Annotated in this window: 60 protein-coding genes and 1 pseudogene; 22 read left to right on the plus strand and 39 right to left on the minus strand. The window is 74.1% G+C overall.

All coding sequences use genetic code 11. The features are described 5' to 3' along the window. A pseudogene (locus tag BN344_RS20275) lies at positions 1-201 on the plus strand (hypothetical protein); the annotation flags it as partial. 93 nt (positions 202-294) lie between these two features. Then, positions 295-1,221, plus strand: coding sequence for an HAD family hydrolase (locus BN344_RS11550; RefSeq protein ID WP_040338612.1), 927 nt, complete (start codon positions 295-297; stop codon positions 1,219-1,221). Between the two features lie 13 nt (positions 1,222-1,234). Here BN344_RS11550 and BN344_RS11555 read toward each other — a convergent pair whose 3' ends face one another. The 5 genes from BN344_RS11555 to proC form a co-directional block, all read right to left on the minus strand. After that, a complete protein-coding gene (locus BN344_RS11555) occupies positions 1,235-2,143 on the minus strand; it encodes a lysophospholipid acyltransferase family protein (protein WP_040338613.1) in 909 nt (302 codons plus the stop codon). Further along, entirely contained in the window at positions 2,136-3,242 is a 1,107-nt protein-coding gene (locus BN344_RS11560; RefSeq protein WP_040338614.1) for an NAD-dependent epimerase/dehydratase family protein, read from the minus strand. The genes BN344_RS11555 and BN344_RS11560 overlap by 8 nt, the downstream gene beginning before the upstream one ends. Positions 3,243-3,252: 10 nt before the next feature. Then, entirely contained in the window at positions 3,253-3,351 is a 99-nt protein-coding gene (locus BN344_RS19560) for a 30S ribosomal protein bS22 (RefSeq protein ID WP_012854759.1), read from the minus strand. A 214-nt stretch (positions 3,352-3,565) separates the two neighbouring features. Then, on the minus strand, positions 3,566-3,907 hold the full coding sequence (locus BN344_RS21270) for a helix-turn-helix domain-containing protein (RefSeq protein ID WP_170977723.1): 342 nt from the start codon (positions 3,905-3,907) through the stop codon (positions 3,566-3,568). 356 nt (positions 3,908-4,263) lie between these two features. After that, positions 4,264-5,079 (minus strand): pyrroline-5-carboxylate reductase, encoded by an 816-nt coding sequence (gene proC, locus BN344_RS11570; protein WP_081788561.1) that lies wholly within the window; start codon positions 5,077-5,079, stop codon positions 4,264-4,266. Positions 5,080-5,190: 111 nt separating this feature from the next. Here proC and BN344_RS11575 point away from each other — a divergent pair, with 111 nt between their 5' ends. After that, positions 5,191-5,778, plus strand: a complete 588-nt coding sequence (locus BN344_RS11575) for a type 1 glutamine amidotransferase domain-containing protein (protein WP_040338615.1) — start codon at positions 5,191-5,193, stop codon at positions 5,776-5,778. Between the two features lie 10 nt (positions 5,779-5,788). Here the strand turns inward: BN344_RS11575 and BN344_RS21035 are convergent, their stop codons facing one another. Both BN344_RS21035 and BN344_RS11585 read right to left on the minus strand, forming a co-directional pair. After that, positions 5,789-6,685 (minus strand): hypothetical protein, encoded by an 897-nt coding sequence (locus tag BN344_RS21035; RefSeq protein ID WP_040339143.1) that lies wholly within the window; start codon positions 6,683-6,685, stop codon positions 5,789-5,791. Further along, a complete protein-coding gene (locus BN344_RS11585) occupies positions 6,685-7,629 on the minus strand; it encodes a Ppx/GppA family phosphatase (RefSeq protein ID WP_040338616.1) in 945 nt (314 codons plus the stop codon). The genes BN344_RS21035 and BN344_RS11585 overlap by 1 nt, the downstream gene beginning before the upstream one ends. 88 nt (positions 7,630-7,717) lie before the next feature. Here BN344_RS11585 and BN344_RS11590 point away from each other — a divergent pair, with 88 nt between their 5' ends. Further along, on the plus strand, positions 7,718-8,530 hold the full coding sequence (locus BN344_RS11590; RefSeq protein WP_081788562.1) for a hypothetical protein: 813 nt from the start codon (positions 7,718-7,720) through the stop codon (positions 8,528-8,530). Here BN344_RS11590 and BN344_RS11595 read toward each other — a convergent pair. Further along, entirely contained in the window at positions 8,423-9,514 is a 1,092-nt protein-coding gene (locus BN344_RS11595; RefSeq protein ID WP_040338618.1) for a helix-turn-helix domain-containing protein, read from the minus strand. The genes BN344_RS11590 and BN344_RS11595 overlap by 108 nt on opposite strands. 81 nt (positions 9,515-9,595) lie before the next feature. Here BN344_RS11595 and BN344_RS11600 point away from each other — a divergent pair, with 81 nt between their 5' ends. Together BN344_RS11600 and BN344_RS11605 are read left to right on the plus strand one after the other, a co-directional pair. Then, entirely contained in the window at positions 9,596-9,817 is a 222-nt protein-coding gene (locus BN344_RS11600; protein WP_040339144.1) for a hypothetical protein, read from the plus strand. A 10-nt stretch (positions 9,818-9,827) separates the two neighbouring features. Beyond that, positions 9,828-10,022 (plus strand): DUF3072 domain-containing protein, encoded by a 195-nt coding sequence (locus BN344_RS11605; protein ID WP_040338619.1) that lies wholly within the window; start codon positions 9,828-9,830, stop codon positions 10,020-10,022. 93 nt (positions 10,023-10,115) lie between these two features. Here the strand turns inward: BN344_RS11605 and BN344_RS11610 are convergent, their stop codons facing one another. Together BN344_RS11610 and BN344_RS11615 are read right to left on the minus strand one after the other, a co-directional pair. Continuing rightward, positions 10,116-10,802, minus strand: coding sequence for a response regulator transcription factor (locus BN344_RS11610; RefSeq protein ID WP_040338620.1), 687 nt, complete (start codon positions 10,800-10,802; stop codon positions 10,116-10,118). Next, a complete protein-coding gene (locus BN344_RS11615; protein ID WP_040339145.1) occupies positions 10,799-12,004 on the minus strand; it encodes a sensor histidine kinase in 1,206 nt (401 codons plus the stop codon). The genes BN344_RS11610 and BN344_RS11615 overlap by 4 nt, the downstream gene beginning before the upstream one ends. A 185-nt stretch (positions 12,005-12,189) precedes the next feature. Here BN344_RS11615 and phoU point away from each other — a divergent pair, with 185 nt between their 5' ends. Continuing rightward, positions 12,190-12,852, plus strand: a complete 663-nt coding sequence (phoU, locus tag BN344_RS11620) for a phosphate signaling complex protein PhoU (protein WP_040339146.1) — start codon at positions 12,190-12,192, stop codon at positions 12,850-12,852. A gap of 155 nt (positions 12,853-13,007) precedes the next feature. Here phoU and BN344_RS11625 read toward each other — a convergent pair whose 3' ends face one another. The 5 genes from BN344_RS11625 to mshA all read right to left on the minus strand — a co-directional run bounded on the left by BN344_RS11625 (position 13,008) and on the right by mshA (position 18,665). Continuing rightward, the gene (locus BN344_RS11625; RefSeq protein WP_040338621.1) at positions 13,008-13,763 is read right to left on the minus strand and encodes a phosphoglyceromutase; all 756 of its coding nucleotides are present in this window, start codon (positions 13,761-13,763) and stop codon (positions 13,008-13,010) included. A 46-nt stretch (positions 13,764-13,809) separates the two neighbouring features. Continuing rightward, positions 13,810-15,096, minus strand: a complete 1,287-nt coding sequence (locus tag BN344_RS11630) for an aminotransferase class I/II-fold pyridoxal phosphate-dependent enzyme (RefSeq protein WP_051515813.1) — start codon at positions 15,094-15,096, stop codon at positions 13,810-13,812. Positions 15,097-15,199: 103 nt separating this feature from the next. Then, positions 15,200-16,777 (minus strand): MFS transporter, encoded by a 1,578-nt coding sequence (locus BN344_RS11635; protein WP_040338622.1) that lies wholly within the window; start codon positions 16,775-16,777, stop codon positions 15,200-15,202. Further along, a complete protein-coding gene (locus tag BN344_RS11640; protein ID WP_040338623.1) occupies positions 16,774-17,331 on the minus strand; it encodes a YbjN domain-containing protein in 558 nt (185 codons plus the stop codon). The genes BN344_RS11635 and BN344_RS11640 overlap by 4 nt, the downstream gene beginning before the upstream one ends. Further along, entirely contained in the window at positions 17,328-18,665 is a 1,338-nt protein-coding gene (mshA, locus tag BN344_RS11645) for a D-inositol-3-phosphate glycosyltransferase (RefSeq protein WP_040338624.1), read from the minus strand. Before mshA ends, BN344_RS11640 begins: the two co-directional genes overlap by 4 nt. Positions 18,666-18,770: 105 nt before the next feature. Between mshA and BN344_RS11650 the strand changes: the two genes are divergently transcribed. After that, the gene (locus BN344_RS11650) at positions 18,771-19,559 is read left to right on the plus strand and encodes an SDR family oxidoreductase (protein WP_051515814.1); all 789 of its coding nucleotides are present in this window, start codon (positions 18,771-18,773) and stop codon (positions 19,557-19,559) included. A gap of 5 nt (positions 19,560-19,564) precedes the next feature. Further along, positions 19,565-20,122 (plus strand): TIGR03086 family metal-binding protein, encoded by a 558-nt coding sequence (locus tag BN344_RS11655; protein ID WP_051515815.1) that lies wholly within the window; start codon positions 19,565-19,567, stop codon positions 20,120-20,122. Between the two features lie 78 nt (positions 20,123-20,200). Here the strand turns inward: BN344_RS11655 and BN344_RS11660 are convergent, their stop codons facing one another. Together BN344_RS11660 and BN344_RS11665 are read right to left on the minus strand one after the other, a co-directional pair. After that, complete coding sequence (locus tag BN344_RS11660) at positions 20,201-20,479, minus strand: hypothetical protein (RefSeq protein ID WP_040338625.1); 279 nt, start codon at positions 20,477-20,479, stop codon at positions 20,201-20,203. Beyond that, on the minus strand, positions 20,476-21,483 hold the full coding sequence (locus BN344_RS11665; protein WP_040338626.1) for a UDP-N-acetylmuramate dehydrogenase: 1,008 nt from the start codon (positions 21,481-21,483) through the stop codon (positions 20,476-20,478). Before BN344_RS11665 ends, BN344_RS11660 begins: the two co-directional genes overlap by 4 nt. A gap of 34 nt (positions 21,484-21,517) precedes the next feature. On the opposite strand from BN344_RS11665, the gene BN344_RS11670 reads away from it, so the two are divergent. Next, positions 21,518-22,384 carry a class I SAM-dependent methyltransferase gene (locus BN344_RS11670; protein ID WP_040338627.1) on the plus strand — a complete coding sequence of 289 codons (867 nt, stop codon included), beginning with the start codon at positions 21,518-21,520 and terminating at the stop codon, positions 22,382-22,384. Positions 22,385-22,431: 47 nt separating this feature from the next. Here BN344_RS11670 and BN344_RS11675 read toward each other — a convergent pair whose 3' ends face one another. From BN344_RS11675 to BN344_RS11700, 6 genes are all read right to left on the minus strand, one after another. Further along, the gene (locus tag BN344_RS11675) at positions 22,432-23,190 is read right to left on the minus strand and encodes a hypothetical protein (protein WP_040338628.1); all 759 of its coding nucleotides are present in this window, start codon (positions 23,188-23,190) and stop codon (positions 22,432-22,434) included. Positions 23,191-23,302: 112 nt separating this feature from the next. Next, on the minus strand, positions 23,303-23,893 hold the full coding sequence (locus tag BN344_RS11680; protein WP_051515816.1) for a TetR/AcrR family transcriptional regulator: 591 nt from the start codon (positions 23,891-23,893) through the stop codon (positions 23,303-23,305). Positions 23,894-23,915: 22 nt separating this feature from the next. Then, a complete protein-coding gene (locus BN344_RS11685) occupies positions 23,916-25,223 on the minus strand; it encodes an amidase (protein WP_051515817.1) in 1,308 nt (435 codons plus the stop codon). A gap of 65 nt (positions 25,224-25,288) precedes the next feature. Then, positions 25,289-26,875 (minus strand): gamma-glutamyltransferase family protein, encoded by a 1,587-nt coding sequence (locus BN344_RS11690; protein WP_051515922.1) that lies wholly within the window; start codon positions 26,873-26,875, stop codon positions 25,289-25,291. Beyond that, positions 26,872-28,266, minus strand: coding sequence for an amidase (locus BN344_RS11695; protein WP_040338629.1), 1,395 nt, complete (start codon positions 28,264-28,266; stop codon positions 26,872-26,874). The genes BN344_RS11690 and BN344_RS11695 overlap by 4 nt, the downstream gene beginning before the upstream one ends. Continuing rightward, positions 28,263-29,537: a pyridoxal phosphate-dependent decarboxylase family protein gene (locus BN344_RS11700; protein WP_051515818.1), complete on the minus strand. Its 1,275-nt coding sequence runs from the start codon at positions 29,535-29,537 to the stop codon at positions 28,263-28,265. Before BN344_RS11700 ends, BN344_RS11695 begins: the two co-directional genes overlap by 4 nt. Before the next feature lie 142 nt (positions 29,538-29,679). Here BN344_RS11700 and BN344_RS11705 point away from each other — a divergent pair, with 142 nt between their 5' ends. After that, positions 29,680-30,528 carry a spermidine synthase gene (locus tag BN344_RS11705; protein WP_051515819.1) on the plus strand — a complete coding sequence of 283 codons (849 nt, stop codon included), beginning with the start codon at positions 29,680-29,682 and terminating at the stop codon, positions 30,526-30,528. 31 nt (positions 30,529-30,559) lie between these two features. Here the strand turns inward: BN344_RS11705 and BN344_RS11710 are convergent, their stop codons facing one another. The 7 genes from BN344_RS11710 to BN344_RS11740 all read right to left on the minus strand — a co-directional run bounded on the left by BN344_RS11710 (position 30,560) and on the right by BN344_RS11740 (position 35,732). Further along, positions 30,560-30,844 (minus strand): DUF2516 family protein, encoded by a 285-nt coding sequence (locus tag BN344_RS11710; protein WP_040338630.1) that lies wholly within the window; start codon positions 30,842-30,844, stop codon positions 30,560-30,562. Positions 30,845-30,995: 151 nt separating this feature from the next. After that, positions 30,996-31,796, minus strand: a complete 801-nt coding sequence (locus tag BN344_RS11715) for a hypothetical protein (protein ID WP_040338631.1) — start codon at positions 31,794-31,796, stop codon at positions 30,996-30,998. Next, the gene (locus BN344_RS11720) at positions 31,793-32,335 is read right to left on the minus strand and encodes a helix-turn-helix domain-containing protein (RefSeq protein WP_040338632.1); all 543 of its coding nucleotides are present in this window, start codon (positions 32,333-32,335) and stop codon (positions 31,793-31,795) included. Before BN344_RS11720 ends, BN344_RS11715 begins: the two co-directional genes overlap by 4 nt. 87 nt (positions 32,336-32,422) lie before the next feature. Continuing rightward, positions 32,423-33,433, minus strand: coding sequence for an asparaginase (locus BN344_RS11725; protein ID WP_155858851.1), 1,011 nt, complete (start codon positions 33,431-33,433; stop codon positions 32,423-32,425). Between the two features lie 7 nt (positions 33,434-33,440). Next, positions 33,441-33,998, minus strand: coding sequence for an RsiG family protein (locus tag BN344_RS11730; protein WP_040338633.1), 558 nt, complete (start codon positions 33,996-33,998; stop codon positions 33,441-33,443). 130 nt (positions 33,999-34,128) lie between these two features. Beyond that, complete coding sequence (ygfZ, locus tag BN344_RS11735) at positions 34,129-35,250, minus strand: CAF17-like 4Fe-4S cluster assembly/insertion protein YgfZ (RefSeq protein WP_040338634.1); 1,122 nt, start codon at positions 35,248-35,250, stop codon at positions 34,129-34,131. Next, positions 35,247-35,732, minus strand: coding sequence for a Fur family transcriptional regulator (locus BN344_RS11740; RefSeq protein ID WP_051515820.1), 486 nt, complete (start codon positions 35,730-35,732; stop codon positions 35,247-35,249). The genes ygfZ and BN344_RS11740 overlap by 4 nt, the downstream gene beginning before the upstream one ends. Before the next feature lie 38 nt (positions 35,733-35,770). Here BN344_RS11740 and BN344_RS11745 point away from each other — a divergent pair, with 38 nt between their 5' ends. The 3 genes from BN344_RS11745 to BN344_RS11755 all read left to right on the plus strand — a co-directional run bounded on the left by BN344_RS11745 (position 35,771) and on the right by BN344_RS11755 (position 39,171). Further along, entirely contained in the window at positions 35,771-36,619 is an 849-nt protein-coding gene (locus tag BN344_RS11745; RefSeq protein WP_051515821.1) for an aminotransferase class IV, read from the plus strand. A gap of 72 nt (positions 36,620-36,691) precedes the next feature. Further along, entirely contained in the window at positions 36,692-38,098 is a 1,407-nt protein-coding gene (gene nhaA, locus BN344_RS11750) for a Na+/H+ antiporter NhaA (RefSeq protein WP_040338635.1), read from the plus strand. Between the two features lie 338 nt (positions 38,099-38,436). Further along, on the plus strand, positions 38,437-39,171 hold the full coding sequence (locus BN344_RS11755) for a hypothetical protein (protein ID WP_040338636.1): 735 nt from the start codon (positions 38,437-38,439) through the stop codon (positions 39,169-39,171). Positions 39,172-39,175: 4 nt separating this feature from the next. Here the strand turns inward: BN344_RS11755 and BN344_RS11760 are convergent, their stop codons facing one another. Together BN344_RS11760 and BN344_RS11765 are read right to left on the minus strand one after the other, a co-directional pair. Then, positions 39,176-40,897 (minus strand): DUF885 domain-containing protein, encoded by a 1,722-nt coding sequence (locus BN344_RS11760; protein ID WP_040338637.1) that lies wholly within the window; start codon positions 40,895-40,897, stop codon positions 39,176-39,178. After that, positions 40,894-41,442 (minus strand): heme-binding beta-barrel domain-containing protein, encoded by a 549-nt coding sequence (locus BN344_RS11765; protein WP_040338638.1) that lies wholly within the window; start codon positions 41,440-41,442, stop codon positions 40,894-40,896. Before BN344_RS11765 ends, BN344_RS11760 begins: the two co-directional genes overlap by 4 nt. 118 nt (positions 41,443-41,560) lie before the next feature. Here BN344_RS11765 and BN344_RS11770 point away from each other — a divergent pair, with 118 nt between their 5' ends. Beyond that, positions 41,561-42,286: a DUF4184 family protein gene (locus BN344_RS11770; protein ID WP_051515822.1), complete on the plus strand. Its 726-nt coding sequence runs from the start codon at positions 41,561-41,563 to the stop codon at positions 42,284-42,286. Between the two features lie 99 nt (positions 42,287-42,385). Beyond that, positions 42,386-43,627, plus strand: a complete 1,242-nt coding sequence (locus tag BN344_RS19085; protein ID WP_231486745.1) for a PP2C family protein-serine/threonine phosphatase — start codon at positions 42,386-42,388, stop codon at positions 43,625-43,627. Positions 43,628-43,723: 96 nt separating this feature from the next. Here BN344_RS19085 and BN344_RS11780 read toward each other — a convergent pair whose 3' ends face one another. From BN344_RS11780 to BN344_RS19905, 6 genes are all read right to left on the minus strand, one after another. Then, complete coding sequence (locus BN344_RS11780) at positions 43,724-44,017, minus strand: DUF1416 domain-containing protein (RefSeq protein ID WP_040338639.1); 294 nt, start codon at positions 44,015-44,017, stop codon at positions 43,724-43,726. An 8-nt stretch (positions 44,018-44,025) separates the two neighbouring features. Then, entirely contained in the window at positions 44,026-44,853 is an 828-nt protein-coding gene (locus BN344_RS11785) for a sulfurtransferase (protein WP_040338640.1), read from the minus strand. Between the two features lie 65 nt (positions 44,854-44,918). Beyond that, on the minus strand, positions 44,919-45,353 hold the full coding sequence (locus tag BN344_RS11790) for a DUF4395 domain-containing protein (protein ID WP_040338641.1): 435 nt from the start codon (positions 45,351-45,353) through the stop codon (positions 44,919-44,921). 151 nt (positions 45,354-45,504) lie between these two features. Beyond that, positions 45,505-45,951 carry a TlpA family protein disulfide reductase gene (locus BN344_RS11795; protein WP_231486746.1) on the minus strand — a complete coding sequence of 149 codons (447 nt, stop codon included), beginning with the start codon at positions 45,949-45,951 and terminating at the stop codon, positions 45,505-45,507. 90 nt (positions 45,952-46,041) lie between these two features. After that, positions 46,042-46,734 (minus strand): LmeA family phospholipid-binding protein, encoded by a 693-nt coding sequence (locus BN344_RS11800; protein WP_040338643.1) that lies wholly within the window; start codon positions 46,732-46,734, stop codon positions 46,042-46,044. 10 nt (positions 46,735-46,744) lie between these two features. Then, entirely contained in the window at positions 46,745-47,605 is an 861-nt protein-coding gene (locus tag BN344_RS19905; protein ID WP_051515824.1) for a hypothetical protein, read from the minus strand. Between the two features lie 211 nt (positions 47,606-47,816). Between BN344_RS19905 and BN344_RS11810 the strand changes: the two genes are divergently transcribed. The 6 genes from BN344_RS11810 to pstB all read left to right on the plus strand — a co-directional run bounded on the left by BN344_RS11810 (position 47,817) and on the right by pstB (position 53,719). After that, positions 47,817-48,557, plus strand: coding sequence for a winged helix-turn-helix domain-containing protein (locus BN344_RS11810; protein ID WP_040338644.1), 741 nt, complete (start codon positions 47,817-47,819; stop codon positions 48,555-48,557). 7 nt (positions 48,558-48,564) lie between these two features. Then, entirely contained in the window at positions 48,565-49,479 is a 915-nt protein-coding gene (gene mshD / locus BN344_RS11815) for a mycothiol synthase (RefSeq protein WP_040338645.1), read from the plus strand. Between the two features lie 160 nt (positions 49,480-49,639). Beyond that, entirely contained in the window at positions 49,640-50,767 is a 1,128-nt protein-coding gene (gene pstS / locus BN344_RS11820) for a phosphate ABC transporter substrate-binding protein PstS (protein ID WP_051515825.1), read from the plus strand. A 130-nt stretch (positions 50,768-50,897) separates the two neighbouring features. Next, entirely contained in the window at positions 50,898-51,842 is a 945-nt protein-coding gene (pstC, locus tag BN344_RS11825) for a phosphate ABC transporter permease subunit PstC (protein ID WP_040338646.1), read from the plus strand. Continuing rightward, entirely contained in the window at positions 51,842-52,915 is a 1,074-nt protein-coding gene (gene pstA, locus BN344_RS11830; RefSeq protein ID WP_040338647.1) for a phosphate ABC transporter permease PstA, read from the plus strand. Before pstC ends, pstA begins: the two co-directional genes overlap by 1 nt. A 24-nt stretch (positions 52,916-52,939) precedes the next feature. Beyond that, positions 52,940-53,719 carry a phosphate ABC transporter ATP-binding protein PstB gene (pstB, locus tag BN344_RS11835; protein ID WP_040338648.1) on the plus strand — a complete coding sequence of 260 codons (780 nt, stop codon included), beginning with the start codon at positions 52,940-52,942 and terminating at the stop codon, positions 53,717-53,719. A 3-nt stretch (positions 53,720-53,722) separates the two neighbouring features. Here pstB and BN344_RS11840 read toward each other — a convergent pair. Then, positions 53,723-55,252: LCP family protein (locus BN344_RS11840; RefSeq protein ID WP_040338649.1), on the minus strand; the 1,530-nt coding region annotated here is incomplete at its 5' end.

Below are 55,252 nucleotides of genomic sequence, written 5' to 3' on the forward strand. Positions count from 1 at the left end.
GCCGGCGCCCCCAGCCCCCCATCGGTGCCCTCCGCGCCCTCGCCGTCGGCGCCGGGCGGCCTGCTGCCGCCGCTGCCCGACCTGCTGAACCCGCCCACGCCGACGTCGCCGAGCCCCACGCCGCCTCCGGTGATCAACGCCCCGCTGCCCCTGGACGTCTGCGTGGACCTCCCGACGGTCCTCCGGCTGGGACGCTGCTGAGGCGGCCGTCTCGGCCGTTCCACCGAGCCCCCGATAGGCTCGTCCTCGTCGGTGCCCCGCTGCGCAGGGCGGGTCGGATCCAGGGAGGACACCGTGTCGCGACTGCCCTTTCGCAGCCGCAAGGACATCCGCCCCGTGGCGCCCGACGAGGTCGGGGGCGACGAGACCCGCGCCCACGTAGCGGGTGCCGCGTCGGCCGCCGCCGCGGACGTCGCCCCGCCGCCGGCGGTCGAGCCCGACCCCACGGCCGCGGCCTTCTTCGACGTCGACAACACGATGATGATGGGCGCCTCGCTCTTCTGGTTCGCCCGTGGTCTGGCCGCCCGCAAGTACTTCTCCACCCGGGACATGGCCGGCTTCGTGTGGCAGCAGGCCAAGTTCCGGATCGGCGGCAACGAGGGCAACCCGGACGACATGCTCACGATCCGGGAGAACGCGCTGGCGTTCGTCGCCGGCCGGCCGGTCTCGGAGATCGTGCAGGCCAGCGAGGAGATCTACGACGAGCTGATGGCCGATCGGATCTGGGCCGGCACGCGGGCGCTCGCCCAGCAGCACCTGGACAACGGTCAGCGCGTCTGGCTCGTCACCGCGACGCCGGTCGAGCTGGCCTCGATCATCGCCCACCGGCTCGGCCTCACCGGCGCGCTCGGCACGGTCGCCGAGGTCGTCGACGGCACGTACACCGGACGGCTGGTCGGCGAGCTCATGCACGGGCCCGCCAAGGCCGAGGCGGTCCTGGCCCTGGCCGAGCGCGAGGGCCTGGACCTGTCGCGCTGCACCGCCTACAGCGACTCGGCGAACGACCTGCCGATGCTGTCGCTGACCGGCACCGCGGTGGCGGTCAACCCGGACACCGAGCTGCGCGCCGTCGCCAAGGCCCGTGGCTGGACGATCCGCGACTTCCGGACCGGTCGCAAGGCCGCCAAGATCGGCATCCCGACGGTGGGCGCCGCAGCGCTCACCGGCGGCCTGGTCGGCGGCGCCATCGCACTCCGCAGGCGCGAGAAGCTCCCCTGGTGACGGGGGTCCTCCGTCAGCCGAAGACGCCCTTGCGGCGCATGAGCAGCTGGTAGAGCGACTGCTGGATGGTCTCGCGCACCTGGTCGGTGAGGTTGAAGACGAGCATCGGGTCCTCGGCCGCCGCCGGGCCGTAGGACGCCGTCTCGATCGGCTCCCCGAAGGCGATCAGCCACTTCGAGGGCAGCGGCACCAGGCCGAGCGGACCGAGCAACGGGAACGTGGGCGTGATCGGGAAGTACGGGAGGCCGAGCAGCCGCGCCGCCGTCTTCGCGTTGCCGATCATCGGGTAGATTTCCTCGGCCCCGACGATCGCGCACGGGATGATCGGCGCCCCGGTGCGCAGGGCGGCGCTCACGAAGCCGCCGCGGCCGAACCGCTGCAGCGTGTAGCGCTCGTGGAACGGCTTGCCGATCCCCTTGAAACCCTCCGGGAAGACGCCGACCAATTCGCCCTCGGTGAGCAGCCGTTCGGCGTCCTCGTTGCAGGCCAGCGTGGTGCCCATCTTGCGCGCGAGGGAGCCGGCGAACGGGATGTCGAAGACCAGGTCGGCGCCGAGCAGGCGCAGCCGGCGCTGCGCCGGGTGCTCGTCGTGCAGCGAGACCGTCGTCATCAGCGCATCGACCGGGATCGTGCCGGAGTGGTTGGCCACGAGCAGCGCCCCGCCGGTCGAGGGCACGTTCTCCAGCCCGAGGCTCTCGACCCGGAACCACTTCTCGAAGAAGGGCCGCAGGATCGGCAGCAGCACGTGGTCGGCGAGGTCGGGGTCGAAGCCGAACTCGTCGGTCTCGTACTCACCCTTGACGCGGCGGCGCACGAAGTCCAGCGCCGCGGCCACCTGGTCCTCCCAGCCGGGGGAGACCGTCGGCGGGACGAACGGTTCGTCGTCGTCGGGCCGCAGCGGGATGACACGGGCCTCAGGCATCGCGCACCGCCCGCAGGCCCGGCGCCGGTGGGGCGGGGTTCAGCCGGTCACCGACGGCGGCGGCGGTGTCGCCCACCCGAGTGAGCGCAGCACGCACCCGTGACGACGACGTCTCGACCAGCCGGGGCGAGATCACCGGTGGGACCGTGCGCGCGTAGTCGGCCAGCGCGTCCGAGGTCGTGTACCGCGGGACGTAGCCGAACTCCGTGCGCAGCTTCGTCGTGTCGACGACGCGGCCGAAGTTGAGGAAGCGCATCTGCTCGGGCGAGTAGTCGACGAAGCCGAAGCGGCGCGACACCCGACCCACCGAGCCCAGCGCGGGCGTGGGCAGCGGCACCTCGATGTGCCCGAGCCGGCGGATCGCCTGCGAGAGCAGCATCGTCCCGGCGCCACCGACGTTCACGGTGCCCACGAAGTCGCCGGTGGTCGCGCGCACGAGGACCGCCAGGGCGTCGTCCTCGTGCAGCAGCTGGACCCGCGCGTCGTAGCCGAGCGCCGTGGGGACGACGGGCATCCGCAGGAAGCCGGTGAGCAGCGAGTCGATCCGCGGGCCGATGAAGTTGGTGAACCGCAGCACCGCGACGTCGACGTCCGGCCGGCGCCGCGCGAACGAGCGCACGTACCCCTCGATGTCGACGCTGTCCTTGGCGAACCCGCCCGACGGGACCTGCCGGGCGTGCATCGTCTCGGTGAAGACGGCGGGGTCGCGCGACGAGGCGCCGTAGACCGCCGTGGTCGACTTGAGCACGAAGCGGCGCACCGACTCGGCACGCTGGCAGGCGGCCAGCAGCTGCATCGTGCCGATGACGTTGAGTTCCTTCATCGGACCGCGCCCGCCGGAGCCGGCCGGGGTCGAGCTGATGTTCATGTGCACGACGGTGTCGACCGACGCCGCCGCGATGACCTTGCCGATCAGCGGGTTGCGGATGTCGGCCCGGACGAACTCCGTGCGGCCGAGCCGGCGCAGCATCGCCGGCGATGGCGGGACGGTGTCGACGCCGATGACCCGTTCGATGGACGGGTCGGCTGCGAGCTCGGCCGCCAGCGCTCCGCCCAGCCACCGGCTGACACCGGTGACGAGCACGACCGCGGGCGGCACGAGCGTCAGCTCACTTCTTGTTGCGGCGCTGGACGCGCGTCTTCTTCAGCAGCTTGCGGTGCTTCTTCTTCGCCATCCGCTTGCGCCGCTTCTTGATGACCGAACCCACGTGGTGCTCCAGACGTCGTGACGACAATGATCGCGCTCGTTCGTGCCCGGGCCGTCGGCCCGGGTCACCCGGCGTCCGAGCGTACCGGCCGTGTCACGACGACGCCGTACTGACCGTCATCCTCCGGCCCGACCCGGCGCCACAGAACGGCGAGGCCCGGCTCCCCAGGGGAACCGGGCCATCGCGTCAGTCGACGATCCGTCGGCGTCGCCTCTCAGGCGATGTCGGTGTAGGCGTCGCGCAGGTAGTCCTGCACGGCGCGCTCCGGGACGCGGAAGGAACGGCCGACGCGGACGGCGGAGAGGTCGCCGGCGTGGACGAGGCGGTACACGGTCATCTTCGAGACGCGCATCATCGCGGCGACCTCGGCGACGGTCAGGAAGGTGACGGCGGCGCGGGGGGCCGGGACGCTGGGACGGCCGACGGGCATGGCGGCCGGGTGGGCGGCGGGCACGGGGCGGGCGACGGCGGACGCCGGCATGGGGCGGCCCATCGGGCGCTGGCCCGGGATACCCGGACGGACGACGGTGGCGGCGTGGCGCTGGGGCATGCTCATGGTTCTCGTCTCCGGACCTAGCTCGAGTCGTGGCGCCGGCTTCCCCACCGGCAACTGAACACGCACGAGCTGACACTGAGCGTAAGGGGACGGACGTGACAGGAGCGATGGATGAATCGAACAGACGGACCGATCCGTCCTGGGCAGATCTGCACCTATGTCGACCCGTCGACAAGTGGTTCGGCGCGTCATCCGACCGGGTGACGACGACACGACACAGCGTGCTCGAAGATCTGGCTTTCCTGCGCTAGCGTGTCCGCCCGCTCGCGCGGAGTGAGCGCAAGGGCGCCGCAGTAGGAACACGGGTCCCCCGCGCCCCGGCTCGGACACCTGGTCCCACAGGCGTCCCGCAGACCTCAGCTGCCGGGGGCGCCGAGCTCCACCGATCGAGCGTGCGCCGCCGCCACGGCTGCGGCCATGGCGGCCCGCACCTCGTGCCGGTCGAGCTCGGCGATCGCCGCGACCGTCGTCCCCCCGGGGCTGCTCACCGCCGCCCGCAGCGCCTCGGGCTCCTGGCCGGAGTCGCGCATCATCACCGCCGCGCCCAGCGCCGTCTGCACGACCAGGTCCGCGGCCAGCTCGCGGGGCACCCCCAGCGCCGCACCGGCGTCGACCATCGCCTCGACCAGGTAGAAGAAGTACGCCGGGCCGCTCCCGGACAACGCGGTGACGGCATCCTGCTGCGGCTCGGGCACCCGCCGCACCTCGCCGACCGCGGCCAGCAGCTCCTCGGCCTCGTCCAGGTGCTCGTCGGTCGCGTGCGCGCCGGCCGAGAGGACGCTCATGCCCTCTTCGACGAGGGCGGGCGTGTTCGGCATGGCCCGCACCACCGGCACCCCCGCCGGCAGCGCCGCCTCGATGCGGGCCGTGGTCACGCCCGCGGCGACCGAGACGACGAGGTGGCCGGGGTCGACGGACGGCGCGAGCGAGCCGAGCACGGCGTCCGCGTCCTGGGGCTTCACCGCCAGCAGCAGCACCCGCGCGCGGGCTGCCGCTCCCTCGAGGTCGGCCAGCTCCACGCCGTAGCGGTCGGCGAGCTCCGCGGCGCGCTCGGCGCTGCGCTCGCAGACGACGACGTCCCCGGCCCCGCTGCGGCGCACCAGCCCCGCGAGCAGCGCCTCCCCGATCCGGCCGCCGCCGATGACGGCCAGGCCGCGGCGCCCGGCGCTCACCGGGACCCGGCCACGTGTCGACGCTGCGTGTCGGTGCGCGCTCTCCACGGCATGGCCTGAACGTTAGTGCGCGGTGTGTGTGCCGCCGGGCCCCCGGGTAGCGGCGCCGACATGGCAGGAGAACTGGACGGGATGAAGGTGGCGGTCCTCGCGACCGACGGCGTCGAGCAGGTCGAGCTGGACCGGCCCTGGCAGGCACTGGAGGAGGCCGGCGCCGAGCCCGAGCTGGTGTCGCTGGAGAGCGGCACGATCACCGCCTACCAGCACATCGACAAGGGCGACACCAAGAAGGTGGACACCACGGTCGCCGACGCCGACCCCGACGTCTACGCCGCGCTGGTGCTGCCCGGCGGCGTCATCAACGGCGACTTCGTGCGGGCCGACGCCGACGCCGTGGCGTTCGTGAAGGCCTTCTTCGAGGCGGGGAAGCCGGTCGCGGCCATCTGCCATGCACCGTGGGTGCTCGCCGAGGCCGACGTCGTCCGGGGCCGGCGGATGACCTCGTGGCCGTCGCTGCAGACCGACCTGCGCAACGCGGGCGCCACCTGGGTGGACGAGGAGGTCGTCGTCGACGGCAACCTGGTGACCAGCCGCAACCCCGACGACCTGGACGCTTTCGGCGCCGCGATCGTGGAGGAGTTCGCCACGGTGCGCGGGGGAGAGGCGCGGGACGGCGCGACCGCGGACGCGTCCGCCTGAGCCGCGGGGCTCAGCGCGTCGCGAGCAGCTGCGCCGCGGGGACGATCGTGAGCAGCGTGCCGGCGAAGACCAGGACCGCCAGCAGCCGCGGACCGACCGGCTCCTCCCCCTGCCGCTGCCGCCACATGCCCACGCCGGCGACCAGGCCGGTCACCGCCAGGGGCACGAGCAGCAGGGCGACGTAGGAAGCCATCTCCCACAGCACGGTGGCGGCGAAGAAGACGCCGACCCCCACGGCCAGCGCGATGACCAGCTCGCCCGCGAAGCGCAGCCAGGCGAGCGCGCTCTCCTGCGGGGTGGCGTCGTCGTCGAGGTCGTCGACGTCGGTGGCCCGGACGACGGGGATCGGGCCGGTGGAGAAGTGCTCGTCCCGCGGGGCGGCCCGCTGCCCGGCCCGGACCGGCCGACCCGTGGCGCGGCCGGTGTCGCGGAGCGGGTCCCGCTCGTCGCGCAGCGCGCCGACGGTGACGTCGGGCAGCGGGGCCGACGGGTGCGGTACGGCCGGTGCCCGCTCCGGCCGGAGGCCGGGGATCGCCGCGGTGGAGGGATCCGCGACGGGGCGGCGGTCGCGGGGCGACGGCGGGGCCGATGGGCGGACCTTCGGAGGAGCCGCGGAGAACCGGGAGGCGCCGGACCGGGCGGCCTCGGGACGTGCGGCCTCGGGACGTGCGGAGCTGCCGCGGGAGGACCGGGCGGCCGGTTCGGCGTCCTCGAGGTCGGTCCTGCGGCGACCGAAGGCCGGGCGCCCGGCCGGTTCGGCGTCGGGACGGCGCTGCCGGATGGGCTGCTCGTCGGGGTCGTCCCAGCGACGCCGCTTCGCGGCCCGGGACGTGTCGATACCGGCCTCGCGCAGGATCTCCGCGAGCGGGCGACCGCCCGTGTCGGGATTCCAGTCCGGTTCGGCCATCACGCCCCTTCCATCGAGTCCAGTCTGCGCAGGATCACGCCCTCGCGCAGCGCCCACGGGCAGATCCGGACGAACGGTACGTCCAGGAGGCGCATGGAGGCGGCAGCGACAGTCGCTCCCGCGGGAACCTGGTGCGCACGGGACGCAGAGACGCCCGGCAGCTCGGCCAGCGCACCCGACTCGATGCGCGACACGAACCGCACCAGCTGGTCCAGACCCGTCAGGGACAGCTCGCGAGGCGTGCGGATGCCGGCCGACGACGGCGCCGCCCCGGTCAGCCGCGCGAGCGTGCGGAACGTCTTGCTGGTCGCCGCCACGAGGTCCGGCGGCCCGGCCGCACGGAGGCGCTCGACCGCGGGCTCGAGCAGGTCGACGGCGTGCCGGTCCAGTGCGGCCAGGGCGCCGAGGTCGGGGCGCCCGCCGGCGAGGGCGTCGGGGAGGAAGCGCCGGGTCATCCGGCCCGCACCCAGGGGGAGCGAGACGGCCACATCGGGCAGTTCGTCGATGCCGACGGCGAGCTCGAGCGAGCCACCCCCGATGTCGAGCACCAGCAGCCGGCCGGCGCTCCAGCCGAACCAGCGGCGGACCGCCAGGAAGGTCAGCCGCGCCTCGTCCTCACCGGTGAGGACCCGCAGCTCCACACCTGTGGACTGCCGGACGCGGTCCAGCACCTCCTCCCCGTTGCGCGCCTCGCGGATCGCCGAGGTCGCCAACGCCATGAACTCGTCGCACCCCTGCTTCTCCGCCTGGTCGCACGCCTCCTGCACCGCCTGCAGGAGCGCTTTCTCGCCGACGCGCGAGAGCACCTCGTCCGGTCCGATGTGCTCGGCCAGGTGCAGCGCCCAGCGGTCGTCGTGCATCGGGGTGGGGTGGGCTCCGCGGTGTGCGTCGACGACGAGGAGGTGGACGGTGTTGGAACCGACGTCGAGCACACCCAGCCGCATCCCCCCAGTCTGCCTGGCCCCCTCCGGAGGCTCACGCCGAGCGGAGCGAGGTGTGAGGGGGAGGGGGTCCCTTATCTAGGCTGGGCGGGTGCCCGACGCCCCACCTCCCGAGGTGGCTCTCGACTTCCCGCGGGAGTGGGTGGAGTTCTCCGATCCCGCCGATCCGGAGCACGTGGTCCGGGCCGACCTCACCTGGCTCACCTCCGCCTGGACGTGCGTCTTCGGCCGGGGCTGCGCCGGCGTCGTCGAGGGCCGTCCCGACGACGGCTGCTGCAGCCACGGCGCCTTCTTCACCGACGAGGACGACCTCGCCCGCGTCACCGCCGCCGTGGCCGACCTCGACGCGACCGACTGGCAGCTCGCCGCCACCGGCCGCGGCGGGTGGACCGAGGAGGACGACGCCGACGACGCCGAGGAGGGTCCCCGGTCGCTCCGCACCCGGGTCGTCGACGGCGCCTGCGTCTTCCTCAACCGACCCGGCTTCCCCGGTGGCGGCGGGTGCGCGCTGCACCGGATGGCGCTGCGCACCGGGCTGCACCCCCTGACCACCAAGCCCGACGTCTGCTGGCAGCTGCCGGTGCGCCGGGAGCAGGAGCACGTGGAGCGGGCCGACGGCACCCGGGTGCTGGTGAGCACCGTGGGCGAGTTCGACCGCCGCGGCTGGGGCCCCGGCGGGCAGGACCTGCACTGGTGGTGCACCGGCTCCCCCACGGCGCACGTCGCGCCGGAGCCGCTCGTGGAGACCTACGCGGCGGAGCTCACCGCGCTCCTCGGCGCGCCGGCCTACGAGGAGCTACGCCGGCTGGCCGAGGCGCGGCTCGACCAGGGTCTCGTGGCCCCCCACCCGGCCAGCCCCCGACCGGTGCCCGTCGAGCTGCTCCGGCACCGCCCCCACGGCTGAGCCGGCGGCCGACGTCCTGAACGTCTGGCGGTAGGCCCGCGGCGAGACCCCGCGGCGGCGGCCGAACTGCTCGCGCAGCCCCGCCGCGGTGCCGAAGCCGACCAGCCGGGCGATCTCCTCGATCGAGGCGTCGGTCTCCTCGAGCAACGCCTCGGCGGCGGAGATCCGCTGCTGCAGCAGCCAGGCGTGCGGCGTCGTCCCCGTCGTGGCCTTGAACCGGCGGGCGAAGGTGCGCGGGCTCATCAGCGCCCGGCGGGCGAGCACCTCGACGCTGATGTCCTGGTCGAGGTGGGCACCGGCCCAGGCGAGGACGGTGCCGAGCAGGTCGTCCTCGCAGCGGGCGACCGGTGCGTCGATGTACTGCGCCTGCCCGCCGTCGCGGTGCGGCGGCACGACCATCTCGCGGGCCAGGGCGTTCGCCGCCGCGGCACCCCACTCGCGCCGGACCAGGTGCAGCATCGTGTCCACGCCCGCGGCGGTCCCGGCGCCGGTGAGGATCCGGCCGTTGTCGACGTAGAGCACCATCGGGTCGACGTCGAGGTCCGGGAAGCGCGCGGCGAGTTCCCCGGCGTAGCGCCAGTGCGTGGCGACCCGCATGCCCTCGAGCAATCCGGCGGCGGCCAGCACGAAGGCGCCGGTGCAGTGGCTGATGATGATCGCGCCGCGGGCGTGCGCCGCCCGGACGGCGTCGAGCAGCGCTTCGGACGGGACGTCCTCGAACAGCTCCCACGCCGTCAGCAGCACGATGTCGGAGCGGTCCAGCCGCTCAAACCCGTGCTCGACGAGGACGCCCATGCCGGTGTCGGTGCGCAGGACGCCCGGCTCCTCGGCGACCACCGCGAAGTCGAACCGGGGCAGCCCCAGGTGCCTGCGGTCGTAGCCGAACACCTCGTTGCACACCCCGAGGCCGAAGCTGCCCACCAGCCCGTCGGCGACGACGGCGCTGACGACGACGGGGCGCTCGGAGCTGTCCTGACCGGCCATGACGGCATCCTGGCAGAAAACCGACGGTAGTGGTCATTCCTGCCACTCGTCCCGGTGATCACCGCCGAGCAGGCTGCTCGCATGTTGCTGATCACCTGCCCCGTCACGGGCACCCGCGCACTGGTGTCGATCGCCGCCGTCCGGTCGATCGTCAACCACCCCGACTCCATCGCCGTCTCCGCCACGTGCCCCGCCTGCGGCCAGGAGCACGTGCACCGGACCGGGCGGCGCCTCGAGAGCGCCCGCCGGGCGGCAGCGCTCGAGGTCGCCGTCCGGCGGGCGGAGGCGCCCACCCCGGCCTAGCATCGAACACATGAGCGAAGACGATGCGAACCAGCCGGCCGCCTCGCCGGAGAAGGACCCCTCCGACTGGGTGACCGGCGACGAGCCGGCCACCGGCGCCCAGAAGAGATACCTCGAGACGCTCGCCCGCAACTCGGACGAGGACGTGCCCGAGGACCTCACCAAGGCCGAGGCCTCCCAGAAGATCGACGAGCTGAAGAACTGACCCAGAACTGAGCCCGAAGGTCGAGCGAGCAGTTCGGCCCCCAGCAGGGGCCCGCCGCGAGCCTGCGAGCGGTGGGGGGCTGGGGGTCCTCTTTCAGGCCTCGAGCTTGTAGCCCAGGCCCCGCACCGTCAGCAGGTACCGGGGGTTGGCGGGGTCGGGCTCGAGCTTGGCCCGCAGCCGCTTGACGTGGACGTCGAGAGTCTTGGTGTCGCCCACGTAGTCCGACCCCCACACCCGGTCGATGAGCTGGGCGCGGGTCAGCACCCGGCCGGCGTTGCGCAGCAGGAACTCCAGGAGGTCGAACTCCTTGAGCGGCAGCGCCACCGGCTGGCCGTCCAGGGCGACGACGTGCCGCTCGACGTCCATCCGCACCGGTCCGGCCTCCAGCACCGCCTCCGAGGACCCCGCCTCGCTCGTCTCGCCACGGCGCCGGAGCACCGCCCGGATGCGGGCGACGAGCTCGCGGGCGGAGTACGGCTTGGTGACGTAGTCGTCGGCGCCCAGTTCCAGGCCGACGACCTTGTCGATCTCGCCGTCCTTGGCGGTCAGCATGATGATCGGCACGCCGCTGCGGGCACGGAGCTGCCGGCAGACCTCGGTGCCCGACAGCCCGGGCAGCATGAGGTCGAGCAGCACGATGTCCGCTCCCCCGCGGTCGAACTCGGCGAGCGCGTCGGGCCCGGTGGCCGCCACGACGGCTTCAAAGCCCTCGCGGCGGAGCATGTAGGAGAGCGCATCGGAGAAGGACTCCTCGTCCTCCACCACCAGCACGCGGGTCATGCGGTCCCCTTCCCGGGGTCGGCGGCGACGGCGTCGCCGGAAGACGGTGCGTCGGGCGCGGGAGCGTCGGCGACCAGGGGGATGCGCAGCGTGAACGTCGAGCCCACCCCCTCCTCGCTCCACACCGTCACCGCGCCGCCGTGGTTGCTGGCGACGTGCTTGACGATGGCCAGGCCCAGCCCGGTGCCGCCGGTGCTGCTGGCCCGGGACTGGTCGACGCGGTAGAAGCGCTCGAACACCCGCTGCCGGTCCTGGCGCGGGATGCCGATGCCGCTGTCGGTGACGGTGATCTCCGCGAACCCGGAGCGGGCGCGGGCGGCCACGGCGATGCGTGACTCCCCGCTGCTGTAAGCGACGGCGTTGGCCAGCAGATTGGTGACCGCGGTGGCCAGCTGGCTCTCCACGCCGCGCACCACGAGGCCCGGCTGTCCGCCGACGGCGATGTCCAGGTTCTTGGCGCGGGCGGCCGTGCGGGTGCGGTCGACCGCCTCCGCCAGCACGCCGTCCACGGCCACGGGGACGAGCTCGGGGAGCGGCTCGCCACCCTGCAGGCGGGAGAGGTCGATGAGTTCCCGGACCAGGTGGGCGAGCCGGTCGGCCTCGTGCGCGATGCGGGCCGCGAACCGCTGCACCGCCTCCGGGTCGTCGGCCGCGCCCTCGATCGCCTCGGCCAGCAGGGCGAGCGCGCCCACCGGCGTCTTCAGCTCGTGCCCGACGTTCGCGACGAAGTCGCGGCGCACCGCCTCGGTGCGGCGGGCCTCGGTGATGTCCTGCAGGACCAGCCCCACCGGTCCCGGCGGCGGCGCCGTGCCGCTGTCCAGCCGCACCCCGTGCACGCTCATCATCCGGGGTCCCGCGCCGACCAGGCTGCCGGGCAGCCGCACCTCGGTGCGGCGCGGCGTCCCGGAGCGGACGGCGTGCGCCACGTCGAGCAGTTCGGGCACGAGCAGCCGCGTGCCGCGGACGATGCCGAGCGCGCGGGCGGCCGGGTTGGCCAGCAGGACGGCGTCGTCGACGTCGACGAGGACCACGGCCGGGTCCATCTGGTCCACCAGCCGGCGGGCCATCGCCGCCTCCGGCAGGGCGCGCACCTGCGGGTCGGGGCGGGGGCCGCCGAAGTCGCGACGGGTCCCGAGCACGACCGTGACGGCCACGGCCCCACCCAGGACGAGGCCCACCACGAGGGCGACCAGCGGACTCACGGTTCCGATGCTAGGTGCGGGGACGGGGCCGACCGGCCCGAACACCTGATCGGGGACCCCCGACGAGGGAGTGTTCATGCTCGTGTGGGTCCGCGTTCACCTGCGCGCGACCGGAGACCCGCGGAACGGGCCTAGGGTCGGTTCCGACCGGCGGCGGCGAGGTGCCGCCCCTCCAGGAGGACGACGTGCGCGACAGCTACCACGAGGAACTCGACGACATCCGCAACTGCCTGGTCGAGATGGCCAACACCGTGGGCTCGCAGATCAGCACTGCCACGACCGCGCTGCTCGACGCCGACGTGGCGCTGGCCGACCTGGTCATCGCCGGTGACGAGCAGATCGACGCCACCCGCGAGAGCATCGACCAGCGCTGCTTCACGCTGCTCGCGCGGCAGCAGCCGGTGGCGACCGACCTGCGCACGATCGTCGTCTCCACCCGCATCGCCAGCGACCTCGAGCGCATGGGCGACCTCGCCGAGCACATCGCGAAGGTGGCGCGGATGCGCTTCCCGGACCACGCCGTGCCGCAGGAGGTCCGCCCGGCGTTCCTCGAGGCGGGCCACGTCGCGGAGATGCTGGTCGCCAAGGCCGGCACCGTGATCGCCACCCGGAACGTCGAGAAGGCCCGCGAGCTCGAGACCGACGACGACGCCATGGACCGGATCCACCGCGGCCTGTTCCGCGAGCTGCTCGCGGACAGCTGGCCGCACGGCGTCGAGACGGCGATCGACGTGACCCTGCTCGGCCGCTACTACGAGCGGTTCGCCGACCACGCCGTCAGCGTCGCTCGCCGCGTCGTCTACCTGGTCACGGGCGAGCGGCACGCTCCCGAGACCACCCAGCCCTGAGCGATGACATGGCGGTCCTCCGGACCGCACCGCGGCCAGGACCCGTACCCCTGCTGCGCTGAGCCCATCCCGCAGCCTCCTCGGGGGACGCTCCGCATCCCCGCTCGTCGGCGCGCCTCGCGGGGCGGCTCCAAGCACTTCCTCGGGGACCCTCGTCAGTGCTTGCCCTGGTTCTTGACGGCCTCGATGGCGGCGGCAGCAGCGGCCGGGTCGAGGTACTCGCCGCCGGGCTTCACCGGTCGCAGGTCGTCGTCCAGGTCGTAGCGCAGCGGCACGCCGGTCGGGATGTTGAGGCCGACGACCTCGTCGTCGCCCATGCCGTCGAGGTGCTTCACGAGCGCCCGCAGGCTGTTGCCGTGCGCGGCGACGAGCACCGTCCGGCCCTCCCGCAGGTCCGGGACGATCGCGTCGTACCAGTACGGCAGCATCCGGACCACGACGTCCTCGAGGCACTCGGTGGCGGGCCGGGCCTCCGGCGGCAGGAACGAGTAGCGGGCGTCGCCGTCCTGGCTGTACTCGTCACCGGGGTCGATCGGCGGCGGCGGGGTGTCGTAGGACCGGCGCCAGGTCATGAACTGCTCCTCGCCGTACTCCGCGAGGGTGGCAGCCTTGTCCTTGCCCTGCAGGGCGCCGTAGTGCCGCTCGTTGAGCCGCCAGGAGCGCTTCACGGGGATCCACTGCCGGTCGGCCTCGTGCAGGGCCAGCTCGGCGGTCATGATCGCCCGGCGGAGCAGGGAGGTGTGCGCGACGTCGGGCAGCAGCCCCTGCTCGGCCAGCAGCTGGCCACCGCGGGCGGCCTCGACGCGCCCCTTGTCCGTCAGGGGCACGTCGACCCAGCCGGTGAACAGGTTGGCCTTGTTCCACTCGCTCTCGCCGTGGCGGAGCAGCACGAGGGTTCCCGTAGAAGTCACCCGCTCATCCTGCCCGAACGCCCCGCGGCCGCAGCGCGAGCCCGGTTCACGCGACGCTCCGGCGGTCGTCCACCCCGTCGCCGTGCTCCCCCTGTGCGGCGCGCACGGCCGCCGCGACGAGCTCACCCGCGGCGCGCAGCTGTGCCTCGTTGTGCGTCGCCATGACGGTCAGCCGGAGCACCCCCCGTCCGCGCGGGACCGCCGGGTAGGCGACGGCGTTGGTGTAGACGCCGTTGTCGAAGGCCGTCCGCCAGGCCGCACCGGTGGCCTCGTCGGAGCCGGTCGGAACGGCGACCACCGCACCTCGGCCCTCGATCGGCCGGGCGCCGGCGTCGGTGAGCACGCGGCGCAGCAACGCGCAGTTGTCCTGCAGGCGGGAGATCCGCTCCGGCTCGGCCCGCATGATCCGCACAGCGGTGAGAGCGGCGGCGACCGAGGCCGGGTCGTTGGCGGCGCTGAAGACGTAGGGCATCGCCGCGGCCCGGATGCCGTCGGCGGCGGCGCGGGTGGTCATGATCGCGCCGCCCACGCTGGCCAGCGACTTGCTGAGCGCGATCGTCACCGCATCCACGTCGTCCAGGACGCCGAGCTCCTCGCCGGCACCCCGCCCGCCGTCGCCCAGCACCCCGAGCCCGTGGGCCTCGTCCACCACCAGCCGGGCGCCGTGGCGCGCGCAGAGGTCGGTGATCTCCCGGAGCGGCGCGAGCTCGCCGGTCATCGAGTAGACGCCGTCCACGACGACCACCGCACCGGCCCGCGGGTCCAGCTGCTGCAACCGCGAGGCGAGTGACTCCAGGTCGTTGTGCGACCAGCGGACCACCTGGCCGCGGCTGGCCGCGGCCGCGGCGTGCAGGCTCGCGTGCACGTGCGCGTCGACGAGCAGCACGTCGTCGGGGGTGCAGATCGTCGACAGCAGCGCGACGTTGGCGTTGACCCCCGACGAGGTCAGGACCGCGGCCTCGGTGCCGTACAGGTCGGCGAGCTCCTCCTCCAGCTGCAGGTGCAGCCGGGTGGTGCCGTTGAGCACGCGGCTGCCCGAGGCGCTGGTGCCGTACCGGCGCAGAGCCTCGGTCGCCGACTCGACCACGCGCCGGTCGCCGGCGAGGCCGAGGTAGTTGCCCGTGCCCAGGTTGACGCGGTCCCGGCCGTCGGCGTACCGGGTCACCGGTAGCGGCGCACCCCCGGTGGGCACGGCGGCCGACGCCGAGCCGGGGTGCCGCGGATCGCGGAGCAGTGCGGCGAGCGGGTTCTCGTGCAACGGCGCGAACGGGTCGCGACGGCCGCGCAGTGCGGCGGGCAGGTCAGAGCGGGCGGCGACGAGGCCGTCGGTCACAGGTGGTTCTCCCCCGGTACGTCCGCGCGGCGCTCCCCTGGCCCGCACGCGACCCGGTCAGCCTCGGTATCCGGTCACTCAGCGTCAACATCGTGGGCCGACGTCACCGGGACAGGTGGACCTCGTTCACCCGATCGCGGCGCCCAGGTAGCCAGACGAGCACGACGACGACGGCGATCGCCCCGGCGGCCGCCGTTCCCACGGCGGTGACGTGCATGGCGTCGACGAAGGCCTCGCGGGCCGGCTGCACCAGCCCGGCAGCAGCCTCGGCGACCTGGGGGTCGTCCCCGGCCTGCAGCTCGCCGATCACCGAGAGGGTGCCCACGATCGACTCCCCCGCCCGCTCCTGGACGCTCTCCGGCAGCACGTCGGTGGCATCGCCCAGGAACGCGGTGTAGGAGCCGGCCAGGACCGAGCCGAGGATGGCCACCCCCAGCGCGCCGCCGACCTGGCGGACGGAGTTGTTCACCGCCGCACCCGCGCCGGCCTTCTCCCGCGGGACGACGGACATGATCGACTCGGTGGCCGGCGCCATCACCATCCCCATGCCCGCGCCCTGGACCGACAGGATCGCGAGCAGCAGCCACAACGACGAGTCGGCGCCCAGCAGCTGGAAGCCCAGGAACGACAGCGTGATCATCGCGAATCCGGTGGCGCACACGGCCTTGGCACCGAACCGCTCCACCAGGACCGAGCTGCGCGGCGCCATGATCGCCATGCCGAGCGCCACCGGGATGAGCGCGGCGCCGGCCTGGAACGGGCTGTAGCCCAGCACGCCCTGCAGGTAGTAGACGAGGTAGAACGTCGCGCCGAGCAGGGCGAAGAAGTTCAGCCCGAGCGCGCCGGCCGCGGCCGAGAACGCCGGGTTGCGGAACAGCGAGACGTCCAGCGCCGGGTGGGCCGAGCGCCGCTGGAGCTGCACGAACAGGGCCAGGAGCAGCAGCCCGCCGACGAGCGGGACGAGCACGCCGGGCGTCGTCCACCCGGCGCCCTCGCCGCCGCGGATGATGCCGTAGACCAGCCCGGCGAGCGCCACGATCGACAGCAGGACGCCGGGGACGTCCACGCGGCCCGGCGAGGGGTCCTTCGACTCCGGGACGATCGCCAGGACCCCGACGATGCCGAGCAGCGCCACCGGCACCCCGATGAGGAACACCGCGCCCCACCAGAAGTGCTCGAGCACCGCACCGCCGGCCAGCGGGCCGCCCGCGACGGCGATGCCGGCCGTGCCCGCCCACACGCCGATGGCCCGGCCGCGCTCGGGGCCGGGGAAGACGTTGGTGATGACGGCGAGGGTGGTCGGCTGCACGGCCGCTCCGCCGATGCCCATGACCGCACGCCACCCGATCAGCTCGGCGGGGCTGTCGCTCAGCGCGGCGAGGACCGAGCCCACCGCGAAGATCGACAGCCCGATGACCAGGACCCGGCGGCGCCCGATGCGGTCACCGATGACGCCCCAGGAGAACAGCAGCCCGGCGAACACGAGGATGTAGGCGTCCACCGCCCACTGGAGCTCGGCCTGGGTGGCGCCGAGGTCGCGCTGCAGCGTCGGCAGGGCGACGTTGAGGATCGTGTTGCCCATGATCACCACGAGCAGGCACACCGTCATGGTGGCGAGCACCCACCACCGGCGGGCGTAGCCGGGAGGAGCCTCCTCGGCCGTGGTGCGGTCCGTCGTCACTCCCCGCCGGCGCGACCGGCGCTGCTCCCGTCGTCCTCCGCGCGACGGCTGGGATCGGCGAAGGCGGCGAACGCCTCCAGGTTCCGCAGGGACTCGCCCCGCTTCACCCGCCAGTCCCACTCGCGGCGGATCGACGTGCCGAAGCCGATCTCGAGCATGGTGTTGAAGTGGTCGTCGGCGTAGCTGAGCACCGAGCCGAGGATGCGGTCGAGCTCCTCCGGCGTCACCGCGGCGTGCGGCAGCCGGCCGGTCAGGTACACGTCACCGACGTTGTCGATGGAGTACGAGACGCCGTACATCCGGGCGTTGTGCTGCAGCAGGAAGGTCCAGAGCTGCTCGCGGTTCTCGTCGGGCTGGCGGCAGACGAAGGCCTCCACGCGCAGCGCGTGCTCCCCGACGCTGAGCCCGCAGACGGTCTTGAGCTTCTTCGTGCCGGGGAGGTCGACCAGCCAGGTCCCCGGCGCGGGGTGCTCGTGCACCAGCTCGGCCTCGCGCAGCGTCCGCTCGATGACGGCGTCGAGCTCCTCCGTGCTCCGGCTCCCCGGCGCGCTCATCGGGCCACCTGCACGCTCGGGAGCACGCGCAGCGGGGCGAGGAGCCGCTCGCGGGCCGGGCGGGCGGGCGCGGTCGCCATGTCGCGGGCCGCGGCGGTGTAGGCCTCGACGAGCGCGTCCGCGGTGCGGTCCCAGGAGAACCGGCCGGCGTGCCGGCGGGCACCGGCCGCGAGCAGCTCCCGGCGCGCCAGGACGGCGCGCACCGCGGTCGCGTAGTCGCCGGGATCGTGCCCGGCGACCAGGACGCCGGAGACGCCGTCGTGCACCGCCGTCGGCAGCCCGCCCACGGCCGCGGCCACCACGGGTGTGCCGCAGGCCTGCGACTCCAGCGCCACCAGGCCGAAGGACTCGTTGTGGCTCGGGACGACGGTCACGTCGGCCGCGCGGTAGTGGTCGGCCAGCCGCTCGGGGGGCTGCGGTGGGAAGAACGTCACGACGTCGGCGATGCCGAGGGAACCGGCCAGCTTCTGGAGCTGCTCGGGGGCGTCGAGACCGGAGCCGCTGGGGGCGCCCACGACGTGGACGCGGAGCCGGCTCCGCAGGGCGGGGTCGTCGACGAGCAGCTGCGCCGCCGCGTGCAGCAGGACGTCGGGAGCCTTGAGCGGCTGGATCCGGCCGACGAAGAGCAGGACGACGGCGTCCTCCGGCATCCCCACGGCGCGCCGGGCGGCGGCCCGCGAGCCGGGTGCGAACCGGTCGAGGTCGACGCCCGGAGGGACGACGAGGGTCCGTGCGGGATCGGCGCCGTAGAGGCGCACGAGCTGGCGGGCCTCCTCGTCGGTGTTGGCGATGAGCCGGTCGGCCTCGGCCACCACCTGCTCCTCGCCGATGACGCGGGCCCGCGGCTCGGGCCGGTCGCCGTCCGCCAGCGCCTCGTTCTTGACCTTGGCCAGAGTGTGCGCGGTGTGGATCAGCGGCACGCTCCACCGGTCGCGGGCCAGCCAGCCGACCTGCCCGGACAGCCAGTAGTGGGAGTGCACGACGTCGTAGTACCCCGGCTCGTGCTGGGCCTCCTCGCGCAGCACGGCGGCGGTGAAGGCGCAGAGCTGCGCGGGGAGCTCCTCCTTGCCGAGCCCCTCGAAGGGGCCGGCGTTCACGTGCCGGACGGTGACGCCGGGGCTCATCTCGACGACGGGCGGCAGGTCGCTGGAGGTGGCGCGGGTGAAGATGTCGACCGCGATGCCGCGGGCGGCCAGACGGCGGGACGCCTCGACGATGTAGACGTTCATGCCGCCGGCGTCGCCGGCGCCGGGCTGGTCGAGCGGGCTGGTGTGCACCGAGAGCGTGGCCACCCGCCGGGGCGTGCCGGTGCGGAACGCGCGGTGAGCGGGCACGTGCGTTCCTCCCGCTCTGCTGTTCCCGTGGTCCGGACCGTTCGAGGGGGCAACGTCGGCAACCCCTGTCGGTCTTCCATCCTGCAACAGCGTCAGGATGACCACATGTCAGGAGCCGTTCCTCTCACCCGTACCGGTGCCCGCGAGCTGCCCGGCTCGGGCCGCACCGCCGTCGTCACCGGGGCGTCCAGCGGGATCGGGGCGGCCACCGCCGCCCGGCTCGCGGCCGAGGGTTTCGACGTCGTCCTCGGTGCGCGGCGACTGGACCGGCTCGAGGAGCTGGCGGCCTCGATCGGGGGCCGGGCGCTGCAGCTGGACGTCACCGACGCAGGCTCGGTCGAGGCGTTCGCCGCCGCGCTGGACCGGGTGGACGTGCTGGTCAACAACGCCGGCGGGGCGTTCGATGCGAACCCCGTGGCCGAGGCGGACCTCGACTCGTGGGCGCGGACCTACGAGGTGAACGTGCTCGGCACGGTGCGGCTGACCAAGGCGCTGCTCCCCGCGCTGATCGCCTCGGGAGCCGGGGACGTGCTGTTCGTCGGCTCCACGGCGGGGTTGACCACCTACGAGAACGGGAGCTCGTACACGGCGGCCAAGCACGGCGAGCACGCCCTCGCCGGGGCGCTGCGCCTGGAACTGGTCGGCGAACCGGTGCGCGTCATCGAGGTCGCGCCCGGGATGGTGCACACGGAGGAGTTCTCGCTCAACCGGCTGGGCTCGGCCGACCAGGCGGACGCGGTCTACCGCGGGGTGCGGGAGCCGCTGGTGGCCGAGGACGTCGCCGACTGCATCGCCTGGGCGCTGACCCGCCCGCACCACGTGAACGTGGATCTGCTCGTCGTCCGCCCCCGCGCCCAGGCCGCGCAGCACAAGGTCCACCGCGAGGGGGGCTGATCCCGGTGGACGAACTGGCCGCTCTCGACATCGCGGCCGATGACCTGCTGGTGCGGCTGGCGGCCGTCCTGCCGGAGCACCTGGACCGGCCCAGCGCGTGTCCGGGCTGGTCGGTCTTCGACCTGGTGAACCACGTCAACGGCGGGGGTCACCGCTACCTGCTGCTCCTGGGCGGCGCCGCCGCCGACGAGCTCACCGCGACCCGCACCCAGGACCACGTCCGACCCGACCCCGTCGCCGCCTGCCGGCGCTGGCAGGAACCCCTGGCCGCGGCGTTCGCCGAGCCGGGGGCCCTCGACCGCGTGGTGCACCACCCGGCGGGCGACCGCTCGGGACGGGACCTGCTCCGCATGCGGACGCTCGACCTGGCGCTGCACGCCTGGGACCTCGCCACCTCGCTCGGCCTGGACGACGCCCTGGACCCGTCCCTCGGCGAGCACCTGCTGGCGCACGGCGCCGGCCTGGTCGAGGAGCTGCGCGGGCTCGGGATGTACGCCCAGCCGGGCGTCGACGACGGCGGTCCCGCCCAGCTCCGGCTGCTCCGGCTGACGGGGAGGGCCTGAGGCCCGCCGTACTGCAGCGGAAGCCGCGGTAGACGGCGGCTCTCGCTACCGCACCGCGGCTTCGAGGTCCGGGGGCCCCTACCGCTGGGCGAGCGGGTCGTACGCCTCGGCCATCGCCGGCGGATCGAGCAGGGAGCCGAACCGCTCGGATGCGGCGCGGTACTCCACCAGGTCCTTCACGAGGTACCTCTGATCCTGGATTGCGGAGCTGAGGAGCCCGGCCAGGCCGCTGTCGGCGCCAGCCCGTTCCATCCACGCGTCCTGCTCGGGGACGTCGAGGTGCTCCGGCCACGGATCGGAGACCGATAGGACCTGCAGGAGCTCCTGCATCCGGGCCACGCGCCGGTCGGGCGTCACGGCCGGACGGCGGTGGGTTCGCGGTCGAGGGTGACGCCGAACTTCCCGCGCACGGTGTCGGCGATCCGATCGGCGAAGGCGAGCAGCTCGGCGGCGGTGGCGCCGTCCTCGGTGGTGAGCGCCAGGCTGTGCCGCGACGACGTCCCGACGCGCCCCTCCCGCGTGCCGCGACCGAAGCCGGCGTGCTGCACCAGCCAGGCGGCGCTGAGCTTGACGTGCCCGTCGCCGGCCGGCCAGCTCGGGCAGCCCTCGACGGCGCGCTCGGCCGGGACGATCGGGTTCGTGAAGAAGGAGCCGGCGCTGCGGGAGTCGGGGTCGGCCGGGTCCCAGACCATGCCCTTGCCGCGGCGCAGGCCCAGCACGGCCTCGCGGACCTCGGCCAGCGGGGCGCGCTCCCCGATCTCCACGCCCAGGGTGCGGGCCAGCTCGGCGTAGCCGACCGGCCGTGACAGCGGGCTTGCCTCCAGGGCGAACTCCACCTCGAGGACGACGAAGCGCCCGGGCTCGCGCTTGAGCCGGCTGTCCCGGTAGGCGAACCCGCACTCGGCCGGGGTGAGCAGCTGCTCGGACTTCTCGGCGCGGTCGTACACGCGGACGACGGTGATCGTCTGCGCGACCTCCTGGCCGTAGGCGCCCACGTTCTGCACGGGCGTGGCGCCGGTCGACCCGGGGATGCCCGACAGCGCCTCCATCCCGGCGAGCTGCCCGGCGACGGTGTGCGCGACCAGCCCGTCCCAGTCCTCGCCGGCCTGCACGGTCAACCGGTCGCCGTCGCGCCGGATGCCACGGGTGCGGACGGCGACGACGTCACCGGGCCAGCCCTCGTCCGGCGCGACGACGTTGGAGCCGCCGCCGAGCAGGAGCAGCGGGCGGCCAGCCTCGTCTGCGTCCCGGACGGTGTCGACCAGCTCGTCGGCGGTCTCTGCCTCGAGCAACCGCTCGATCGGACCACCCACGGCGAGGGTGGTGAGGTCCGCCAGCCGGACGTCGTGTCGAACCTGCACGATGCCACGCTAGCCCGGACTACCCTCCATACCGGTGAGCGAGGCAGGGAGCGACCACAAGCAGCGGGCCTCGCTGTCCCCTCAGCCCCAGCGCAAGGCGCCGCGGCTGGCTGCCGGCCGGGCACGGGCCCTGGGACTCCCGACCCGGGGCACGACCAACGCCAACCGGCTGCGCCGCGTCGACCGCTGGCTGCTCGCCACCCAGATCCCGCGCCTGCGCGACTCCGCGCGACCGCTGGTCGTCGACCTCGGCTACGGCGCCTCCGCCGTCACCACGCTGGAGCTGGTCGAACGGCTGGCGCCCGAGGTCGACGGCCTCGAGGTCGTGGGCCTGGAGATCGATCCGGCCCGCGTGGCCGCGGTGGAGGCCGACCGCGACCCGCCGCGGGTGGACTTCCGCCTCGGCGGCTTCGAGCTGGCCGGCCTGCAGCCGGTGCTGGTGCGCGCCTTCAACGTGCTGCGCCAGTACGACGAGGAGTCGGCGGCTCGCGCGTGGACGACCATGTGCGCGGCGCTCGGGCCCGGCGGCCTGGTCGTGGAGGGCACCTGCGACGAGTGGGGACGGCGCTCGACGTGGGTCGCCCTCGACGCCGAGGGCCCGCTGACGCTCACACTGGCCGCACGGGTCTCCGACATCGCCACGCCCTCGGACCTGGCCGAGCGGCTGCCGAAGGCCCTCATCCACCACAACGTGCCGGGGCAGCCGGTGCACGAGTTCCTGCGTGCCTTCGACGTCGCGTGGGCCTCCGCCGCGGGGATGTCCACCTTCGGGCCGCGGCAGCGCTGGGTCGCCGCGGTCGAGGCGCTGGCCGAGCAGGGCTGGCCGCTGGTCGGCTCCTCCCGCCGGTGGCGGCACGGCGAGGTCACCGTGCGCTGGTCGGCGGTCGCCCCGGTCGAGTAGGCGACGTTCCCGCGGGAACGTCCACGGCACCGCGTTCGATGCCCGGCTCAGCTCAACGCCAGGCCTCGTCCCACTCCTGGGGGGGGCGTCGAGCAGCGCTCGTCGCGGTACTGCCCGGGCACCATCCACCACTCCTCGTCCGGCCCGCTCTCCAGCACCGTGGGATCGTCCGGGCCGCCCAGGCCGGGAACGTCGATGGACCACTGCTCCCACAACACGCCGATGTCCCAGTCCGGATAGATGCAGGTCCGGCCGACCGCGGCGTAGTACTGGCCTTCCCTGCTGCATCCCTGGGTGGTCGACAGCTCGAGAGGGACGTCATCGAGGGCGCAGCTGGCCGGGGACGACCCGCCGTGCGGCAGCGAACGGAGCTCGTCGCAGCGGTAGGGGCCGAGCATGACGAACGGCGTCGGCAGGTGGGCGGCCCGCACGCCGTGAACCTCGACCCAGGGCTGCCCCGTGGCGGCCGTCAGCCCGGCGTCGGGCAGGAAGACGACGGCGGCTTCGGCGGCCAGCCGCCGTTCGTCCCCGTCGGGGTAGGTGACCCTGCGCAGCCCCGAGCACTCGTACCGGTAGGACCGCACCGCTGCGCCGCCTTCGGTCACGCAGCCGTTCCACGCCGGGTCCTCGTCCAGCGGGCCGAGGTCGGTTCCGGCCAGATCGGCACAGGAAGGCAGCCCTGACGAGCCGGCCGCGGTGTCGTCCGCCCCGCTGTTCCGCATCGCCAGCCAGGTGACGACGGCGGCGGCCAGCACCACCGCGAGCACGAGAGCCACGAGCCGGCTGCCGTCCATCCGTCGGAGCATCAGACCTCCACGGTCTCGACCGGCAGCCAGCGCGCCGGCTGCTCCCTCACCTGTACACGCTCCGATGCACCCCGGGCGCTGCGAGTGCCGAGAAATTACTCGCGCCGGCCCGTCACGGGACGACGCTGCGGATCCGGTCGAGGACGGAATCCACCATGGCGACCTGCTGCTGTGCCGAGGCGCTGTGCGCGTGCAACGCCGCCTGGATGCTCAGGCCGTCGTTCAGGACGTGCAGCTCGTGGACGACGGCCTCGACGTCGACGTCGGGCCGCAGCTCGCCCTGCTCGCGCGCCTGGACGAGCCGGGTGCGCAGGGTGCTGCGGAACCCCTCCACCTCGCCCGCGTAGACGTCGACGAGCCGGGGGTTGCCGACGGCCTGCCCCCAGAAGCTCACCTCGACGACGGCGAGGAACCGGCGCCGCTCGTCCACGGGCAGGCACTCGACCATGTACTGGCGGACCGAGGCCAGGCCGGTCAGCTCCGGGTCCAGCCGGGCGCGCACCTCCGCGTGCGCGGCCAGCATGGCCGAGGCCATGAGCTCGGCCTTGTCCGCGAAGTAGTGCGCCAGGACCCCGATGGAGCAGCCGGCCTCGCGGGCGATGCCGCGGGTCGTCGCGCTGGCGATGCCCTCCCGCGCGATGACCCGCCAGGTCGCCTCGATGACCGACCGGCGGCGCTCGTCGTGATCGACGATCTTGGGCACGTCTCCTCCTGTGGGACGTCGCTCAGGACAGCGCCGGCCACCGGTCCATGAGGCCGAGGCGCTGCTCGAGCACGTGCGCGACCTGGAGGACGTCGATGTCCTGGTTCCGCCGGCCGACGATCTGCACGCCGACCGGGAGCCCGGCCTCGGTCCAGCCGCACGGGAGGGAGATGGCCGGCTGCCCGGTGAGGTTGAACGGGTTGAGCAGGAACGAGCGCCCCCGGGCGCCCAGCCGCACTCCGTCGATCTCCTGCGGCCCTGGGCCCGGCTCCGCGGACCAGGCCTCGAGCGGCATCGCGGGCGTGACGAGGAGGTCGATCTGCTCGAAGAGACTCCGGGCGGCGTCGTAGAGGCGGCCTCGCTGGATCTCGGCGGTCTTGAGGTCGACCGCCGAGTGCGACCGGCCGTACTCGATCAGCCGCAACAGGTCGTCCTCGAGCCACTCCGGTTGCTGGTCGGCGAACGGCCCGACGCCCACGGCGAGGCCGCTGCTGTGGATGACCCGGTGGAAGCGGCTCGGGTCCTCCCAGCCGGGGGCCTTCTCCTCGACCGCGCAGCCGAGCTCCTCCAGCACGGACACCGCGCCGGCGACGATCTGCGCCACCTCGGCGCTCACCGCCCCGTAGCCGAGGTCCGGGCTCCAGCGGACCTTCCGGCCGGCGAGCGGCCGCTCGGACTCCGCCGGCGGCGCGAACGGCTCCATCTCGCTGGTCAGCGACAACGGGTCGCGGTCGTCGCTCCCCGCCATCACCGACGTCATGAGGGCGGCGTCCGCCACGGTGCGGGTCAACGGGCCGACGTGCGTGCGGTGCGCCCAGTACTCGCGGATCGGGTGCACGGGGATCCGCCCGAACGAGGGCTTGAAGCCGACGACCCCGCACAGCGCCGCCGGGATCCGGATCGATCCCGCGCCGTCCGACCCCTGCGCCAGCGGGCCCAGGCCGGCGGCGACGGCCGCCGCCGCCCCGCCCGAGGATGCGCCGGTCGTCCGGGAGGTGTCCCACGGGTTCACCGTCGTCTCGGCGACCAGGTTGTCGGCCATGTCCTTCCAGCCGAAGGCCGGGGTGTTGGTCTTGCCGAGCAGGACGCCGCCGCTGGAGCGCAGCCGGCCGGCGACGACGCTGTCGCTGTCGGGGACGTTGTCCGCGAAGAACCGGGTGCCGTGCGTGGTGCGGATGCCGGCGGTGTCCTCCAGGTCCTTGATGGAGTACGGGATCCCGTCCATGGCGCTGATCCGCTCGCCCCGGGCGGCCCGCTCGGTGGCCGCGGCCGCCTCCGTCCGCGCGAGCTCCTCGGTGACGGTGAGGAACGCGTGCACCTGCGACCGCACCCGGGGGCGAGGCGAGCTTTTTCATATCAGTTGTCCGATAAAGACACCAGGCCCTGGCGCGGCGATCAGACGGCGACGGCGGCGCCGATCACCGACCGCGGATCGGCCGCTCCCCTCGGCGCCCCGTCGAGCGGGACGTCGATCAGGTGGGCGTGCCCGAAGCCCGCGACGTCGATGCCGGCCCGCTCCACCCGGTGGCCCCGCTCCTCGAGACCCGTCTGCCAGGACGACGGCGCGTGCTCCTCGATGCGGACCCGGTGCCGGTCGGGGCGGTCCCACAGGTCGAAGCCGGTGCCACCCTCGAGATCGAGGACCCAGCGCGGCGCGCTGAGCACGGTCCCCGGCTCCTGACCGCTGACGAGCAACCGGGCGAGCATCTGCAGCACGACCTGCGGCTGGGAGTCGCCACCCATGCTGCCGAGCACCGCGCGCAGCGACCCGTCGGGTCTCGTGACCAGCGCCGGGGCCAGCGTGGTCGGTGGGCGCCGGCCGGGCCGGTACTCGGCGGGGTGCCCCGGCTCGAGGCTGAACCCGATGCCCCGGTTGTGCAGGATGATGCCGGTACCCGGGACGGCGACGTGGCTGCCGTACCCCTTGGCGTTGGACTGGATGAGGCTGACGCCCATGCCGTTCCCGTCGGCGGCGCACAGGTAGATGGTGCCGCCGTCGCGATGCCGGTCACCCAGGCGAGCCGCCTGACCCGGGTCGAACATCGCGGCCCGTTCGGCCAGGCGCTCGGGCGCGACGAGCGCGGCGCCGTCCGCGCCCTCGAACAGGCGCTCCGGACGGTCGAACCCGGCCAGCCGTGCCGCTTCCACGGTCAGGTGGACCCAGGCCGGGTCGTCGGGATCCGCGACGATCCCCACCCGCTCGGCGATGCCCGCCCCGGCCAGACCCAGGTAGCCGGAGGAGTTCGGCGGGACGGTCCAGACCCGGTGCCCCCAGACGTCGAGGGCCAGGCCGTCCACCCAGTCGGCGAGCGGAGCGGCGAGGTCGTCCGCGCTGTACTCCCCCGCCCCCACCTCGAGCAGCCGCGCCCCGAACTCTCCGCCGTAGAACCCGTCCCGCCCCTCGGCGACGACGGCCCGCAGCATCCGGGCGGGCCCGGGCCGCCGCAGCAGATCGCCGGCCGCCACACCGGACCGGACGAGCTCGTCGCACCCGGTCACACCGGCTAGCGAGGGCAGGGTCGCCGCGAGCAGCGGGGACGCCGGGAAGCCCGACTCGGCCAGCTCGATCGCCGGCGCCAGCACGTCGCCGAGGGGCAGGTGTCCTAGTCGGTCGTGCAGCGTCAGCCACCCGTCCACGCACCCCGGTACCGGCGCGCTCCGGACGTCGCCGAGGAACGGCATCGACCGGTGCCCCTCGGCCCGGAGCCGATCCGGATCGGCCCCGCTGCCGGCGCGGCCGGAGGCGTTGAGCACCAGTGGCTCCGAGCTCCCCGCGCCGGGGCCGGCCACCAGCGCGAACAGGTCGCCGCCCATCCCGCACATGTGCGGTGTGGTGACCGTCAGGGCGGCGCTGGTCGCGATCGCGGCGTCCACGGCGTTCCCGCCGGCGCGCAGGACGGCGGCACCGGCGTCGGAGGCCAGCCGGTCCACGCTGCACACCAGTCCGCCGGGGCCCTCGACGGTCCCGGTCTCCCAGCTCACGACGCGCGCACCGACGGCGCGACGAGAGGCCACGGCCGCTCGCGCTCGAACAGCGCCGCGACCGACAGCAGCAGCGGGTCGCTGTGCCGCGGCCCGACGATCTGCATCCCGATCGGCATCCCCCGCGGCGACAGTCCGGCCGGGACGCTGATCGCCGGCACGCCGGTGATGTTCATGCCCATCGTCAGCCGGCCGGTGTTGCCGAGCCCCTCGACGTCGATGTCCCCGACGCGCTTCGGGCCCGGCCCTTCGGCGGCGTAGGGGTCGTCCGGGTTGGTCGCGGCGAGCACCAGGTCCACGGACTCGAACAGGTCGGCGAACGACTCGTTGAGCAGCTTGCGGAGCGGGTCGACCGCCGCCGCCTCGGCGATGGTGAAGGTCTCCGAGCGGGCCATCAGGGCCGCCACCTCCTCGGTGAGCAGCTCGCGGATCTGCGGCCAGTAGGCGTGCATGCCGTGCCACATCGTGGGCAGCGAGGCGCCGGCCCAGATCGCCGCCATGTCGGGCACGGTGAAGTCGACGTCGACCCGCCGCATCCCGGCAGCGGCGACGAGCGCCTCCGCCGCGTCCTCGATCGCGGCGACGACGTCGGGGTGCACGACCGCGCCTCCGAAGTCCGGCAGCACCGCGACCCGCAGGCCGGCGAGGTCGTGGCTGCCCAGCCCCGCCTCGAAGCCCTCCACGCGCGGCAGGCTGAACGGGTCCCGCAGATGGGCGCCGTTCGCGACGTCCAGCCAGCGGGCCGTGTCCCGGACCGAGCGGGACAGGCAGCCGACCATCGAGTGCAGCGGCTCGATCTGGGCCATCGGCGCGAAGGGGATGGTGCGGAAGCTCGTCTTGATGCCGACCAGCCCCGTGTAGCCGGCCGGGATGCGGATCGACCCGCCGCCGTCGGTGCCGGTGCCGATGGGCACCACTCCCCCGGCCACCGCGGCCGCGGTGCCCCCGCTCGAGCCGCCCGGCGTCAGCGCCGGGTTCCACGGGTTGCGGGTCGTGCCGTGCAGCTTCGTCGAGGTGTAGCCCACGAGGCCGAACTCGCTGCTGGTCGTCTGCACCACCGGGATCGCACCGCCGCGGTCGCGGATGCGCTCCACGTGCACCGTGGTGAAGGGCCCGGTCGTGCCCTCCAGGAGCTTGCTGCCCCGGGGGAACGGCCAGCCCTCCACCGGCTCGAGCTCCTTGACCGCGAACGGCACCCCGCCGAACGGCCGGGAGACGTCGGCGCTCCGGGCCGCGGCCAGGGCGTTCTCGGCGTCGACGTGGCTGACCGCGTTCAGGTCGCTGGCGTCGACCGCGTCGAGCACCGCCTGCACCGCCTCGACCGGGCTGATCTCCCGCGCGCGGAACGCGTCGACCAGCGAGCAGGCGTCCTGCAGCCAGGGCTCGGTCACGAGCCGCCCGTCCCGCCCGGGCGGGCGGTGCCGCCGTAGGTGGCCGGACCGGCGTCGGACCTGCGCCCGTCCCGGGCGAGGTCGACCGCGGCGGTGAGCGCGGCGAGGAACTCGTCGGCCACCCGCACGTGGAACGGGGACACCATCAGGTGCAGCCCGCCGGGCTGCCGGTTCGGATACCAGCCCTGCTCGGCGAGCGCCTCCGCGACGGCCTTCATGTCGACGTCCTCGCTGCCGAACTGGAACACGCACAGGTCCGGCGTCGAGGTGATCGACAGCCCTTCGATCGCCTCGATGCCGGCCATCAGGCGGCGGGTGGCGTCGCGCACCTTGGTGGCCTGGCGCAGGTAGCCGTCCTCGCCGAGGTGGCGCAGCGCCGCCCACGCGCCGGCGATCGGCGGCGCGGGGCGCGTGCCGGCGGCGGTGGGCGATCCGTAGAGCCCACCGCCCCAGGCGCCGTCGTCGAACCACCACTGGGTCCGGTACTGCTCGACGTCGCGGTGCAGGAGCACGCTGGCGCCCTTGAAGCTGTAGCCGTACTTGTGCAGGTCGGCGCTGATGCTCGTGACGCCGTCGACCCGGAAGTCCCACGGCGGTACCGGCTCCCCGAGGCGCTCCCAGAAGGGCAGCATCATCCCGCCCAGGCAGGCGTCCACGTGGCAGAGCACGCCCGCCTCGCGGGCGATCGCCGCGACCTCCTCCACGGGGTCGATGACGCCGTAGGGGTAGCACGGAGCGCTGGCCACCACCATGGCGGTGTCGGGTCCCACCGCGGCGCGCATCTCCTCGACGACGAGCCGGTAACCCTCGTCGACCGGCACCCGGATCTGCCGCATGCCGAGCAGGTGGCAGGCCTTGGCGAACGCCGGATGGGCCGTGATCGCGGTGACCAGCACGGGGTCGTCGATGCCGCGCTTGCGCGCCGTCTCCCGCGCGACGAGCACGGACATGAAGATCGACTCGGTGCCGCCGCTGGTCAGCCCGCCGGTGCCGGGGGTGCCGTGCAGGAGGCCGGCCACCATGTCCGCCGCCTCGCGCTCGAGCCGGGCCAGGCTCGGGAACCGGACCGGGTTGAGGGCGTTCTCCGCCAGGTACTCCCGGCTCACCTCGGCGAGCAGCTCCTCGAGCTCGTCGTCGTCCGGGTGGAAGATCAGGCCGAAGATGCGGCCGCTGCGCCAGTCGGCGTCGTCGTGCCGGTTGTCCCGCAGCCGGGCGAGCACGGCTGCGCTGTCCTGGCCCTCGACGGGCAGGTGGGGCGGTACGGCGGACACGGTGCCTCCCGATTGTGTCGGCGGTCACCATCCGCCGTCGGGCGCCGACACTATCGACCGCCCGATGCCACCGCCCCGGCCGTTCCCGTCTCCCGGCGCCGGCCCGGCACGCCCGGGAGCCCCGCGGTGGGCGGCTGGCACGATGGTGACGGTGAGAGTGCCGCCCGGTCCGACCCCGGTCGACGGCGGCACGGCCGAACTGCTGGCCGACGCCGACCGCGACGGCTCCTGGGTGCTGATGGTCGACGGCACGCCGCAGTCCCACGTCGACCTCGAGGAGCCGACGCACCTGGAGTTCGAGTACGTCCGCCGCATGGGTCACGTGCTGGACCTCGCGGCCGAGCCGGGCGCCCCGCTCGACGTCGTCCACCTGGGCGGAGGCGCGCTGACCCTCCCCCGGTACGTCGCCACCACGCGCCCCGGCTCGCGCCAGCGCGTGGTGGAGCACGACCAGGCGCTCACCGACCTGGTCCGCGAACACCTGCCGCTGCCCCGCAACGCCCGGGTGCGGGTCCGCGCCGACGACGCCCGCGCCGGGCTGGCCGCCCTCCGCCCGGCCGCCGCCGACGTCGTCCTCACCGACGTCTTCGCCGGGGCGCGAACGCCGGCGCACCTGACCAGCGTGGAATTCGTCCGCGAGGTCGCCCGGGTCCTGCGGCCGGGCGGGGTCTACGCCGCGAACGTGGCCGACGGGCCGCCGTTGCGCTTCGCCCGGGGCCAGGCGGCCACGCTGCGGGCGGTGTTCCGGCACGTCTGCCTGCTCGCCGAGCCGGGCACGATGCGCGGCCGCCGCTTCGGCAACCTGGTCGCCGTCGCGTCGGACACCGAGCTACCGCTCGCCGCGTTCACCCGCGCGTGTGCCCGTGACCCGATGCCCTCGCGGGTGGTCGACGGCGAGGACCTGCACCGCTTCGTGGGCCGGACGCAGCCGGTCACCGATGCCGACGCCCAGCCGTCCCCGGAGCCCCCGGCGGGCGTCTTCGGTCGATGACCGGGAGACCCGGATCAGCGGAGGACGCAGGTCACCAGCTGTTGCCGCGGGGCAGACCGCGCACTGCGGGGCGCACGTCGACCAGGTACACGATCCCGGCGATGACGGCGGGCAGCCCGAAGATGTCCAGTGGACCGCGGAAGTAGAGGGCGAGGACGGCCAGTGCCGTGATCGCCGCCCAGGCGGGCTTGGTGAGCTTGCCGGTCGCGACGAAGCCCGCCGCCGGACGGATCAGCGCGTCGACGAACGCCCAGAGGGCCAGCGCCAGAGCGCCCCAGTAGAGGGCGAACAGCAGCAACCCGTCGAACTCCGCCATGCCCGCGAGCCTACCCGCCGGCGGGCCGGCCACCGGGCCGGAGCGGGGCCGCACGCCACCCCTCCGGGTCGGCGCGGCGCACACCGGCACCCGGACACGACAGGGCCCCGGAGCGCCTGCTCAGCTCCGGGGCCCTGGTTCGTGGGGTGTGTCAGCTGTTGCGCTTGGCGGGCACAGCGGTGGGGTCGGTCCGCTTCGCGGACCGCGCCCGGGTGACACGGGCCGACGTCGTCTTGGTCGACGACTTGCTCGCGGCCGGGGTGTTCTTCTTGGCCGGCGCCTTCTTGGCGGTCGGGGCGTCCTTCTTGGTGGGCGCCTCGACGGCGTCCTCGAGCCCGTCCTTGGTGGCCTCCGCGGTCTCCTCGACCGAGGCCTCGGCCTTGGCGGCGACCTTCTCGGCCTTGGCCGCGGTCTTCTGCGCGATCGAGGTCACCTCGTTGGAGGCGTCGGTGACCGCCTCGGCGGTCTCCTCGAGGATGTCCTCCAGGGCGTCCTCGACGGTGTCGACGGCGCGCTCGGCGCGACGCACGACCCGGCGGAAGCCGGGCTGGCGGCGCAGGTCCTCGACGACCTCGGCGCCACGCTCGGCCAGGGTCTCCAGGGTGGCGGTCGCCTGGGTGCGGGCCGTCTCGACGAGCTGGGCGGCGGTGCTGCGCAGCGCGTCGGGACGCACGGCCTCGGTCAGCTGCTGCGCCGTGGTGCGCGCGGTACCGGCGGCCTCGGTGGCCCGAGTGCGGGCCTCCTTGACGGCGAGGTCGGCCTGGACCTGCGCCTCGCCGGGCAGGGCCTCGGCGGTGCTGCGGAACTGGTCGAGCACGGTCCTGGCGCGCTCGACGGCCAGGTCACCGGCGCCGACGAGGGCCAGGATCGGGGTGCGGGCCTGCTCGGCCAGGGTGCGGCCCTGGGCCACGGCGAGCTCGCCGTACTGCTTCACGGTCTGGGTGGGGGTCATGCCGACTCCTTGGAAGGGTGGGGGGCGTTCTCGGGTGCTGTCTGGGCTCCGGCCTGCGCTGGGGCCTCGCGCACCGCACTGGTGGAGTGCTCACGGACGTAGGTCTCGTAGAGCTCCAGCAGCACGGCCTTGTGCCGTTCGGACAGCGCTTCGTCCGAGCGGATCGCCGCCACGGTGTCCGGGTTGCCGGACCTCCGGTCGAGGATCCCCGCCTGCTCGTAGAGCGACTCGGCCGAGATCTTCAGGCCCCGGGCGATCGACGCGAGGATCTCCGCTGACGGCTTGCGGAGACCTCGCTCCACCTGGGACAGGTAGGGGTTGCTGACTCCCGCGGTGCGGGCCAGCTCTCGCAGGGACACCCGGGCGGCACTGCGCTGCTCGCGGATGTAGTTGCCCACCTGCGAGCCGACGGACGTGACGTTGCCCGCCGAGGTGGTGGTCGCCTCGGCGACCGACTCCGCCACGCTGCCGGCGACCCGGTCCACCTTGTCGCGGACCGTGCTCACCTGCTCGCGGACGAAGTCACCGGGTGTCTGCACGGGTACGACACTATCCCCGGGTGCTAGCTCTTGCAAGCGCTAGTGCTAGCAGTGGGCTGTCAGACGGGTCACACCCGAAACAGCAGCTCAGGAGCCGAGTACCGCCGCCGGTCGCACCACGCCGACCTGCTCCGCCCCGCCGGTGACGGACGCGTGCAACCACGGAGCGAGCGCCTCCGCCGGCACGCCCAGCCGGCGCAGACCGCCGGCCAGTGCCGGCATCCGGCCGCGGTCCCCGCCGTCGTCGAGCTTGAGCGCCACGGCCCCGGCGCCGGGCAGCGCGGCGACGTGCACGCCGTCGGCCCCTCCCTTGACCAGGAGGCCCGGGACGGCGCGCATCAGGTCCGTGTCCTCGCGGCCGGTCCCCGCGACGAACCACGGCTCGGCCCGCATGCCGTCCGCGACAGCCCGCTCGTGCGAGCCGGCCTCCGCCTGCACCAGCGACAGGACGCCGCGCGCCAGGCCGGTGGGCGAGAGCGCGTGCTGCGGCGCGCCGCATCCGTCCACGACGACGGCGGTCACCTGCTCGCCGGCCGCCTCGGACAACCGGGACTCGATCGCCTGCTGCAGCGGGTGGTCACGGTCGAGATAGCCCTCGACCGGCCAGCCGGAGGCCACGCAGGCCGACAGCATCGCCGCGTGCTTGCCCGAGCAGTTCATCGCCGTCCGCTGCGGCGCCCGGCCCCCGGTCAGCCAGGCCGCCCGGGTCGGCTCGTGCGACGGCAGCGCAGGCGGGCAGCCGAGGTGATCCGGGTCCAGGCCGACGGCGCCGAGCATGGCGGCGGCCAGTTCCCGGTGCCCGTCCTCACCGCTGTGCGAACCGGCGCCGATGGCGAGCTCCCGGGCCGATCGGGGCGTCCAACCGGCGGCCAGGAGCGCGGTCGCCTGGACCGGCTTGTTGGACGAACGGGGCAGCATCGGCCGGTCGACCGCACCCGCGGCGAACCGCACCTCGCCGTCCGGACCGAGGACGACGAGCGAGCCGCGGTGCACGGACTCCAGGAACCCCGACCGCTCGACCTCGACCAGGACCGGGTTGTCGGGCCATTCGGCCCCCGTGCAGGGGCCCGCCGCGAGCGTGCGAGCGGTGGGGGGCACGGGGTCCTTACCGGCCTTCGTCGGCGAGCAGGGCGGCGACGTCGGCCTCGCCGTCGCGGTAGCGGCGGCCGAGCTCGGCGGCGAGCGCGTCCATGACCTGCTGCACCCCGCGGCGGCGCTCCGACAGGCCGCTCTCGGCACGGGCGAGGGCCTTGGCGCCCCGCTCCAGCTTGGCGTCGGTGAGCTCGGAGATCGAGGAGAGGTCGACCCCCGGGGTCAGGGAGTTGACCCAGGACTCGTAGGCGTCGGGGTTGGACGGCTGGACGGTCTGGTGCCGGCCGAGACCGTGGGCGGGGCCGCGTCCCTTCTCGGCGAGGATCTCCGGCAGCAGGTCGACCAGCGACCGGCCGTCGTCCTCGGCCCGGCGCTGCATCTCGCGGCGGACGATGTCCAGCCGGCCCTGCAGCAGCCGCCGCGTGTAGGAGAGGTTGACCTCCACCTGCTCCGCCTGGCGGCGCAGCGCGCGGACCTCGGCCATCGACCGCTTGGTCGCGTCCTCGAGGAACCCGGGCACCAGCAGGGCGTCGACGGCGTCGCCACCGGCGGGGGTGGGCTTGGGACTCACGGTGCGGCCTCCATCGGCGTGCTGCCCCCGGGCGTGCGGGTGTCGTCGGTCGTGATCGGCGGTCGCCGGGGAGCGTAGGACAGCGCCCGGGCCATTCCCAGCCGCAGGGCCGCCCGGCGGGCGCGCCGCGTCACGCCCGCGGGATCGACGCGGACCGGACGGCGCGGATGCGGTCGCGGGCGGCGGCGCGGTCCTCGTCGATCTCGAGCGCTGCGTCGTCCGGGTCGATGGCAGCGGACGACCCGCCCACCACGAGCGCGGCGTCGGGGGCCACCGACTGCTTGACCAGCGCCAGCGCGATGACGCCCAGCTCGTGGTGCCGCACCACGCTGCCCACGCGGCCGACCTCCCGGGTGCCGGCCAGTACCGGCGCACCCGGCTCGGCGAGGTCCTCGCTGATGCCGTCGAGGTGCAGCAGCACCAGCCGGCGCGGCGGCCGCCCCAGGTTGTGCACGCGGGCGACCGTCTCCTGCCCGCGGTAGCAGCCCTTGTCGAGGTGCACGGCGCTGGTCAGCCACTCGAGTTCGTTCGGGATCGTCCGGTGGTCGCTGTCCACGCCCAGCCGCGGGCGCCGGGCCTCCACGCGCAGCGCCTCGTAGGCCTGCACGCCGGCGAGCCCCGCGCCGGCCGCGAGGAGCCGGTCGGCGACGTCGCCGACCGAGGCGCGCGGCACGACCAGGTCGACCAGCAGCGAGCCGCCGTCGCCGATCGGGCGCATCCGGCGGACGAAGCCGCCGTCGGCCAGCGGCTCGACGCCGTACTCGGTCGCCGGGGCCGGCAGGCCGGCCGCGGACAGCACGTCCAGCGTCGTCCGCCCGACCAGCGAGAGGACCGCCCACTGCTCGCTGACCAGCTGCGGCTCGACGCGCAGCATGAACCGCATCTTCTCGAGGAAGGCGTGCAGCGCCGCGCCGGTGCCGGGCTCGACGTCGGCCCAGGTGGTGCCGCCGAGCTCGGCGATCACGAGGTGGTGCTCCACGTGCCCGTTGGGCGAGAGGACGAGCGCCTCGCTGCCGGTGGCGTCGGCCAGCCGGTCGAGGTGCTGGCTGGTCAGGCTGTGCAGCCAGGAGAGCCGGTCGGCGCCCGGGACGACCAGGACGTCGCGGTCGCTGCGGTCCACCAGCCCGGCGCCCTCGGCGAGCAGCCGCTGCTCGCGCAGGGGGTCCCCGTAATGAGCGGCCACGGCGCGGGCGGCGTCCACCGGCTTCTCCTCGGCGACGGCTCCCGGGCGGGACAGCAGGGTGGAACTCATGGGATCTCCGATCCGGCTCGTTCACGGCACGCCCGGCAGGTCCCGGACAAGGCGACGTGCCCCACGTCCACGGTGAAACCCAGATCGGCGGCCAGACGTTCCGCCGCGTCGTCGAGCAGGTCCGGGGCGACCGACGTGATCTCCCCGCACGAGGCGCAGACGACGTGCGGGTGCGGGTGCTCGGAGGCGTGGTAGACCGGCGCGCCCTTGCCCAGGTGCGTGTGCCAGACCAGGCCGAGCTGCTCGAGCAGCTCCAGGTTCCGGTAGACCGTCGAGGCGTCGGGTGCCGAGCCCTCCGCGCCGGCCTCCTCGCGCAGCCGCGCCCCGATCGCCTCAGGCGTCGCGTGCTCCAGCGCCGCCACCGCCGCGAGCACCCGCCTGCGCTGCGGCGTCAGGCGCAGGCCGCGCTCGCGCAGCCGCTCGGCCAGCGGCGCGGCCGCCTCGCCGACCGCGCCCCCGATCCGCTGGCCCTCGTGCCCCATGCCGCGACCTTATGCCCGGGGTCGGGCAGTCTGGACCGGTGACCGATCAGCGCAGTGTCGCGATCTGGCGGGACGGCGTGGCCGTCGCCGTTCCCGCGGAGGAGCCCGTGGTGACCGCCGCGGACCAGGGCCTGGTCCGCGGGGACGGCGCGTTCGAGTCGGTGGCGGTGATCGACGGGGCGACACCGCACCTGGCCGACCACCTGGCCCGGCTGGTGCGATCCGCGGCACTGCTGGAGATCCCGCACCCCGGTGACGGGGTCTGGCGCGCCCTCGTGGACGCGGTGCTGGCCGAGTGGCCGACGGGGACCGAGGGCGTCGTCCGGCTGCTCCTCACCCGCGGCCCCGGGGGCGGCGCCCCGCCCACGGCGCTGGCACTCCTGGCGCCCGTGCCGGCCGAGACCCTCCGCCAGCGCAGCACCGGCGTCTCCGTCGTCAGCCTCTCCCTCGGCGTCCCGGCGGACTTCCGCTCGCGGGCGCCGTGGCTGCTGGGCGGCGCGAAGACGCTCTCCTACGCGGTGAACATGGCGGCCTACCGGCACGCGGCCCGGCTCGGCGCGGACGACGTCGTCCTCACCTCGCTCGAAGGGCAGCTGCTCGAGGGCCCGACGTCGACGGTCGCGTGGGCCGCGGACGGCACGCTGCACACGCCACCGCTGGACACCGGCATCCTGGCGGGCACGACCGTCGCCCGGCTGTTCGAGCGCGCCGACGCCGCGGGCTGGCCGACGGCGCGGACCGCTGGCACCGTGGACGACCTGCACGCCGCCGACGCCGTGTGGCTGCTGTCGGGCGTGCGCGGCGCCGCCCCCGTGCACACGCTCGACGGCGTGCGCCGCGGGGACGCCGGACTGACGGTGCGGGTGCGGGAACTGCTCGCCGGGTAGCGTGGACCCACGGTGCGCCGGGAAGTCTGGTCGGCAACGTCCTTTCCCGACCCCTCCCCCGGAGCCGCCCCCGTGACCAAGCCGCCCTCTTCCCGCCTGCTCGGCCGCGGGTCGTGGACCGAGACGCAACGCCTCACCTCGGTCCTGCGCAAGGAGACCGTCGGTGGCGCGCTGCTGCTCGTCGCGGCGCTGATCGCCCTCGTCTGGGCCAACTCCCCCTGGGCGGAGAGCTACGAGTCGCTGCGCGACACCAAGGTCGGGCCGGAGGCGCTGCACCTGGACCTCTCGCTGGGCACGTGGGCGGCCGACGGGCTGCTGGCGATCTTCTTCTTCGTCGCCGGGCTCGAGCTCAAGCGCGAGTTCGTCGCCGGCGACCTCCGCGAACCACGGCGCGCGGCGCTGCCGATCGCCGCGGCGGTCGGCGGGATGGCGGTACCCGCCCTGTTCTTCGTGCTGATCAACCTGGGCGGGTCGCTGGAGGGCTGGGCGATCCCGGCGGCCACCGACATCGCCTTCGCCCTGGCCGTCCTGGCGGTCATCAGCACGCACCTGCCCACGGCCCTGCGCACCTTCCTGCTCACCCTGGCCGTGGTCGACGACCTGCTGGCGATCATGGTCATCGCGATCTTCTACACCGCCGCGCTGAACGTCGAGGCCCTGCTGCTGTCGCTGCTGCCGCTGGCCGTCTTCGGCTTCCTGGTGCAGAAGCGGATCCGCTCCTGGTGGCTGCTGCTCCCGCTGGCCGCGCTCTGCTGGGCCCTGATGCACGAGTCAGGTGTCCACGCCACCGTGGCCGGCGTGCTGCTGGCCTTCACCGTGCCCGTGGTCCGGAGCCAGGCGGCCGGTGGGCCGGACGCCGGGCCGGGCCTGGCCGAGCACTTCGAGCACCGGATCCGGCCGATCTCGGCGGGCATCGCCGTGCCGGTCTTCGCCTTCTTCTCCGCGGGCGTGGCGGTCGGTGGCCTCTCGGGGCTGGGCGAGTCCCTCGGCGACAGCATCGCGATCGGCATCATGGTCGGGCTGGTCGCCGGCAAGGCCATCGGCATCACCGGCGCCACGTGGCTGGTCTCCCGCTTCACCCGCGCGCAGCTCGACGAGAACCTGAGCTGGACCGACGTGGTCGGGCTGGCCCTGCTCGGCGGCATGGGCTTCACCGTCTCGCTGCTGATCACCGAGCTCGCCTACGCCGACGATCCCGAGAGCTTCGACCACGCCAAGGTCGGCATCCTGGTGGGCACCGTGCTCGCCGCCGGGCTGGCCGCGGTCATCCTGCGGCTGCGGAACCGGCAGTACCGGGCCATCGCCGCCGAGGAGCTGGTGGACGTCGACGCCGACGGCATCCCCGACGTCTACGAGCGCCCCGAGGACATCGGCCCGCCCCCCGGGTACGAGACGGCCGACGAGACGGCCGAGCACGACCCGGACTGGAAGGGCGCGCCGCCCCCCGGGCGGCCGGCCAAGCCGTTCGCTGACAGCTGAGTTTCTCGCTTGCCGGGGCTCTCGACGCCGACGTACCGTCGTCGCACACGAGAGAGGAGGTGGTCCGTAACTTGCTGAGCTACAGGACTCGTGAGGTGGCTGTCCGCTAGCCGCCGTCCAGATGGGCCGCCCGTTCAGACGAGAGTTCTGAACGACGGCAGATCGCCCGTCCGTCGTACGGCGGCGAGCGAGAACCGGACAGTCACCCGACCCCCGGGCCGCCGACATTTGTCCAGTCGGCCCGCGAGCTGCTCCCCTCTTCTCTGAGGCCCGCCTTGTGAGAGGGAGCGCCGCGGAGCAGCCCGGGGGTTGTCCGTTCTCCGGGTAGGTTGCGCCCCATGGATCTCGGGGGCCTGCCGGTCGAGACCGACGTCTCCCTGGGCGTGTGGATCTCCTCCGCCCGTCGCGGCGCCGACCCCGGCACCGTCGCCTCCCTCGTCCCCGGGGTCTTCGAGGCCTACGCCCGGGTCTTCCACCCCGCCGTCCGCTACGCCGGGGACGACGACGTCGACGTCTCGTGGGCCGAGGTCGCCACGCACTGCGGCACCGTCGCGCACGCCCTGATGCAGTGGCACACCGTCACCGGCAGCTGGGACCCGCAGGCCGACGAGAGCCGTTCGGGGGTCTGGGACGACGCCCCGGCCGAGGGACATCTGCCGGTCCAGGTCGCCGAGCGGGTCGCCACCGTCCTCGCCCGGCACACCGGGACGCCGGACGAGTGCCTGTTCGGCCGGTGGGACGGTTTCGGCTACGACCTGCCCTCCCCCGACGACCCGCCCCGGCTGCTGCTGCGCGGCGGCCACGACGTGGTGCTGGTGCGCGGCACGGTGGCCGACGCCGTCCGCAACCTCGCGCCCGAGCCGCACGAGCAGAGCGCCAACCTCTGGTGGCCGGCCGACCGCGCCTGGTGCGTGGTCACCGACATCGACCTGAGGTGCACCTACGTCGGCGGCACGGCGGACTGCATCGACGACCTGCTCCGCACGCCGGGCCTCGAGGTCCTCCCCGTCCGGCCGGAGGACTCGTCGTCGCTGGCGTCGGACACGGTCAACCCGCTGCCGCACCGGCGCTGACGGGTCAGAGTCGGCCGAGCTCGGCCTCCAGGTCGTCGAGGCCCAGCGACCCCTGGGAGAGCGCGGCCATGTGCCACGCCTTGAGGTCGAACGCCTCGCCCCGTGCCTGCCGGGCGGCCTCCCGGCCGGCCAGCCAGGCCCGCTCGCCGAGCTTGTAACCGATCGCCTGCCCCGGGATGCCCAGGTAGCGGACCAGCTCGCTGTCGAGGAAGGCCAGCGCGGCGCCGGAGTTCTCGCCGAGGAAGGCGCGCGCCAGGTCCGGCGTCCACGGCTGGCCACGGTGCTCGGCCAGCGCACCCTCGGCATCGTCCGGGATCGGCAGCTGCAGGTGCATGCCGATGTCGATGACCACCCGCACCGAGCGCAGCTGCTGCGCGTCGAGGAAGCCCAGCCGGGTTCCGGGGTCGGGGAAGTAGCCGAGCTCGTCCATGAACCGCTCGGCGTACAGCGCCCAGCCCTCGACGTTGGCGCTCACCGAGCCCACGGAGGTCTGGTAGGTGGAGAGCTGCTGCGAGACGTACGCCCACTGGGCCAGCTGCAGGTGGTGGCCGGGAACACCCTCGTGGTACCAGATCGACACCAGGTCCCAGAGCGGGAACCGGGTGCGGCCCAGCGTCGGCAGCCAGGTGCGGCCCGGACGGGAGAAGTCCTGCGAGGGGCGCGTGTAGTACGGCGCCGCGGCGCTGCCCGGAGGGGCGATCATGGCCTCGACCCGGCGCAGCGGCTCGGCGAGGTCGAAGTGCGTGCCGTCGAGCTCGGCGATCGCCTCGTCCATCATCGCCTGCAGCCGGACGCGGATCTCCTCCACGCCTTCGACCGCCGGCCCACTGGTGGCCAGCAGCCGCATGGCCTCCATCGGCGTCGCCCCGGCCTGCACCCGGTCGGCCTCGATCCGCTGCTCGGCGAGGATCCGCTTGTGCTCGGACCAGCCCCAGGCATAGGCCTCCTCGAGCCCCTGGCCGCGCCCGAGGTCCGAGCCGGTCCAGCGGCGCACGGCCATCGCGTACCGGTCCCGGCCGACCCCGTCGGGCACGCCCTCGGTCCGCGGCGCGTACTCGTCGCGCAGGTAGTCGCGCATGTCCGCCACCGCCCCGTCGGCGGCCGCGGCGGCGGCCTGCAGCTCCGCCTGCAGCGCCTCGGGCCCGGAGGCGACGAAGGACGCGAAGTAGGGGCCTGCGGTCCACTCGTCGAGCTGCTCGACGATCGTGCGGACCTGGCGCGGCGCCACCAGCAGCTCGCGGCGCACCGCCTCCTCGAGGGTGGTCCGGTAGGCCTGGAACGCCGCGGGCACCCGGGCCATCCGGCGGGCGATGACCGCCCAGTCGTCGCCGGTGGCCGACGGCATGAGGCTGAAGATCTGGCGGACCGAGTGGACGGGTGAGAACAGGATGTTCAGCGACCGGTAGCCCTCGCCCGCGCCGTACGCGTCGAGCTCCGCGGTCAGCCGCTCGCGCAGCAGCCGCGCGCAGCGCCGCTCCACCGGGTCGTCGTCCAGGGCCGGATCGGCGGCGAGCACGCGATCGAGCTCGGCGAGGGTGTCGCGGGCCAGGGTCGCCTCCGCGGCCAGCCCGTCCGGGGAGAGGTCGGGCAGCCGGTCCTCGCCCGGCGCGACGCCGAGCTGGGTGGCGAGCATGGGGTCGAGCTCGCAGGCGGCGGCGACGTAGGCGTCGGCGACCTGGCGGGGGGTGGCGGGGCGGGTGGGAGACGCAGGGGTGGCGGCGGTCATCGGATCCTCTCCAGCCGGGCGGACATCGTGGGCCGCAGCGGACCGTCACCGACGGCTCGGTCGACGGCGTACATGAGCGCTCCCTCGACGATGCCGTAGAGCCGCACCGCGCGGGTCACCTCGGGCGCGTCGGGGGTGCGGGCCACCATGTCGGTGGCCAGCTCCCAGCTGGTCGTCGTCCGGGCGGAACCGACGTACAGCTCGAGCAGCCCGTCGGCGCCGACGACCAGCAGCTCGACGTCGTCCCCGTCACCGCGGGGCCGCCAGAAGCCGCTCTCCCGGACGTCGGGACCGACGATCTGCCCGTCGTCGGTCAGCCGCCAGGTGCGGGAGTCGTAGGCGAGGAACCCACGGCCGTCGTGGGTGAACCGCACCCACTGGCCGAACCGGACATCCGCGCCGGAGCCGGAGACTGCGCCACCCAGGACGCCCTCGCCGTGCCACTCGCCCAGCAGCGGCAGCACCGACAGCAGGGCGTCGGAGACCTCCGGCCCGCTGCGGACGTCGGAGGTGTCGGGGACCGGCAGCTCCGTGTCGCCGCTCATCGCCGGGCTCCGCGGCGGCGGCGGCCCAGCCGCGCGGCGCCGTACCCGCAGGCGAGCGCGCCCAGCGCCGCCAGGGTGACCAGGACCCAGGCAGAGATCATGCGTGCCACGGTAGTGAGTGCCCTTCACCCCGAGCCACGCGGCGGCGGTGCTGCCGTTCCTGCGCACCCCGCTGCCCGCGTCCGCGCTGGTCGCCGGCAGCGTCGCGCCAGATCTGCCCTTCTACCTGCCGTTCGACCCGGGGTTCCGCACGCACACCGCCACGGCCGTCGTCACCGTCAACGTGCTGCTGGGCCTCGCCGCCTGGGCCCTCTGGCACGGGCTGCTCGCGGAACCGGCGGTGCGGGCGGCGCCCGCGGCGCTGCGCGCCCGGCTCACGGGCGTGCCCCTGGGGCTGCGGGTCCGGCTGGCGGCACCGGCCCGGGTGGGCTGGACGCTGCTCGCCCTGGCCGTGGGTGCCGGCACCCACGTCCTCTGGGACGAGTTCACCCACGCCCGCCGGTGGGGCCCGGAGACGTTCCCCGTCCTGGCGGAGCAGTGGGGGCTCATGCCCGGCTACCGCTGGCTGCAGTACGTGACCAGCGTGCTGGGCGGCCTGGTGCTGGTCGGCTGGGCGGTGCGCTGGTGGCTGCGGACCCCGGCCGGGCCCTCCGGCCGGCCGGGACGCCGCTGGCCGTGGGTGCTGCTGTCGGTGGTCGCCGTCCTGACCGGGACGGTCGCCGCCCTCCCGGCCACCGGCCTCGGCGAGGCCATCTACGACGCGGCCACGTGGGGCGGCGGGGCCGCACTGGCCGTCGCCGCCGTACTGGCCGCCGCCTGGCAGGTCCGGCACCGGCACCGATGACCCCCGAGCCGCCCCGCGCCCGGCGTTTATAGTCCCTGCGAGCGGGACCCGCGATCGCCGGCACCCGATCCGGCGCGGTCCGGAACGACGGAGGTGCGCGTGCGAACGCCCGAGGAGGAGCTCGCACGCGCCCTCGCCCGCTACGAATGGGTGCTGGCCAACGTCGCCGACGGCATCTACGGCCTGGACACCGAGGGCCGCGTCGAGTTCGTGAGCCCCTCCGCCGTCCGCCTCACCGGCTACCCGCCGGGCGAGCAGCGCGGCACCGACCAGCACGCGCTGATCCACTCCCGCCGCGCCGACGGGTCCGCCTATCCGCGCGAGGAGTGCCCCGTCCACCGGGCCATCCGCAGCGGCCGGACCGTGATGGCCGACGACGAGGTGTTCTGGCGCAAGGACGGGACCGCGGTTCCGGTCGAGCTGATCGCCGTGCCCACCATCGAGGACGGCGTGGTCACCGGCGTCATCGTCTCCTTCCGCGACCTCACCGAGCGGCGGGCCACCGCGGCGCAGGCGGCCGAGATCGACCGGCTGGCCCGCGAGGCCGCCGCCTCCCGGGCACTCGCCGACCGGTTGCAGGAGGCGCTCCTCACCCCGCCGCCGGAGCCCGACCACCTGCACGTCGTCGTCCGCTACCTCCCCGCCGGCCGCGAGGCCCAGGTCGGCGGCGACTGGTACGACTCCTTCCTGCAGCCCGACGGGGCGACCATGCTGGCGATCGGCGACGTCGTCGGCCACGGCAGTCACGCGGCGGCGGCCATGGGCCAGCTGCGCGGCCTGCTGCGGGCGCTGGCCTACGACAACGACGAGACGCCGGCCGCCACGCTGGGCCGGGCCGACCGGACCGCCCGCGGGCTGGCCGTCTCGTCGCTGGCGACGGCCATCCTCGCCCGCGTCGAGCGGCATCCCGACGTCCCCGTCGCGGGCCGCCGGGTGGTCCGGTGGAGCAACGCCGGCCACGTCGCGCCACTGCTGCTCGCGCCCGACGGCAGCTCGCGCGTGCTGGACACCCGGCCCGACCTCATGCTCGGTGTCGACCCGGCCGCCCCCCGCCAGGACCACACGGTCGACCTCGACTCGGACCACACGCTGCTGCTGGTCACCGACGGCCTGGTCGAGCGCCGGGGCTCGGACCTCGACGAGGGCATGGCCCGGCTGCAGGAGGCGCTGCGGGACCTGGGGACGACCCCTCTCGACGAGCTGCTCGACACGGTTCTGTCGCGGCTGCTGCCCGGCACCCGCGACGACGACGTCGCCGTCGTCGGCGTGCGGGCCTACCCCGAGGACCTCCCCCGGCCGCCCGAGGCAGGCCCGAACGTCCTGCCGCCGGGCATCGACTAGCACGAACACCCCCTGCCCCCGCAGCCAGCAGCGCCCGCCCCGGCGGGTGTGCCGGGACGGGCGCTGTCGACTGGCTCTGCCGGCCCGTCGGGGGCCTTACGAGATGACGATCGTGGTCTCGTTCAGGCCGACCTCGGCCTCGAGGACCCGCTCGCCCTTGCCGACGGCGGCCAGGGAACGGACCTTCCAGGTGCCGGGGGCGGCGAAGAACCGGAACTCACCCTCGGGGCTGGTGACCACCTCGGCGGTGAACTCGTCGGTCCCGTCCAGCAGCCGGACGTAGGCGCCGGCGACCGGGGCGCCGTCGTGCCACACCTGGCCCTGGATCACGGTCTGCGTGCTCAGGTCGATCCCCGCGAGGGTGCCGCCCTGCTTCGGTGCTCCGCACATGGGTCAGCTCACTTCTCGATCGGGACGCCGACGAGCGAGCCGTACTCGACCCAGCTGCCGTCGTAGTTCTTGACGTTCTTCTTGCCGAGCAGCTCGCTGAGCACGAACCAGGTGTGGCTCGAGCGCTCGCCGATGCGGCAGTACGCGATGGTCTCCTTGCTGTCGTCGAACCCCTGCTCGCCGTAGAGGGCGGCCAGCTGCTCGTCGGACTTGAAGGTGCCGTCCTCGTTGGCGGCCTTGCTCCACGGGATGTTGATCGCCGTGGGCACGTGACCGGCCCGCTGCGACTGCTCCTGCGGCAGGTGCGCGGGGGCGAGGATCTTGCCGGAGAACTCGTCGGGCGAGCGGACGTCGACGAGGTTCTTCGAGCCGATGGCCGCCACGACCTCGTCGCGGAAGGCGCGGATCGACAGGTCCGGCTCGGCGGCCACGTACTGCGTGGCCGGGCGCTCGACGGCGTCCTTGGACAGCGGGCGGCCGTCCAGCTCCCACTTCTTGCGGCCGCCGTCCATGAGCTTGACGTCGGAGTGCCCGTAGATCTTGAAGTACCAGTAGGCGTAGGCGGCGAACCAGTTGTTGTTGCCGCCGTAGAGGATCACGGTGTCGTCGTTGCTGATGCCCTTGGCCGACAGCAGCGCCTCGAAGGCGGACTTGTCGAGGTAGTCGCGGCGCAGCGGATCCTGCAGGTCCTGCTTCCAGTCCAGCTTGACGGCGCCCTCGATGTGGCCGCCGTCGTAGGCGCTGGTGTCCTCGTCGACCTCGACGAGGACGATGCCGGGCGTGCCCAGGTTCTCCTGGACCCAGTCGGCGGTGACGAGCACGTCGTTGCGGCTCATGGTGGTAACTCCCTGTGGTCGGTCGTGCGGTGGTCTGTGTGCGGTGGGTCAGGCGGTACGGGCGGTCAGGCGGTGCGGGCGGGCAGCACCCGCCGAGCGGTGAGGTAGAGCTCGCAGCCGAGGCAGAAGCCGGTGGCCGCGTTGAGGAGCGCCGCCGCGAGGGCGAACCCCGTGGCGACGGCGCCGAGCACGGGGGCGCCGAGCAGGTAGCCGGCGGCCCCGACGACGGTGAACAGCAGGCCCACGAGCTGGGCGAACCGGGGCGGCGTCTCGGGCTCGCGTTCCCGGACCGGGCCCAGGCGCGGCGCGACCAGTGCGCGGAACAGCAGGCCGTAGGGCGAGAACCTCAGGCCGGCGAGGGCACCGACCGCGAAGACGGCTGCCTGGGCGGCGACGAGCCAGCCGCTGCCGGTGAGCAGTGCGACGGCGAGGACGACGGAGGTGACCGCCGCGGCGAACCGCGGGGCACGCACGTCGATGTGAACGAACGGTGGAGTCATGGGGGAAACGCAGACCTTCGGACGGCGGACGGGGCGCGTCTGGTCGGTCGGGACCGACCTCAGAAGGTCGGACAGAGGCAGCTGCCGACGCGGCACAGGTCCACTGTGCGTCGCGAGGTCAGCAGGATGCCCACGGCGCGAGGGTAACGGATCACCGGGAGATCCCCACGTGGGCGTCCACCAGGGCGGTCAGCTCGTCCGGGCGCGGGGCGCCGCTGCTGCGCCCCACCACGGCGCCGGAGCGGTCCAGGTAGAACAGCGTCGGCGTCCGCCGCACATCGAGGGCGCGCACCTCGTCGAGATGGCTCTCGGCGTCGACCTGGACGACGGCCAGGCCCGGACGACTCGCCTGCAGCTGCGCCAGGCGGGCCTTCGTCGCGCGGCACGGGCCGCAGAACGCCGTCGAGAACTGGACCACGGTGAGGTCGGCGTCCCCGGGCCGCGCCCCGAGACGCTCCAGCACCGCGCGCTCCGTCGTCACCGACCCCTCCTCCGGCGACCGGGACCGCACCGCGCCGTCGCGCGTGTGCTGCCACCACGCCATCATCGCCGTGGCGGCCAGCGCCACGGCGACGACGACGATCCCGACCGTGCTCATCGATCGGCCCAACCCGATCGGGCCGATCGACTATTCCGCCGGGGACCGCCTCATTGCGCGGTGAGCACTCTCATTGCGCGGTGAGCACTCTCATTGCGCGGTGAGCACCGTGTCGGTCGCCTCGACCCGGAGGTCCACGCCGTCCTGCCCCGGCACGACGCCGGTCAGCTGGAGACCGAAGGGCAGCTCCGGGACCTCGTAGCGCAGGTCGAGCAGGTCGCTGACCTGGCGGACCAGGAACCGGGGGATCTCCACTCCGGCACCCGTGGCCTGCTCGACGTCGATCACCAGGTCGCCGCCGTCGAGGGTGACGGTGCCCGCCGCGCTCACCGGCAGCGTGTACCCGAGCAGCTCGACGGTCCGGGTGACCCGCAACCCGTCCCCCTCCGGCGCGAGGGTCGCGTCGCTGCCGATCTCGCCGGCGAGCAGGTCGTAGGAGAGGGTCGCCGTGCCGTCGATGCGGTCCACCGGCACCTCGGTCACGGAGCCGGAGACCGCGTCCGACAAGGGCAGGTGGACACCGCGCAAGGTGACGTCGGCCCGCGTGCCCGGCGACTCCGCCAGCTGGCCGGTGTCCAGCGAGAGCCGCACGTCCTGGTAGCGCCCGCCGACGGCCTGGGTGAGGAACGGGAACCCGGCGATGTCCACCTCGGGGGTGCCGACCAGCCCGCCGCGGTCGGCCAGCTCCGAGGCGATCCGGTCCTCCGCCACCCCGACGGCGACCCGGTCGGCGAGCACCGCGAGGCCGGCGAGCAGCAGGACGACGACCAGCAGCGCCCTCACGGGGTCGCGCTCACAGCACCGACTGCAGGGCCAGGGCCACCGGTGCGCAGGCGGCGATCGGGAGCGCCACCTGGATCACCGGCAGGAGCCAGGGGGACGACCGCTGGTCGTCGCTCCGCTCGTCCGCGGCGTCGCCGACCGGCTCGGCGGTCGTCTCGACCACCACGTAGCTGGCGACCAGCGCGGTCAGCGCGGCCACGCCACCGATCACCACGCCGTGCACGACGGAGCGCTGGGCGTCGAGAGCCTCGCCCGTCCGGGCAGCCAGGAACGCGGCCGCGACGCCGGCCAGTACGGCGAGGACCAGCGAGACCAGCCCGCGGGGCACGCCGTCGGCCAACCGCGGCCGGGGCAGGACGAGGTCGACGAGGTGTCCGACCACCAGCACCGCCCCGACGGCCACCAGGGCCACCAGCGCCCGGTCGGATCCGGCGTCGGTGCGGCCCAGCAGGAGCAGGGTGGCCAGCGAGGCGACGGCCACCAGCACGAGGACGACACCGGAGAGCGAGGCCACCAGCTCGTGCCGCGGCCGGCGCATCATCTGCTGCAGCACGGCGGCGAGGAAGCCCACGCCGAGCACGGCGAGCAGCGCGCCGACCTCGGGGTCCTCGGGCAGCACGAGGGCCAGGTCGGCGGCGACCGCGGCGCCCGCGCCCACGGTGAGCGACCCGGCGAAGCCCTGGACGCCGGTGACGAGCACCCAGCACAGGACCAGGCCCAGCTGGAGCACGAGGACGGCGGCCAGCCGGCCGGTCTGGCCGAGCACCTCCGGCAGACCGACGAGCAGCGCCACCGCGAGCGCCGCGAACGCCGCCGCCGGGAGGTGGTGCTCCCGGGCCGTCAGGCGGGACGTCGGGGCCGCGGTGGTCACGGGTCGATGGTCGCAGACACCGGCCGCAGCGCCCCGCCGGCGACGGGCCGCGGGGCCCCGGCGTGTCCGGCGCGCCGTCCACCATCAGGGGGGAGCGTCGCGCGATGACGAGCCCGCGGGCCCGGAGGTCCGCTATCCTCCCCACTCACCTCGACAGCGTCGTCGACGGTCACCACGGCTGCGCGTCGTGGGAACGACTCGAGGAGACGACATGCGGCTCGTGCTCATGACCTCGGCACGTCAGGCCACGACCGAGGTGCTGCCCGCCCTGGGGCTGCTCGGCCACCAGGTCCGGGTGGTCGCGCCGGAGCTGTCCAGCCTGCTCGACGGCGACTGGGGGGCCACGGGGGGTGACATCGTGCTCGTCGACGCCCGCCACGACCTGATCCGGGCCCGCACGCTCTGCGGCCTGCTGTCCTCCACCGGGGTCGCCGCGGCACTGGTCGCCGTCCTGTCCGAGGGCGGACTGGTCGCGCTCTCGGCCGACTGGGGCGTCGACGACGTGCTGCTCGACACCGCCGGCCCCGCCGAGGTGGACGCCCGCCTCCGCTGGGCGGCCGCCCGCAGGCTGGCCGCCGCGACCCCCGCCGACGGCGCCGACGGCGGTGTCACCCAGGCCGGCGAACTGGTCATCGACGAGCACAGCTACTCCGCCAAGCTCCGCGGCCGCCCGCTCGACCTCACCTACAAGGAGTTCGAGCTCCTCAAGTACCTGGCCCAGCACCCCGGCCGGGTGTTCTCCCGCGCCCAGCTGCTGCAGGAGATCTGGGGCTACGACTACTTCGGCGGCACCCGCACCGTCGACGTCCACGTCCGGCGCCTCCGAGCCAAGCTCGGCACCGAGCACGAATCGCTGATCGGCACCGTCCGCAACGTCGGCTACAAGCTCGACAAGCAGGCCGCCGACGCCACGGTGCAGGCGCCGCAGGAGACCGACGCCGAACTGGTCTGATGGCCCGGTGAGCACCGGAGCCGACGCCACCGCGGACCCCGTCCCCGACGTCCCTGTCCCCGAGGTCTTGGCGCTGCTGGACGCGGCAGCCGCGGCCGACGGCGTCCAGCCGGTGTCCGAGGACGCCCGGTTGCGACTGCAGCACCGCACCCCGGGCGGCGCCGACCTCGTCGTCCACGACGGCGGCGCCCTCGCGGGGTACGCACGGGTCGACGACGGCACCGCCGAGCTGGTGGTGCACCCCGCCCGGCGGCGCCGCGGCGTCGGGCGGGAGCTGCTGCGCTGGGTGCTCGAGGTCGCCGGCGACCGCCCGCTGGACGTCTGGGCCCACGGCGACCTGCCCGGGTCCGCCGAGCTGCTGCGCCCGCACGGGTTCGAGCGCGCCCGGGTGCTGCTGCAGATGCGCATGCCGCTGACCGAGGTGGACCCGGACCCGCGCCCCGAGCTGCCCGCCGACGTGCGGGTGCTGCCGTTCCGTCCCGGCCGGGACGAGGAGGCCTGGCTCCGCGTGAACGCCCGCGCCTTCGCCTGGCACCCCGAGCAGGGCCGGATGACCCGGGCCGACCTGGAGCTCCGCGAGGCCGAGCCGTGGTTCGACCCGGAGGGCTTCCTCCTGGCCTGGCGCGGCGAGCCCGACGACGGCGCGCTGCTGGGCTCGCACTGGACCAAGGTGCACCCCGCCGGGGACGCCGGCCCCGACCCGGTCGGCGAGATCTACGTCCTCGGCATCGACCCCGACGCACAAGGGATGCGCCTGGGACGCGCCCTCACCGACCTCGGGCTGGCCCATCTCCGCAGACGCGGTCTGGCGGAGGTGCTCCTCTACGTCGAGGAGGACAACGAGGCGGCGGTCCGGCTGTACGAGAGCCGTGGTTTCACGCGCTACGCCGTCGACGTCGCCTGGCGGCGCAACCCGGGCTGAGCAGGGCGTTCACCCGTTCGTGGTGACCCGTCGCACATGCCGTCGGCAACCTCTCCGTACGCGTTCACCTCCCGTTCATCCGGGCTCGGGCAACCGGCCACTTCTGCTCCCTAGCGTCGCTCTCGTCGGTCCCGCTGCTGCCCGGAAGACGTCCGGGCTCATGTCGAGAGGCAACGAGTTGAAGCTCAGCACCAAGACGCGCGCCACCACGCTGTCCGTGGCGCTCGCCAGCACCCTCGCGCTCAGCGCGTGCGGCGCCTCCAACGAGACGGGCAACACCGGTGGTGGCGACAGTGGCAGTGACGGCCTGAGCGGCACCCTCGTCGGTGCCGGTGCCAGCAGCCAGCAGGCGGCCATGCAGGGCTGGGCGGCCGGCTACTCCCGCGTCCAGCCGGACGTGACCGTCAACTACGACCCGGTCGGCTCCGGCGGTGGCCGCGAGCAGTTCCTGGCCGGCGGCACGGACTTCGCCGGCACCGACTCCGCGCTCAAGGAGGAGGAGCTCACCGAGGCCGCGGAGCGCTGCGGTGACACCGGGGTCTTCCAGCTGCCGAACTACATCTCGCCGATCGCGGTCATCTACAACCTCGAGGGCGTCGACGAGCTCAACCTCTCGCCCGCCACCGTGGCCGGCATCTTCGACCAGAAGATCACCACCTGGAACGACCCGGCCATCGCCGCCGACAACCCGGACGCGACGCTGCCTGACCAGGCGATCACCCCGGTCAACCGCAGCGACGAGTCGGGCACCACGGAGAACTTCACCGAGTACCTGGCCGCCGCGGCCGGCGGCGCCTGGCCGCACGAGCCCTCCGGCGACTGGGCGGTGCCCGGCGGTGAGGCCGCGCAGGGCACCTCCGGCGTGGTCAGCGCCGTGCGGGCCGGCAACGGCTCCATCGGCTACGCCGACCTGAGCCAGGCCGGCAACCTCGGCGTCGCCAACATCCGCGTGGGCGAGGAGTTCGTGACGCCGACCCCCGAGGCCGCGGCCGCCGTCGTGGAGAACTCGGAGAGCGCCGGCGACGAGGGCGAGTACAACTTCGCCATCGAGCTCGCCCGCGACACCACCAGCTCCGGCGAGTACCCGATCGTGCTGATCAGCTACCACGTCGGCTGCATCGAGTACGAGGACCAGGAGACCGCCGACCTGGTCAAGGACTTCATGTCCTACGTCATCAGCGAGGACGGCCAGCAGGCCGCCGCCGACGCGGCCGGCTCCGCGCCGATCTCCGACGGGCTGCGCGAGCAGGCCCAGAGCGCGATCGACGCGATCACCGCGGCGGCCTGACCTCCTCGGTGATCGACCACGCACGACCGGCAGCCCGGGGCGTCCTCCGACGTCCCGGGCTGCCGCACGACCGGCGGCCCGGCCCCCGCGACCGGGCCGCCCCCTTCGGCATCCAGCAGACGGAGCAGCGGTGACCACCACCTCCCCCACCGAGCAGCGGGTCCGCCCGGTCCGCCGCCTCGGCGACCGGATCTTCGCCGGCAGCGCCCGGACGGCGGGCATCGTCATCCTCGTCATCCTGGCCGGGGTCGCGGCCTTCCTCGTCCTCGAGTCGCTGCCCGCCGTCACCGCGGCGTCCGAGGACCTCCCGGGCGACGGCGGACTGACCGGCTACATCGCCCCGCTGATCTTCGGCACGCTGATCTCGGCCGTCATCGCCCTCGTGGTCGCCACCCCGCTGGCCGTGGCGATCGCCCTGTTCATCACCTACTACGCGCCCCGGCGGATCGCCCAGGCGCTCGGCTACGTCGTGGACCTGCTGGCCGCGATCCCGAGCATCGTCTACGGCTTCTGGGGCATCGCCTGGCTGGCCCCCAACCTGGTGCCCTTCTACCGCTGGCTCGAGGACAACCTCGGCTTCATCCCGCTGTTCGCGGGCCCGACGTCCTCCACCGGACGCACCATGCTGACCGCCGGGCTGGTCCTGGCGATCATGATCCTGCCGATCATCAGCGCGCTGGCCCGCGAGGTGTTCGGGCAGACCCCCGCCCTGCAGCGCGAGGCGGCGCTCGCCCTCGGCGCTACCCGCTGGGAGATGATCCGGATGACGGTCCTGCCCTACGGCCGCTCGGGCGTGATCGGCGGCGCGATGCTGGGCCTCGGCCGCGCGCTCGGCGAGACGATGGCCATCGCGCTGGTCCTCTCGGTCTCCGGTGGCATCACCTTCAACGTGATCAGCAGCGGCAACCCGTCGACCATCGCGGCCAACATCGCGCTGACGTTCCCCGAGTCCTCGGGCCTCGCCGTCAACACGCTCATCGCCAGCGGGCTCGCGCTGTTCCTCATCACCCTCGCCGTCAACACGCTGGCGCGCTGGGTCGTCAACCGCCGCGCCGACTTCTCCGGAGCCAACTGATGAGCCAGGTGATCACGCCCCACACGGAGACACCCGTGGCCGGCACCACGGCGGGCACGGGGCGGCTGCCGGCCTGGATGCCGTTCGCCTGCTTCGCGCTCGGCGCGGGCGCCGCCGTCCTACTCGGCCTGGTCAGCGCCCTGAACCCGGCGACGTTCGTCATCTACACCGTCGTGCTCGGCACGATCGCGCTGTACGTCGCCGCCCGGCGCATCGAGGGCCCCCGCCGAGCGACCGACCGGCTGGTCACCTGCATCGTGGTGAGCGCGTTCGGCATCGCGATGGTGCCGCTGGTCTCGCTCGTCGTCGAGGTGCTCGGCCAGGGCCTCAAGCGACTGGACGGCGAGTTCCTCAACTCCTCGCTCGTGGGCATCGTGGGCGAGGGCGGCGGCGCCTACCACGCGCTCATGGGCACCCTGATCATCACCGGGCTCACCACGGTGATCTCGGTGCCGATCGGGCTGCTCACCGCGATCTACCTCGTCGAGTACGGCACCGGCCGGCTGAAGCGCGCGATCACCTTCATGGTCGACGTGATGACCGGCATCCCCTCGATCGTCGCCGGCCTGTTCGCCTACGCGCTGTTCGCCTCGTTCCTCGGTCCGGGGGTCCGGCTCGGCATCGTCGGCGCGGTCGCGCTCTCGGTGCTGATGATCCCGGTCGTCGTCCGCTCGGCCGAAGAGGTGCTCAAGCTCGTCCCGAACGAGCTGCGCGAGGCCGCCTACGCCCTCGGCGTCCCGAAGTGGCGCACGATCGTGAAGGTCGTGATCCCCACCGCCATCGCCGGGCTGGGCACCGGCGTGACCCTGGCGATCGCCCGCGTCGTCGGCGAGACGGCACCGCTGCTCATCACCGTCGGCATCACCAACGCGACCAACTTCGACCCGTTCGACGGGCGCATGGCGACCCTGCCGGTCTACGCCTTCTACCAGCTCACCCAGCCGGGTGTGCCGCCCGAGTACGCCATCGACCGGGCCTGGACGGCGGCGCTGATCCTCATCATGCTGGTGATGGGGCTGAACCTCCTCGCCCGCCTGATCAGCCGCCTCTTCGCCCCCAAGACCGGTCGCTGACCGGGCCCGACCAGGAGGACACCAGTGGCCAAGCGCATCGAGGTCTCCGACCTCAACATCTACTACGGCGCCTTCCGCGCCGTCGAGGGCGTCACCATCTCCATCGAGCCCCGGAGCATCACCGCCCTGATCGGCCCGTCCGGCTGCGGCAAGTCCACCTTCCTGCGCTCGCTCAACCGGATGCACGAGGTGCTCCCGGGGGCCCGGGTCGAGGGCAAGGTCGTCATGGACGGCCAGGACCTCTACGGCGCCGACGTCGACCCGGTGGACGTGCGCCGGCAGATCGGCATGGTGTTCCAGCGCCCCAACCCGTTCCCGACGATGTCGATCTACGACAACGTCGCCGCGGGACTGCGGCTGAACAACAAGAAGATGAAGAAGGCCGACCTGGACGACCTGGTCGAGAAGTCGCTGCGCGGCGCCAACCTCTGGAACGAGGTCAAGGACCGGCTCGACCGTCCGGGTTCGGGGCTCTCGGGCGGGCAGCAGCAGCGGCTGTGCATCGCCCGCGCCATCGCGGTCGAGCCCGACGTGCTCCTCATGGACGAGCCGTGCTCCGCGCTGGACCCGATCTCCACGCTGGCGATCGAGGACCTCATGGCCGAGCTCAAGGACCGCTTCACCATCGTGATCGTCACCCACAACATGCAGCAGGCGGCGCGGGTGAGCGAGTCCACCGGCTTCTTCAACCTCAACGGGCTGGGCCAGCCGGGGCGCCTGATCGAGTTCAACCCGACCGAGAAGATCTTCAGCAACCCCGACCAGAAGGCCACCGAGGACTACATCTCCGGCCGCTTCGGCTAGGAGTCAGGAGCAGGTGACGGGAGCCGCGGCGGCGTCGGGAGCGGGAGCCGGCGCCTCCGGCTCGGCCGCGGGCGCCGGCGGCGGCACCGGCACGACCCCGTCGTAGCCGGGGCCGACGACCAGCTCCACGCGCTCACCGATGGCGTCGCTGGCCTGGAGCACCGAGCCGGGGACGGCGGCGGCCACGGTGCGCGCCTGCGCCACCATGCCCGGGCCGTGGCGGACCACGGACTGGCTGACGGTGCCGTCCGCGTTACCCACGTCGCCGACGTCGAAGCCGAGCTCACCCAGCTGGGCGGCCACCGTGCTCGCCAGGCCGGTCGTGCCGGTCCCGTTGAGGACGTCGAGGCGGACCTCGGCCGGCAACAGCACGCCGATGCCCGGCTCCGCCGGTGCGGCCGACTCTGCGGCGCCCTCCTCCGCCGCCTCGACGGGCGGCTCCTCCTCGGTCACGAAGCCGTCGGGCACCCGGCTGCCGTCGATGACCGCGTCGAAGAGCGTCCGGGTGCCCGCCCCGTCGAGGAGCACGTAGGACTCCTCGGCACCGGCGGGCACGTAGCCGACCTGGGCGACGGGCAGCCCGACCCGCGCGACGGCGTCACCGGACACGTCGCCGAGCGAATCCGCCAGGGCCCGCAGATCGCCGAGGGTGGTCTGCTCGTCGACGGTCAGCGCGTCGGCCGCGCGGCTGAGGAAGCGGGTCAGGGTGAGGGGATCGAGCACCACGTCGCGGGACATCGCCGCGCGGAGGGTGGAGGTGAGCAACCGCTGCGCCCGCTCGGCGACCGCGGTGCCGGTGACGTCGGCGCCGGTGTCGCCGGGGCGCAGGTAGTCCGAGGCCTCCTCGCCATTGAGCTCCGAGCGGCCGGCCGGCGGCGGGGCCGCCGCCGCCGCCGTGGCCCGCGACGGCACGATGCACATCGGCACGCCGCCGATCGCGTCCACCATCCCGGGCAGCCGGCCGAGGTCCACCCCCAGGTAGTGGTCGATCTGCACCCCGGTGAGCTGCTGCACCGCGCGGACCATGCACGAGGGCCCGCCGTCGAGCAGCGACCGGGCGAAGGCCTCGGTCGTCGGCGTCCGGAGCTCGCCGTCGGGGGTCCGGCACATCGGGGTGTCGACGAGCGCCGTGGCCGGGAAGCCGACGAGCACCGCCCGATCGCCGTCGGCGGAGACCGATGCCAGCAGGGTGGCGACGGAGGCGACGCCCTCCTGGCCGGGGACGTCGGTGCCGACGACGAGATAGGTCTCGGAGGCTTCCTGCAGCTGGGCGGCGATGATCTCCGGGCCGTCGACGGCGAGGGCCTCGACGCGGCCGATCTTCTGGTCGACGTAGAAGTACAGGCCCAGGTGGTAGAGCACGATCACGCCGACGATGCCGGCCAGCGCGATCGCCGCGCGGACCATCCGCCGTCGTCCGGGCGTCGTCGGCCGGGGGGCCGGCCGGGACGGACGACTGCCCTGCCTGGCCTTCGGGGTCGTCCCCCGCAGCGGGGGCACGGTGCCGGGGAGCGGCGGGATCGGCCCGCTGCG

Source organism: Candidatus Blastococcus massiliensis AP3 (assembly GCF_000582785.1).
In the GTDB taxonomy this organism is placed as follows: domain Bacteria; phylum Actinomycetota; class Actinomycetes; order Mycobacteriales; family Geodermatophilaceae; genus Blastococcus; species Blastococcus massiliensis.

Excerpts from the sequence above, each read along its gene's own strand:
- BN344_RS11555 (WP_040338613.1), bottom strand. The coding sequence starts at position 2,143 with ATGCCTGAGGCCCGTGTCATCCCGCTGCGGCCCGACGACGACGAACCG.
- BN344_RS11795 (WP_231486746.1), bottom strand. The coding sequence starts at position 45,951 with ATGAGCACGGTCGGGATCGTCGTCGTCGCCGTGGCGCTGGCCGCCACG.
- BN344_RS11780 (WP_040338639.1), bottom strand. The coding sequence starts at position 44,017 with ATGTGCGGAGCACCGAAGCAGGGCGGCACCCTCGCGGGGATCGACCTG.
- BN344_RS11760 (WP_040338637.1), bottom strand. The coding sequence starts at position 40,897 with ATGACCGCCGCCACCCCTGCGTCTCCCACCCGCCCCGCCACCCCCCGC.
- BN344_RS11575 (WP_040338615.1), top strand. The coding sequence starts at position 5,191 with ATGGCAGGAGAACTGGACGGGATGAAGGTGGCGGTCCTCGCGACCGAC.
- BN344_RS11810 (WP_040338644.1), top strand. The coding sequence starts at position 47,817 with ATGCGGCTCGTGCTCATGACCTCGGCACGTCAGGCCACGACCGAGGTG.
- BN344_RS11585 (WP_040338616.1), bottom strand. The coding sequence starts at position 7,629 with ATGCGGCTGGGTGTGCTCGACGTCGGTTCCAACACCGTCCACCTCCTC.
- BN344_RS11605 (WP_040338619.1), top strand. The coding sequence starts at position 9,828 with ATGAGCGAAGACGATGCGAACCAGCCGGCCGCCTCGCCGGAGAAGGAC.
- BN344_RS11640 (WP_040338623.1), bottom strand. The coding sequence starts at position 17,331 with ATGAGCGCGCCGGGGAGCCGGAGCACGGAGGAGCTCGACGCCGTCATC.
- BN344_RS11790 (WP_040338641.1), bottom strand. The coding sequence starts at position 45,353 with ATGACTCCACCGTTCGTTCACATCGACGTGCGTGCCCCGCGGTTCGCC.
- BN344_RS11675 (WP_040338628.1), bottom strand. The coding sequence starts at position 23,190 with ATGCTCCGACGGATGGACGGCAGCCGGCTCGTGGCTCTCGTGCTCGCG.
- BN344_RS11715 (WP_040338631.1), bottom strand. The coding sequence starts at position 31,796 with ATGACCCCCACCCAGACCGTGAAGCAGTACGGCGAGCTCGCCGTGGCC.
- BN344_RS11650 (WP_051515814.1), top strand. The coding sequence starts at position 18,771 with ATGTCAGGAGCCGTTCCTCTCACCCGTACCGGTGCCCGCGAGCTGCCC.
- BN344_RS21035 (WP_040339143.1), bottom strand. The coding sequence starts at position 6,685 with ATGGCCGAACCGGACTGGAATCCCGACACGGGCGGTCGCCCGCTCGCG.
- BN344_RS11755 (WP_040338636.1), top strand. The coding sequence starts at position 38,437 with ATGGATCTCGGGGGCCTGCCGGTCGAGACCGACGTCTCCCTGGGCGTG.
- BN344_RS11610 (WP_040338620.1), bottom strand. The coding sequence starts at position 10,802 with ATGACCCGCGTGCTGGTGGTGGAGGACGAGGAGTCCTTCTCCGATGCG.
- ygfZ (WP_040338634.1), bottom strand. The coding sequence starts at position 35,250 with ATGAGTTCCACCCTGCTGTCCCGCCCGGGAGCCGTCGCCGAGGAGAAG.
- BN344_RS11765 (WP_040338638.1), bottom strand. The coding sequence starts at position 41,442 with ATGAGCGGCGACACGGAGCTGCCGGTCCCCGACACCTCCGACGTCCGC.
- pstS (WP_051515825.1), top strand. The coding sequence starts at position 49,640 with ATGTCGAGAGGCAACGAGTTGAAGCTCAGCACCAAGACGCGCGCCACC.
- BN344_RS11710 (WP_040338630.1), bottom strand. The coding sequence starts at position 30,844 with ATGGCGGAGTTCGACGGGTTGCTGCTGTTCGCCCTCTACTGGGGCGCT.
- BN344_RS11705 (WP_051515819.1), top strand. The coding sequence starts at position 29,680 with ATGGTGACGGTGAGAGTGCCGCCCGGTCCGACCCCGGTCGACGGCGGC.
- BN344_RS21270 (WP_170977723.1), bottom strand. The coding sequence starts at position 3,907 with ATGAGCATGCCCCAGCGCCACGCCGCCACCGTCGTCCGTCCGGGTATC.
- BN344_RS11785 (WP_040338640.1), bottom strand. The coding sequence starts at position 44,853 with ATGAGCCGCAACGACGTGCTCGTCACCGCCGACTGGGTCCAGGAGAAC.
- BN344_RS11740 (WP_051515820.1), bottom strand. The coding sequence starts at position 35,732 with ATGGGGCACGAGGGCCAGCGGATCGGGGGCGCGGTCGGCGAGGCGGCC.
- BN344_RS11600 (WP_040339144.1), top strand. The coding sequence starts at position 9,596 with ATGTTGCTGATCACCTGCCCCGTCACGGGCACCCGCGCACTGGTGTCG.
- pstA (WP_040338647.1), top strand. The coding sequence starts at position 51,842 with ATGAGCCAGGTGATCACGCCCCACACGGAGACACCCGTGGCCGGCACC.
- BN344_RS11595 (WP_040338618.1), bottom strand. The coding sequence starts at position 9,514 with ATGGCCGGTCAGGACAGCTCCGAGCGCCCCGTCGTCGTCAGCGCCGTC.